The following is a 57,671-nucleotide window of genomic DNA, read 5'->3' as shown; positions in this document are numbered from 1 at the left end:
CCGCTGATAGCGGCGACAGCGCAAAGACCCGCCAGTCCGGCGCTTCCCACCAGAAAGGTGGTGCTTCCGACGCCACCTATCGCCCGTCGGCGCCCTTCAGGCGCGACTTGACGATCAATGGCTGGATATAAGGCTCGAGCGACTTCAGCGTGTGCGCCAGCGCACCGCGCATCTGGTCGACTGTGGCGGCACCGGCCGCCATCATCTCATGGCGCGCAACTTCATTGCTCAGCAGGAAATTGACGGCGCCGGCCAGCATGTCGCGGTCGCGCACCAGCTTGGCGCCGCCGCTGTCGAGCAGGCGCTGATAGGCCTCGCGAAAATTCTGGACGTTGCGGCCGGCCAGCACAGCGGTGTCGAGCATGGCCGGCTCCAGCGGATTCTGGCCGCCTTCCGAGGTCAGCGAGCGGCCGACAAAGGCGATTTCCGTCAGCCGGAGATAAAGCCCCATCTCGCCGATCGTATCGCCGAGCAGGATATCGGTGTCGGCGGTGATCCGGTCGCCCTTGCTGCGCCGCGCCAGCTTCAGGCCCATGCCGGAAATCTGTGCGGCCAGCGCTTCGGCGCGGTCGGGATGACGCGGGACGATGATCGTCAGCAGGCCATGGTGGCGCTTGTAGAGCGTGGCGTGGACTTCCGCCGCGACCACCTCCTCGCCGTCATGGGTCGAAATTGCCGCCCAGGTCGGGCGGCCGGCGATCTGGCGCTTCAGCGTCGCCAGCGCCCGTTCGTCGACCGGCGGCGGCAAGGTGTCGACCTTGAGGTTGCCGGACACGGTGACCGGCCGGGCGCCAAGCGCGCGAAACCGTTCGCCGTCGACATCCGACTGGGCAACGACATGTGCGAGGTTCTCGAACAGCGCCTCGGCGATGTTGGCGCGCTTCTTCCAGGATCTGAACGAACGGTCGGAGAGCCGGCCGTTGACCAGCACCTGCGGCACGTGTCGGGCGCCGAGTTCGAGGATGGTCATCGGCCATATCTCGGATTCGGCGATGATAGCCAGGTCCGGCCGCCAGTGATCGAGAAAGCGGCTGACGGCCGGCTTGAGGTCGAGCGGAACATATTGGTGGATGATGCGGTCGCCCAGCCGTTCGTCGGCAACCTGCGCCGAGGTCACTGTTCCCGTCGTCAGCACGATGTTGACACCGTAGTCGAGGATGCTTTGCACCAGCGGCACGACCGCAAGGGTCTCGCCGACGCTTGCCGCATGGATCCAGATCACCGGCCCTTCGGGGCGCGGCCGCCCGGCAACGCCGTAGCGCTCACGGCTGCGGCTGCGGTCTTCCTTGCCCTGCGATGTGCGCCAGGCGACATAGGGACCCATCAGCGGATAGGCGGCTGCACCGGCAAGGCGGTAGGCCGCCAGGAAGGCGCGCGCCCAGCCGACGCTCATGGCCTGCCGTCCACGAGCCGATAGGCCTCGGCGGTTGCGGCATTGAGCGCGGCCGTGACTTCCTGGCGCTTGCGCTCCATTTCGGCCTCGTCGGCATTGGCCGGCACGAAAACCGGCGTTCCGATGACGATCGAGGAGCGGCCGAACGGCAGGTTGATGGTGGTCTTGTCCCAGCTCCTTTCCAGCACCTTGCGGCGGCTGGTGGCGATGGCGGCAGGCATGATCGGCCGGCCGGAAAGGCGTGCCAGCAGAACGATACCAAGCCCCGCGTCGCGCGGCGTGCCGTGGGGAATGTCGGCGATCATGGCGACGTTCTTGCCGGCCACGAGTGACTTTTTCAGGGCGATGAGCGCCTTGGCGCCGCCCTTGTCGAGATGCTTCGTGCTTTCACGCCCGCCGGAGCCGCGCACCGCCTCGATGCCGAATTTTTCGATCATCAGCGCGTTGAGTTCGGCGTCGGCGCTGCGCGAGACCATGGCGACCAGCGGCCGTCCCTTGGGATAATAGGCTGGGGTCAGCAGATGCTGGCCATGCCAGAGCGCGATGATGCCGGGTTCGAATTCGGCGTAGTCGCCGCCTGAAAATTTAGCCGAGCCTTCGACCACGCGATTGGTCAGGCGCACCAGGCGGACGAACTGGGCGAGCAGGCTGACGATCATGCTCTTGACGATTCGCGACTGCGCCAACGGCTCGCGGATCTTGCGCCAGAATGTCTTCGAACTGCCGCCGCGTCTTCTTCGGACCGCGGCGCCGGTGGGCTGCCCTTTCACCGCTTCATGCTCCATCGCTGTCAACCGGCGGCCTTGCTTTCAGGGTCGAGCAGCCGGTGCAGATGGACGACGAAATAGCGCATATGGGCATTGTCCACGCTGGCTTGCGCCTTTGCCTTCCACGCGGTGTGCGCGGTTTGATAGTCCGGATAGACGCCAACGATGTCGAGCGCGTCGAGATCGCGGAACTCGGTGCCTCCCAGCTTCTTCAGCTCGCCGCCGAACACCAGGTGCAAAAGCTGTTTCTTTCCGTCTTCCGCGGCCATTTCGGTCCTTCACATATTGTGAGTTTGCGACAGGTCTAGCCCAAAGCTGCCGACTTTGGAACCTTCGATCACGCTTCCGTATCGGCAATGACGCCGGCAAGCACGGTCAGCAGCTGGCCGCTGCCGGCGACCAGCGCGCCGTGACGGATGATCTCCCCGGCATAAAGCGGCGCGCGGCCATGGCCGTCGAGCACGGCGCCGCCAGCCTCGCGCAAGATGAGATCGGCGGCGGCGATATCCCAGTCATGCGCGTTGGGCTTGACGAAGGTGGCGTCGAGCGTGCCGTTGGCGACCATCGCCAGCCGGTAGGCGAGCGAGGGAATGTGCGCCGCCCGCCGCACCCGGCCCTGCCATTGCGGCGGCATCAGGTCGATCAACTGCTTCAGCCCGCCGATCTCGACCGTCTCGCCCAACTGGCGCACGGCAATCGGCTTGCCGTTGCAGAAAGCTCCATGGCCAGGCAACGCCCAATAGGTTTCGCCCTTGGCCGGACATTCGAGCACACCGGTGAGCGTGCGGCCGTTCTCGACCACGGCGACGCTGACGCACCAGGAGCGCAGACCTTCGAGGAAGCCGCGGGTGCCGTCTATGGGGTCGACGACAAAGGTGCGCCGCGCCAGAAGCCGCGCCGGATCGTCAGTCGTTTCCTCCGACAGCCAGCCATAGTCCGGCCGCGCCGCCAGCAGGGTATCGCGCAGATAGGCGTCCGCCGCGTGGTCGGCTTCGCTGACCGGCGAGGTGCCGCCCTTCATCCACACTTGCGGGTTCTTGCCGAAATAGCGCATGGCGATCGCGCCCGCCTCGCGGGCGGCGTCGCGCAGCAGATCGAGGTCTTCCGAGGCCCCGGCCGATATGACCGGGTCACGCTCCGGCAAGGGTCATTCCTTCGATCAGCAGCGTCGGTGCGGCAGTGCCGAAATCGCGGTCAAGATCGCTCGCCGGAACCATATTGAGGAACATCGTCTTCAAATTCGAGGCGATGGTCACCTCGGCCACCGGATAGGCAAGCTCACCATTGTCGATCCAGAAGCCGGATGCGCCACGGCTGTATTCGCCGGTCACCATGTCGACGCCCTGGCCGAACACTTCGGTGACATAAAAGCCGGATTTCAGCGACCTGATCAGGTCTTCCGGCGTCCTGTCGCCCGGCTCGATGGCGAGATTGGTCGAAGACGGCGATACCGACGAGCCGCTGCGCGCGCCGCGTCCGTTGGTGGTCAGCCCCAATTCCCGCGCGGCGGACGTCGACAGGAACCAGTGCTTCAGCACGCCGTTCTCGACCATCAACAGCTTTTCGCCCTCGACGCCTTCGCCGTCGAACGGGCGCGAGGCCTGACCGCGACGCCGCAGCGGTTCGTCCGTGACGTTGATGGCAGCCGACGCAACCTGCTTGCCCATCATCTCGCGCAAAAAACTGGTCTTGCGCGCCACCGAAGCGCCGTTGATGGCGCCGGCGAGATGACCGGCAATGCCGCGCGCGACGCGCGGATCGAACACCACGTTGACCGGACCGGTCGCCGCCTTGCGGGCGCCGAGGCGGCGCACGGCGCGCTCGCCGGCCTTGCGGCCGATCAATTCCGGTGCGTCCAGATCGGAAAAATGCTGGTTCGAAGAGTATTCGTAGTCGCGCTCCATGCCGGTGCCTTCACCCGCAATCACGCTGGCCGAACGCGAAAAGCGCGACGCGACATAGTGGCCGACGAAGCCGTGCGACGTGGCAAGCACCAGCCCGCCGAGGCCTGCGCTGGCGCCGCTGCCGGCCGAATTGGTGACACCCTTGACCGCAAGGGCCGCTTCCTCGGCGGCAAGGGCCGCTTCCTTCAACTGATCGGCCGAAACCTCGGTGGCGTCGAACAGATCGAGGTCGCGCACCTTGCCGACCAGCAAAGCCGGATCGGCGAGACCCTGATAGGGGTCCTCGGGCGAGACTTTGGCCATGGCCACGGCGCGTTCAGCCAGCGCCTTGGGGTCCGATGCCGCCGTCGCCGAGACGCTCGCCACCCGGTTGCCGACGAAGACGCGCAGCGAGACATCGTCGCCCTCGGACGCTTCGGTGTTCTCGACCTTTCCCAGCCGCACCGACACGCCGATCGAGCGGCCGCGCACGGCAACCGCGTCGGCGGCGTCGGCGCCGGCCCGCTTGGCAGCCTCGACCAGTGCCGCGACGCGGTCGGTCAATTTCGCTGCCTCTGATGTATCGGTCATGCGCGTGGTCCTGGCTGAAGCCGCGCCGGGCGGTAGCGGCTGTTGCACCATCTATTGTCCCAATGCGGCTTGTGCAATGGCGCACGGACAATTGTCCCGCTGCGGCATAGCGCCCGAGCGGAGCGCGAAAGCTATCCGCGGCGGCGGCCGCCAGAGACGCGCGGCTTGACCGGTTGTGAGTTTAACCGAGGCCGATTTCCGTCAAGGAGTGGCGACCGGCGTCCAGATCACGTCATCGATCTTGGTCGCGCCCGTTGCCAGCATCACCAGCCGGTCGAAGCCGAGCGCCGAGCCGCTGGCTTGCGGCATGATGGCGAGGGCGGCGAGAAAATCCTCATCCAGCGGATAGCGCTCGCCATAGACGCGCTCCTTCTCGTCCATCTCGGCGGCAAAGCGCCGGCGCTGCTCGGCCGGCTCGGTCAGTTCGCCGAAAGCATTGGCGAGCTCGACGCCGCAGCAATAGAGCTCGAAGCGCTCGGCCACGCGCTGGTCCTCCGCGCTCGGCCGGGCGAGCGCCGCTTCCGAGATCGGATAGCCGTACAAGATGGTGGCCCGCCCGTGCCCCAGCACCGGTTCGACCTTCTCGACCATTACCCGGCTGAACAAATCGGCCCAGTTGTCATCGTCGGCCGTGCGCAGGCCGGCCTCGACCAGAGCGTCATGGAGTGCGGCGCGGTCTGTGCTGCCATCGGCAGAAACGGTGGCAAGAAGATCGATGCCGGCATAACGCGCAAAAGCTTCCGCCACGCTCACGCGTTCCGGTTCGGCGAACGGATCGGCCTCGCGGCCGCGAAAGCGGAAGGTTTTGGCGCCGGCCCGCTCGGCTGCCAGCTTCAGCAGCTCGGCGCAATCGGCCATCAGGCTCTCATAGGTTTCGCCGACACGGTACCATTCGAGCATGGTGAACTCCGGGTGATGCAAAGGGCCGCGCTCGCGGTTGCGCCAGACAGCGCCCAGGCTGAAGATGCGCCGTTCGCCGGCGGCAAGCAGCTTCTTGCAGGCGAACTCCGGCGAGGTGTGGAGAAAAAGCGGCCGGCGCGCGCCGTCGGCGCCGATCGCCTCGGTGGCAAAGGCTGAGAGATGCGCCTCGTTGCCGGGCGAAATCTGCAACGCCGCCGTCTCGACCTCGATGAAGTCGCGCTCGCCAAACCAGCCGCGCGTGGCGGCAGCTATGGCGTTGCGGGCCATCAGCCGCGGCCGGCGGTCGGCGTGAACATCCGGCGTCCACCACGGCGAAGCGCCAGTCATGGGTTTGCAGGGCAACGGAATTGCTGACAGGGCTGGCGGTTCGGGCCAAGATGCGCTACGGCGACGGCTCTCGCAGCCGATTTGCGCCGAACGATCGTTTCAGGCCAACGAAGTCTAGGATTGAAAACCGTGGTGAAGGTCATCGCCAGTTCGCTCCGTAAAGGCAATGTCGTCGACAAGGACGGCAAGCTTTACGTGATCCTCTTTGCCGAAAACATCCACCCTGGCAAGGGTACGCCGGTCACCCAGCTCGACATGCGCCGCATCTCCGACGGGGTGAAGGTTTCGGAGCGCTACCGCACCACCGAGCAGGTCGAGCGCGCCTATGTCGAGGAGCGCGAGCACACCTTCCTCTACGCCGACGCCGAGGGATATCACTTCATGAACCCGGAAAGCTACGACCAGGTCGCGGTGCCGGAAAGCGTGGTCGGCGACATGGCGCCCTACCTGCTCGAAGGCATGGCGGTGCAGATCTCGCAGTTCAACGGCATCGCCATAGCCCTGGTGCTGCCGCAGCGCGCTACTTTCGAAGTGGTCGAGACGGAGCCGACGACCAAAGGCCAGACGGCGTCCTCGTCCTACAAGCCGGCCGTGCTTTCCAACGGCGTGCGCACGCTGGTGCCGCCGCACATCGCGCCGGGCACCCGCGTGGTGGTGATGACGGCCGATGGCGCTTATGTGGAGCGGGCGAAGGACTGACGCGCGAGCGCCTCCGTCCTGGTTGATCCGTTGCATTGCCTTCTGCGGCCGCTGGCTCGATAGTCCTGCCGATGTGGCAGACCTTTGTGACCTACTGGCCTCTGATCCTTGTGATCATTCCGATGCTGATGGCCGCCATCGGCATCGTCCACGCAATCATGACCAAGGAAGACGTGCGCGCCGCCACCGGCTGGGTCGGCGTGATGATCTTGTCGCCGTTCCTCGGCGCGATCATCTATGCCATTGCCGGCATCAACCGCATCCGCCGCGCCACCATCAGCGCCATGCGGCCCGTCGCCGGTGAAGCCGAGACAGCCAAACACGACCACGACATTGCGCTCGAAGCACTCATTTCAGCCGAATTCGGCCAGCGCTTTGCCGGCCTGAAGACGCTAGGCGACAGGGTGGCGCGGCGCGCACTGACGTCGGCAAACGCGATCACGATCCTCAGGACCGGCGACGAAGCTTACGCAGCAATGTGCCGGGCGATAGACAGTGCACAGCGCAGCATTCTGCTCGAGACCTACATCTTCGACAATGACGAGATCGGACGACGTTTTGTCGGATCGCTGGCCGGAGCGGTCCGGCGCGGTGTGACGGTTCGCGTGCTGATCGATGCGGTCGGCGTGCGCTATTCCGTGCCCAGCATTCTTGGGACACTCCGGGAAGCCGGCGTCACCGTCGATCTGTTCAACGGCAACATCGTCATGGGCCTGAGACTTCCCTATGCGAATTTGAGGACGCACAGGAAAATCCTGATCGTCGACGGCGCGGTGGCATTCACCGGAGGCATGAACATCCGCAAGGGGTTCTCGGCTGAATTCGCTGGCACTGCCAGCTCGGCGGATACGCATTTCCAGGTCACGGGGCCGGTCGTGGCCGACCTGTTCGCGGTTGCCGCCGAGGACTGGCGTTTTGCCGGCAACGAGGCCCTCAAGTACGAGGTCTGGCACGTGGCAAAGCCCTCGCCGCCTCCCGGTCAGCCGATCCTGGTGCGGGCGGTGGCGTCGGGGCCGGACGCCAGCATCGAAACCAACCACAAATTGCTGACGGGGGCATTTTCCGTCGCCCGCAAATCGATCCGCATCATGTCGCCCTATTTCCTGCCGGACCGGGAATTTGTCAGCGCGCTGGTCACGGCTGCCCGGCGCGGCGTCGAGATCGACATCGTCGTGCCCGCGGTCAACAATCTCTTCCTGGTCGGCCGCGCCATGACGGCGCAGTACGACCAGGTGCTGAAGCACTATTGCCGCGTCTGGCGTCATGAAGGGTCATTCGACCATTCGAAGCTGTTGTCGGTCGATGGCGTCTGGGCCTATGTCGGCTCTTCCAACCTCGACGCCCGGTCGCTGCGGCTGAATTTCGAAATCGACCTGGAGGTGCTGGATACCGGCTTTGCCGCCGAGATCGAAGGGCGCATCGGAGCGGCAATCGCTTCCGCCAAACCCGTCACACTCGCAACCTTGAAAGCGCGGCCATTTGTCATCCGGGTTTTTGACCGGTTGTTATGGCTGGGATCGCCCTATCTTTAGAATCAGGACAGATTGAACGCAGGCCTATGGATATAAACGGACGCAGCCTTCCTGAAACCGTGCTCCTGTCGATCCGCGGCAGGAAAGCGCGCAAAGCGAACGCGACGCCGCGCAAGCACATTGAAGGCGCCCAGATGGTGGTCGCCTCCTACAACGTCCATAAATGCATCGGCACCGACCGCAGGTTCGACCCCGAACGGACCGCGCGCGTCATCCGCGAGATCGGCCCCGACGTCATCGCGCTGCAGGAGGCCGACAACCGCTTCGGCGATCGCGCCGGGCTGCTCGACCTTGCCCGGATCGAACACGAAACCGGGCTTGTGCCGGTGCCGGTTTCCGGAAGCGGCAAGGGCCATGGCTGGCGCGGCAACGTGCTTCTGTTCAAGCGCGGCACGGTGCGCGACGTCCATCAGATCAAGCTTCCGGGACTGGAGCCCCGCGGCGCGCTGGTTGCCGAGATCGACCTCGACGAAACGCGCACTCTGCGCGTCATCGCCGCGCATCTCGGCCTGTTGCGACGCTCGCGTTCGGAGCAGGCCCGCGTCGTGCTCGACATCATGAGCAACCAGGATGAAAGGCCGACCTTGCTGCTCGGCGACCTCAACGAATGGCGGCTGGGCAACCGCTCGGCGCTCAAGACGCTGCACGCCACCTTTGGTTTCACGCCGGCGGCGGTGCCGACTTTCCCCTCAGGCCTGCCGGTGCTGGCGCTCGACCGGATCATGGCCAACCGGCACGGCATGGTCTCGTCGGTGGAAGCCCATGATACGCCGCTGTCGCGGGTTGCGTCGGATCACCTGCCGCTGACGGCGTTCGTCAGCCTCTAACTCATCCGTCCCGCAGCCAGACCAGCATCTCTCCGGGTTCGCGGTTGTCCCAGGCAAAGTACGGGACGGCGGTGATTTTCGTCTCGCTCACCGCCGGCGGATCGGTGCGATAGAGCTCGGTTTCCCAGTTTTCCTGAGCTTCCTTGCTGGCAAGTGCCGAAAGCGTGACGATGCCGCCGAGCAGGTTCGGCTCGGCATGCGCCTCGATTTTTGCCGTTCGCGGCAGAGCGATCCGATGCAACTGGCCGGCATTGTCGGTCTCCTCGACGCAATAGATCAGCGGACCGCGCGCAAGTGCGACGCGGCCGATGTCCTGACGCACCTCCGGATTGGCGAACAGACGAGCGATCGACATTTCGAGATCGAGTTCGACCCGGTCGCCCTGGCGCCATTCGCGCCGGATCGCGGCATAGCCGTCGCTGGTGATGCCGTCCAGATCGACCGCGGCGCCGTTGACCTTGAGCGCCGCCTTGCCGCACCAGGAGGGGACGCGCAGGTGCAAGGTGAACTCGACCGGCGCTTCGGCTTCGATCCGGATCGAGACCGCGCCATCCCAAGGATAATTGCTGGTCTGAATCAGACTGACCGCCCGGTTCGATATGTCGAAGCGCGCGGTGCTGTCGCCGTAGAGATGAACGGCCAGCGCATCATCCGACAGGGAGTAGAAATAGCTGCCGATGGAGGCGACCATGCGGCCGATATTGGGCGGGCAACAGGGGCAGCGATGCCATTTCCAGCGATTGTGCCTGCCCCGGCTCTCCAACGGGTTCTCGTAGAAGAACAGCGAGCCGTCGAGCGACAGGCCGGAGATCGAGCCGTTGTAGAGCGCCCGCTCCATCATGTCGGCGTAGCGGGCGTTGGGACCCATGCCGAGCATGCGGCTGGCCCAGAACACGAGGCCGACCGAGGCACAGGTCTCGGCATAGGCGGTTTCGTTGGGCAGGTCGTAGTCGCTGGTAAAACCCTCATTGTGCGCCGATGGCCCGAGGCCGCCGGTGACATAGAGGTTCTTGGTGGTGAGATCGTTCCACAGACGGTCGAGCGCTACCCTGAGCGTGTCGTCGCCATATTCGGTGGCGATGTCGGCCATGCCGGAATAGAGGTACATCGCCCTGACCGCATGGCCGACGACCTTGTCCTGCTCGCGCACCGGCTTGTGCGACTGGTTGTACTCATAAGTCTTGAAATGATAGGCCTTCGGATCGGCGCCGCGCGCACGCGCCTCCTCGTCGAAATAATGCGGCTGTTGCCCGCGCTGGTCGATGAAATACCTGGCCAGGTCCATGTATTTCTGCTCGCCGGTAGCCCGCGCCAGCTTGACCAGCGCCAGCTCGATCTCCTCATGGCCGCAATAGCCCTTCTCCTTGCCCGGCTCCGGGCCGAAGGTGTCGGCGATATGGTCGACATAGCGGCACATGATATCCAGCAGCTTGCGCTTGCCGGTGGCCTGGTAGTAGGCGACCGCGCCTTCGATCAGATGGCCGGCGCAATAGAGCTCGTGGCAATCGCGCAGATTGGTCCAGCGCTTGCCGGGCTGGATGCGCTGGTACCAGCTGGAGAGATAACCGTCTTCCTGCTGCAGTCTGCCGTAGAGGTCGATGACGGCATCGATCTTCGTCTCGAGCGCCGCGTTCTTGCGCCGGTAGAGCGAATAGGCCGCGGTCTCGATGGTCTTGCCCCAATCGGAGTCCCAGAACATCTGCGTCGTCACCGTCGAGCCGGTGAAGCCGGGGCTGGCAGCCTCGTCGGGCGACGGCGAATGAAACGGAATGACGACGCCCGGCGAGGGCCGGTCCGGGTCGATCTGCTCCAGCATGCGCGCCTCGACGCAGCGCTCGTAGAGGATGTCGGCGGTGCGCGACGCCACGGCATCGACACGGTCGCCCCAGAAGCCGCGGACATCGACCTGCGGCACCGGCAGCGGGCGGAAGGCGAGTTTGCCGGGCTTGGCGGATGGTTGAACGGTCATCGTGTCACTCCGTTGGATATTGGTCATTTCACGGCGGGTCATTTCACCGCGCCGGCCATCAGGCCGCGGATGTAGAAGCGCTGCAGCAGCAGGAAGAGCACCAGGCACGGCACCATCATCACGGTGACGCCCGCCTGCACGGCGCCCCAGTCGATGGCGCCGAAGCGGCCCGACTGCAGTGCGGTCATCATGATCGGCAGCGTGAATTTGGACTGGTCGGTCATCAGCACCAGGGCGGCGAGGAACTCGTTCCAGGCGCCGAGGAAGGCGAACAGCGCGATGGTGACGATGCCCGGCCAGACCAGCGGCAGCATCACCTTGAGCAGCATGGTGACGTTGTTGGCGCCATCCATGCGCGCGGCCTCCTCGATCTCGCGCGGCACCGCGTCGAAGGCGTTGCGCATCATGAAGATCGAGAACGGCAGCTGCAGCGTGGTGTAGACCAGGACCAGCCCGGTCAGCGTGTTGTGCAGGCCGACCTTGGTCAGCACCAGGAAGATCGGCGTCAGGATCGACTGGAACGGGATCATGATCGTCGACAGGATGACGATGAAGAGCACATCCTTCATCGGAAACCGGAAGCGCGAAAAGCCATAGCCGGCCAGCACGCTGACGATCACCGACAGGATCACCGTCATCGACGCGACATAGAGGCTGTTTTGCGCCGGCAGCCAGAGGCCGTCGCCAAAGGTGTCGAGCGTGCGATAGTTCTCGACCGAGAAGCCTGTCGTCGGCCATGGCGGCAGCGGCGGCTGGCGCGCCTCCTGCGCCGGCTTGAAGGTCGACAGCACGGCCCAGACGATCGGCGCGATGAACAGCACTGAGGCGATCATGCCGGTCGAATGCTCGGCGAACCTGAGCCAGAGGCGGCTGCTGCGGCTTCTTGCCTGCGCCATCAGTCGATGCCCTCCGGCTTGCGCAGCAGCCACAGCTGGACCAGGCTGAGCGCCACCAGGATGGCCAGCAGGATCATCGACAGCGCCGCGCCATAGCCGAGCTTGAACGAGACGAAGGACTGGTTGAAAATCCAGTAGACGGCGGTCAGCGTCTGGTTGCGCGGGCCGCCGCGCAGGATGATGTAGAACTGGTCGAAGGCCAGGATCGAGCCGGCGATCGACAGGATCAGCGCCAGCGCCAGCGTGCGGCGCATCAGCGGCAGGGTGATGGCGCGAAAGCGCGCGAACGGCCCTGCCCCGTCGATCATCGCGGCTTCCTGCAGATCGGTCGGGATCGACTGCAGGCCGGTCATCAGGATGATCATGGTGAAGCCCGCCACCTTCCAGACGACCATGGCGATGATCGACCAGAAGGCCGGCTGGAAGGTCGCCAGCAGGTTGAACTTTTTCGCCGTCAGGCCGAGGTCGTAGGCGGCAGGGCTGAACAGGCCGGAATCGACATTGAGCAGCCACGACCACAGCAGGCTGGCCGAGGCGAAGCCGACGACCGCCGGCATGAAGAAGGATGTCCGGTAAAAGCCGGTCAGCCGCCTGGGCTTTTCGATGAACAGCGCCAGCGGAAAGGCGACGGCGAAGATCACGATGGTGACGATCACGGTGTAGTAGGCGGTGAAGCTCAGCGCGTTCCAAAAACGGTTGTCGCGCAGGATCGCCCGGTAATTGTCGAAACCGATGTAAAAATGCTCGCCCATCAGCGGCCAGTTGTGCAGCGACATCCAGGCCGTCATGCCGAGCGGGATGATGAAGAATACGACGACCAGCGCCACCGCCGGCGCGACATAGAGCAGGCCGATCCACTGCCGGCGGCCGGCGCCGACCAGTTTTCCGGCGCGTGGCGGGGTGGTGGTGGTGGCGGTCATACGTGGGCTCCGGGTGCGGTGATCCCCCTCCCCCTCGAGGGGAGGGTCCGGCCGCAGGCCGGGGGTGGGGTCCTCCGCGCAGTGCGCCGACGAAAAAGAACGTCGAGCACTGCCGGAACGACCCCACCCGGACCTGCGGTCCGACCTCCCCTCGAGGGGGAGGTAGGGGCGGCGCTTACTTTTGCGGCGCCTGGTCGATGATCGACTGCATGGTCTCCTGCGCATTGGCGATGGCGCCGTCGACATCATCCCCGAAGACGACCTCGTTGATCATCTGCGTCCACGGACCGTTGGCCGAGTTGATCAGGTCGTTGAACACCACGGAATAGGGCGTGCGGCCCTTGGCCATGGCTTCGGCGGCGATCTGGTAGCGCGGATCGAGATCTTTCAGCGCCTCCTTGGCGATGTCGCCGCGCACCGGCAGGCTGCCGTATTTGGCCAGGATGGTCTGGCCTTCTAGCGAATAGGCGAAGTCGAGAAACTCCTTCACCACGGCGAGCTTCTTGGTGCCCTTGGTGACGACGAAATTGTCGCCGCCGGCAAACGACGACCAGCCGCTGTCCTTGCCCGGCAGGAAGGTGACGCCATAGTCGATATCCGGATACTGCGTGTTGAGTGCGCCGATGGCGAAGGCGCCGGACGGCGAAATGCCGATATTGCCGGTGGCGAAGGCGGCAAAGAAGTTGGCGCCGGTGTCGGTCTGCGCGCCGGCCGGCACCAGATCCTTCTTGACCATCGAGCGGTAGAGGTCGATGGCGCCGCGCAGCTGCGGGCTGTCCAGCGTCGCCTTCGAGCCGTCCTCGGAGAGGATGTCGCCGCCCGAGGCCCAGATCAGCGGCGTGAAGGTGAAGATGTTGCAGCCGCCGCAATTGCCGGAGAAGTAGAAGCCCTTGATGTCGCCACCGAGCGCGTTGACCTTTTCGGCATCAGCCTCGATCTCGGCCCAGTTGGCCGGCCCCTTGTCGGGATCGAGACCCGCCTGCTTGAACAATTTCTTGTTCCAGATCAGCACCGAGGCGTCGGCCGAGAACGGCAGCCCGTAGATGTGGTCCTTGTAGGTGCCGGTCTTGACATGCGCCGGCGACAGGCTGGCGAAATAGGGCAGCGATTTCGCCCAGTCGGTGATGTCTTCGAGCTGGCCGGCGGCGGCAAAGGACGGCGTGTAGATCAGGTCGAGCGACAGCGCGTCTGGCGCCGTGCCGCCGGCGGCGGCGGCACCATATTTCGGGATGATCTCGGCATTGGGAATGATGTCCAGCTTGACCTGGTTCTCATGGCCCTTGTTGAAGGCATCGACGATGCGCGGCATGAAGTTCGAGCCGTCGGCGCGAACCCAGATGTTGGCGGTGTCGGCGGCCATTGCAGGCAAGGCAATGATGCTCGCGGCGAGCGCGAACCCGGTAATCATGGTCTTCATGGTTTTCCTCCTCATGGTTCTGTTCTCCTCCCTGTTGCGGCGCTCTCCCAGATCGCGCCGCGCGTTCTCCTAGCCGCCCGGCGGGCGGCCGCATGACTGACGCACCACCAGCCGGCACGGCAGTTTTCGAATGCCCGGCGCGGCGGGTTGGCCGCCGACGAGCGAAAGCAGTGTGAGGCCGGCCTCGCGGCCGAGCGCTGCCAGGTTCATGTCTACCGAGGTCAGCGGCGGGCGGGTTGCCTCGGCCACGATCTCCCAATTGTCGAAGCCGATGACGCCGACGTCGCCAGGCACGACTAAGCCGCGCTCGCGCAGCGCATCGATGACGCCGCGCGCGATCTGGTCGTTGCCGCAGAACACCGCATCGGGTTTCTCTCCCTTCTTGTTGAAGAGCGTTGGGCCGTCGAACAGCTTTCCGACGGCGTCATGCCCCCAGGCTTCCGACCACGAGCCCAGCAAGGGCTCGGTGACCGGCAGGCCGTGCGCGGCCAGCACATCGCGAAAAGCCTGTGCCCGCTCATTCACCACGGCAAAACTGGCGGGACCGCTGACATGGGCGATGCGCCGCCGCCCGAGCCGGCAAAGATGCTCCACCGCCAGCCGCGCCCCGCCGGCATCGTCGGAGACGAAGGCGACGGCATCGGGATCGGGCTGGCTGAAGGCGTAGATCACCGGCACGCCGAGATTGGCGAGGTCGACCGGCAGATGGCGGTCGATGCGCTTGCCGCTGGCGATGATGCCGTCGATGCGCTTGTCCAGCATCGCCTCGACATGCAGCTGCGCCAGCCGCGGATCGTCCTCGACATTGCACAGGAACACCGACACGCCGGCGTCGACCAGCGCATCCGAAATGCCCGACATGACCGGCAGCGAAAAGCGGCCATAGGTATCGTTGGTCAACAGGCCGACGGTAAAGGAGCGCCGCCGCAGCAGGCTCTGCGCCAGGCTGTTGGGGCGAAAGCCGAGCCGCTGCGCCGTCTCGCGAATGCGCTGCCGCGTCTCGGCCGTCATCCGCCCCTGCCCGTTCAGCGCCTTCGAGGCCGTGGCCACACTGACGCCAGCCATCGCCGCGACTTCACGCAGGGTGATGGGGGTCTTGGTGGGTGATGGTGGCGTGTCGGATGCCATGTTTCGGGTGTTGGTCCTCGGTTTGGGAAAAGGTTTTCTCTTGCTGGGTGTAGTGGGTCGAGGTGGATGGTCGGCGGACGCTAGAGGTTTGGGAAAAGGTTTTCTCAAAGAGAGACTAGGATGGGAATTTGGGGATGGCAAGGGGGTGGTGAGGCGCGACGCTATGGGAGCGGCCAACAGCAATACCCAAAGCAAGGACGACCTCAATGCTTTAGAAAATAACTCGGCTCGCCGGCAGCGTTGCTGGCCAAACTCTCAAAAGTTCGATCTAATAAGCTCGGACACAACGTTCGTATACCAACTTTCCGGCATTGGACGCCATATTTCATGAGCAAACCTAATGCGGCTCATTTCGCCACCCGTGACCTTCCCATATAGCTCTTCATACCCCTGGAACCCGACGGAAAATCTCAAAATGTGATCGCCAAGATAATAAAATTCGTCTTCGTCAATGCCACGGTGAGCGGCGTCATCTCGTAGGAGCCCAAATAGGAAGGCCCACTCGTCTTGGTCGTCTCCTTGTTCAGCACCGAGAGGAAGGGATAGGTCTGGTCGACCATTGAACTCAGCATGTACCCGCGCGTGGCATTCGCGGCACAAGGTGACACCGTTCCCAATATCGAAAGCGCCCTGTGGATAAAGTGTTTTTCGGATGACGTGGTGCGCCTGGATGCCTCTTGTCGAATCGCAACATAGACAACGGAAAGAATCCCGAGCCCTAATGTATCGGCTCCACAAACGAAGAATCCATTCGACGGATCGATCTCCGTCGATAGCTCTCACTAGAGCAACTTTCCGCTTCCTAACAACATCCAGCTCTTGTTCAGTCATCAACTTCGTCATGCCGCCTCCAATAACGTCGAGACATGGATATGCAACAGAGGCTATATCAGTAAGCTACTGCCTACGTTCGACAGGCGCCTGCCGACGGGAACGTATGACCGCGATAATCAACGTCATCATGAACGAGGTGAGAAATCGCGACGATCGCCGTTGAAATATTCTTGTTTTCGGGCGCCCCGGACCTGGCGCCCCTTGACAAAAGGTGACATAACTGACTCGCGTTAGCGAGGGGACTAGAGTGAAAAAAGCTGGGCTAGAAGGAGACGAAAATGCATCCATGCCCGGCAACCCAAAGACTTTCATAGACATATTTGCCGGGTGTGGCGGCCTAAGTCTCGGCCTCATGCAAGCGGGTTGGGCGGGCCTCTTTGCAATCGAGCACGACGCCAACGCGTTTCAAACGCTCCACGACAATCTGGCTGTGCGCGCAGCTCGCTTTCGATACCGGTGGCCCAGTTGGTTGCCTAAGGCAGCACTCGAAGTCGCAGACGTTCTTGGGAAATACCGCGATAACCTATTCGCCCTCCAGGGGGAGATAGACATGGTCGTGGGAGGGCCACCTTGCCAAGGCTTTTCAAGCGCAGGCCGTCGTGACCCAAGCGACCCCCGCAACAAGCTCGTCGAGGCATATCTCGACTTTGTCAACATTGTAAAACCACGCATGGTACTCATCGAAAATGTCAGGGGCATCACATCGGATTTCGTTGACGACGCGGCGCCCGGCGGAAGAGTAAACTATGCTACTTGGCTCATCGAAGCGCTTTCCGTCGACTATGCTGTGTCTTCAAAAATGCTGGACACATCCACATTTGGAGTGCCCCAGAAGCGGCACCGGTACTTTGTGCTTGGCGTTCGGCGCGACCTAATTGATACCAACGACCAAGACCCCTTTGCACTAATTGAACAGGCTCGACCTTCATTCGTCCGCATGAAGGGAATCCCTGCCCTTCCGGTTTCCGCGAAAGCGGCCATTTGCGATCTGGAGATCAGTCGTAACGGCAAATCCCCAAGCCGCGAGAGCCCCGGCTTCGAAGAAATTGGCTATATCGGTCCGCTAACTTCGTATCAGAGATTGATGAATGCAGGACATAAGGGATTGTTGGCAGATACCCGCCTCGCCCGACACAGTCCAGACATTGCTCTACGCTTCAAAAAAATCATCGAACTCTGTCACGCCGACGGTCGATTGAACATCTCACTCTCTTCAGAAATGCGTGCCAGCTTTGGCCTTCGGAAGCGAGCGATAAGGGTACTCGACCCAGACGGGCCGTCGCCCACAATTACGAGCATGCCTGATGACCTGATCCACTATAGCGAACCACGTGCACTAACGGTCCGTGAAAACGCCCGGCTTCAAAGCTTCCCGGATTGGTTCTCATTCAAAGGCAAGTATACCACCGGGGGGCACCGGCGCCGGAAGGAAGTGCCCCGATTTACGCAGGTTGCAAATGCCGTACCGCCGCTTGTGGCCGAGGCTCTTGGACTGGCGCTGGGCCGATTTCTTTCTAAGCTGGTTCTTTCGAAGCACAGCCCAGATTCACGGCTAGGAGCTCAAAATGTTCCTGATGCTCAAGAAGCGCTTGCCTGAGAGCCTTCATCGCCTCCCCTGTAAGCTCAACGCCTTTATTATCCACAAGCTTCCTAGAAAAGCCTTTCGTCTGGACTCTAACATGAGCAAGCTTGTTTCTATCAGGAATAACCCTATTAAGGTATGCCTTCATAGTTTCTATTTTCTCTTCGCTAACGCCGTTAAGTTTTGCCAAATTGGTCAGCAGACGCAACCGGTCGGCGCTCGTATAAATGTGGTACTGGTCTGCCAACCCCTCTAGATGCTTAATGGCCTCAACAAAAGCGGCAGATTTCTCAAAATCTATACGCTTCTGTTTCGTTCTTTTCTGAAGTGCAGATATGGTTTCTCCTTGCTTCGCTTCATCGCTACTTGCAAATAAAGTGACCAAGCAGTCGTTAATTAGGTGATCTATATCACTCGTTGCCCCCATCACGATTCCGCGAGAGTGGTCGATATCCAATACCTTCTTCACGAGTGCTCCGAAGACGCCCTCTACAGTGTTGGGAAGATCGTCTCTTGTCGAACAGAACACACCCTGCACTCGTCTCTTCTGAACCATCTCCAACAAATCTGAGGCCTGGGACGAATAAAAGACTATATCCTTGTATGAAAATAGCTGTCGGACCTCGACAAGACCATCATCACCCTTCTTACCCGCCCCAAGGTCGTAGTCCATGACAACGAGATCGATGTGGTCCCCATATATATCATCAGAAAGAAACGCTTTCGCCTCGTCGACCGAGGCAGCAAATGCGACTCCAAGTCGAAATCCTTCCCTTCGTACTAAAAGCTCTATTCTTTCCCGTTGTGACTGAACGCTACCTTGCTGGTCTTCGACCCAAAGCACATTAAAATCGAGCCTCATCTGGAAATCCTAATCAAGAACGAAGAGCCGCGCTTAGGATCATTTCTAGCCGCTTCGATCGTCCCCTTCATTTCACCCAACACGTGACGGACATGATAGAGCCCCAGTCCTGAACCGTCCGTCATCGTAAAGCCCTTTTCGAAAATCCTGTCGAGGTCATCAATCTGAGAGTGGAATCCACGTCCGTTGTCACTGATGCGCATGTAAACAGAATCCTTATCAGGATGCGTTATTTCGAAATCAATTCTGGTCGCATTCGCCTTTTTTGCGTTGGCTACGAGATTATCAACGACTATCGAAACATCGATGGGTTTAAACTTTTGCTTGGATCCCTTTCCGTCATTGACGACTCCTATAGTCATCGGGCCAAATAAGAAGTCGCTCGCTACGTCAGTGATATACTGTTCGACGTACTCAGCAAGGTTGGCTTCGATTTTTTCCGATTCCAGGCGAAAATTCGCCTTTGTCGCAAACTTAGAGATGCCCATTACCCGCCTGTTGAGCAAAGAAATCCTCTCCAGCGCGTCTATGATGTCTTTTGCGGCAACCGTTGTCTTTCCAGAAATCTTAACAAAGAAATTTTCGATCTGTTGCTGTATATCTACCGCATAGATCGTCACCTGATGGTGCAAATTGAGGATCGTTTCCGTATCCAGATTTGTAACGGACGCCAGAAAGAGATTTCGCTTCCTTTCCTCATCGAGTTGTCCCGAAATTCGGGTCGTAGCCGCCTCAGCAGCCGCCGCGCGAGCCTGCGCTTCCTCTTTAGCCTTCCTTTCCTCGTCCGCCTGACGGCGAGCCGTTTCCTCGGATCGGCGCAGTTCTTCAAACCGCTTCTCCGCCTCCTCGATATTCTGAAAAAGCGCGCTGTCTTTCGACTTCTCCGCAATTGCACGAAGACTAGCCAGCGAGTTCTCGAATTGAGCGGACCTCTCGTTTAGAATGCCTATAAGGCGCTTGCTGTATTCAAGAAGCTCAACGCCCTCATTGTCTACAAGTTTGGCCACCGCAGCTGCTACGCGGGCTCGACCTGGATCAGTGAGCAGGCGCGAGACATCGCCGGTGTTCTTGTCCTCCCTGTCCACAAAGGTTACAGGGACGACATAGCGCTCTAGCCGAATAAGACACTGTTCTCGAAAGCATCGGCGCAACTGCGCAACTGCCGGAGTCTGGATCAACCCTGTGTCTCGGCTCGATGACTCCTGGAAATCGGCGTCTGCCCCAGAAACATCGATTCGACCGATGACGTCGCGAGTCCCTAAAAAGCGAGCGTAGCCTTGCTGCTTTCGTCTATCCATCCCAAACCAATCGTCCCCCTCCTCGCCAATGGGAAATACACGAAATCCATTGCGAAAAAGGAAAACGGAACCGAATTGGACAGAGGGAACTCCCATCCGTCGCGCGAAAGTCATTTTTGCAGAGGCATTCAAAAAGAATACCTGGCATTGAAATTTAGAATTCGACAGTAACGGAAAGTCGTTCGGCTCACGGATACGATATATCAGCTCTCCACGATCGGTAAGAGTACTCTCTATATAATTTCCAGTCTCATCAATTCTAACTTCAATAAAAGTCGTTTTTTCCTGAAGAGTCGAAAAGATAAAATTTCCGACATCCCCATTGACTATGGTGTTTGGCGAAATCTCCTCATTTCGCCTTTCCGCCTGCATCTTTTCTGCTTGATCCCCCTTTAGCTCAGCCGGGGCATAAATAGTAATCCTGAACCCGTCCGTAGCCACTCCAAAAGGGTTGATCAGCTTCGCAAGAGCTGACTTCAATCGCAGAATCTTTTCGCGATCCCATTGTTGGCGCGTCTCCTGGATTGTTATGACTGTCCCATGGGTTAAATTCGGCACTCCGGCGGGTAGTTCAAACCCAGTCGACTGAGGAGCGTATTCGACGGGAATCGTGTCGAAGTGCTCCTGATGATCGTTGTCGAACAGGGTCCAGTTGACCGTGATTGAGTGCACTGGACCTGACGATTCCGCCTTGGGCCTTGTCTGAATCTGAATGATTGTTCCCAACCGGTCAGAAGAAAAACGGCCGATTCCCTTGCTACCGGCAAAATGCCGGCGATCGGCTATTTCATCCCGAAAATCGGAGGGTCTTCTCGCGTTGCGCTTGGACGAATAAGCAACAAAAAGCCACTTTGTCCGTATGTCCTCGTAGGACATCCCAATGCCATCGTCAGCGATGACGATCTGATTGATGCCGAAGAATAGATGAACCCGTCTCGCATTCGCGTCGAAGGAGTTTTTCACCAGTTCAAAGACAGCGACTTCGTTGTCAGTGATGAGTTCGCTTCCAAGGACGCTTTTCAGCCCGCTGCTGACGTCAAAATGGAGGTTTTCCATATTGCTGTAGCCATCCGAATTCGTGCTTCAAATCAACAAGTGGCTAGCGATGACCTCTCAGAATCATCGTGAGCCTCTTTTTCATATAGCATGCGGTTCCAATGCGTGCTTATCCGCTGGGAATCGCGCTCTCCCTGCTCAATTCGCAAACTCAAGACATGAAGGGCCTGAGAGGATGGCGGACACATTGAGCCCTAGCGAGCGCAGCGAAAGGATGCGCCGTATTGGAAGCAAGAATACCAAAATCGAGTGGGCCGTGAGGAGAATGCTGTTCGCTGCCGGTTACAGATATCGAATTCACCCAAAGGATCTGCCAGGCAAACCGGACATCATATTTCGAGGTAGGAAGTTAGCAATCTTTATTCACGGCTGTTTTTGGCATCAGCATCGTGCGTGCACAATTTCACACATTCCCAAGAGTAGATCTTCGTACTGGTGCGAAAAGCTCGAGCGGAACGTTCGGCGGGATGCTGAAGCGTACAAGGCGTTGAAAATGTTGGGGTGGCAAGTTTTAACAATATGGGAATGTGAAACGGCTGATCCCCAGGCACTCAAAGGTCGACTGTTCACAAAGCTGGGGCCGGTGAAATTTGAGCAATCGTAGGACCGGTGCAGTTTTCGTGCTTTTGAGTCCCCGACACCTTTTGTTTTGACAACTCGGTCGCCACTATGCTGGCGCAGTTTCAGCCAGGGCGACAAATCAAGGCGCCCACTAGCTGGTACATCGGCACACTGCGCCGTGTCCCCCCCATGCTCAGCATGGCTGCATCGCCGATGACAAAACAAGGGGGCTCCCCATAGGCGCCGGTCTTGACAACTGCCCGCCGTTTCGGCGCCAAAGAGCAAGTAGGGCCGCAGTTGCCCCCCAAGAGCCAACAACGGCCGGCCAAGCTCCCCGCCCAGGCACACTCAGAAACAAAATTCAACAGTTCGGAAAAACCGGCGAAAGATCGGATGGCATAAGCTTCCCAGTCAGGATTCCGCGTTCTTCCTTTTTGGAAACCCTCCACCAACAAAATCGCAGCGGCGGCGCAGCGCCTGCTCCAGCGGGGCATGAACAGCCGCGATGCCCAGGCAGAACCTGCCATTTACCAAGCTCAGCTTCATGACCCAAACAGGGGTCAGATGCGATGGCGGAGCGCCTCAATGATCACTGCCATTGCAGGCGAAAGCTGTCGCCTGCTCGGATAATAGAGGTGATAGCCGGCAAATGGCGGGCTCCAGTCGTCGAGCACGAGCCTGAGGCGTCCCTCGGCGATGTGGTGGCTGACGAGGTTTTCCGGGACATAGGCGATCCCGAAACCGCTTGTCGCAGCCTCGATCATGGGAATGGACGAATTGAAGGTGAGTTGGCCTTCCACCCGCACACGAAGGTCGCGGCCATCCCTGGCGAATTCCCAGGCATACAATCCGCCGAACGTCGCCTGCCGCATATTGATGCAGTCGTGATCGACCAGGTCCTGGGGCGCGGTCGGAACCGGATGGCGGGAAAAATAGTCCGGCGAAGCCACGGCCACGAGCCTCCAATCCGGCCCGATGCGCACTGCGATCATATTCCTGTCGATGCTCTCGCCGAGCCGCACGCCTGCGTCGAAGCGCTCCTCCACAATGTTCTTCATGCCGTTGTCGCTGTAGAGCTCGACGCGCACGTCGGGGTTGTCGCTGAGCAAGGGCTGGAGCTTCGGCCAGACGGTCGTCTGCAGCGCATGGTCGGACAGGGTGATGCGGACCGTTCCGGAGGGCTTGTCGCGAAAGGCCACGAGGCTTGCGAGGTCGGATTCGATTTCCTCGAACCGGGGAACAAGAGATTGGAATAGTCGCTCGCCGGCCTCGGTCGGAGAGACGCTCCGCGTCGTACGCGTCAGCAGGCGGACGCCAAGACGAGCTTCAAGCTCCTTGATTGTCGAACTCAGGGTCGACTGCGAGGTTCCGAGCTTTGCCGCCGCCCTGGTGAAACTGCGCTCCCGGGCGACCGCCACGAACCAGAGCAGATCCTTCATGCCATCGCGCTGCATAGGCACCTCCCATCGGACATTCATATCATGAGCAGATAAGTCCATGCGGATTGCTTAGTCTACTTAAATGGGTTCCCCTGCAATATCTTCTGGCAGCGACGGGAATTTGCGGCCGATCCGTCCGGTCGCTTTGCCAGGATGCCAATCATGGAAACCACGTACGACACAAGGCTTGTTGAAAACCGCGCCGCATGGGGCGCGGTGTTGTCGATGGCGCTGTGTGTTTTCGTGCTCATCGCGTCGGAATTCATGCCGGTCAGCCTGCTGTCGCCGCTAGCGGCCGATCTCGGCATCACCGAGGGCCGCGCGGGACAGGCGATCTCGATTTCGGGCGCTTTCGCCGTCGTGACCAGCCTGCTGGTCGCCGGCCTCACGCGCCACATCGACCGCCGACTGGTCGTGACCGGCTTCACCCTCCTCCTCATCGTGTCCGGTCTGGCTGTCACCTTCGCGCCGAACTACGCGTTGCTCATGGTCGGCCGGGCGCTGCTCGGCATCGCGATCGGCGGGTTCTGGTCGATGTCGACCGCGATCGTCATGCGCCTCGTGCCGCAAGACATGGTTCCGAAGGGTCTCGCCATGCTGAACGCCGGCAATGCCATTGCGGCCACCATCGCCGCGCCGCTGGGCAGTTTCCTTGGCGCCTATGTCGGCTGGCGCGGCGCTTTCTTCCTCGTCGTGCCGTTTGGCCTCCTGGCGCTGGCCTGGCAGTGGACAAGCCTGCCGGCCCTGCCGCCGCGCCGGCGGAAGCGTGCCGGCAATCCGCTGACGCTGCTCGGCCGTCTTCCCGTCGCTACCGGCATGGCGTCGATCATGATGCTGTTCATGGGCCAGTTCGCGCTCTTCACCTATCTGCGGCCCTTCCTCGAGAACGTCACGCGGCTCGACATCGCCGCCCTCTCGGCGGTCCTGCTGGCGATGGGGCTGGCCGGGGTGCTCGGCACATGGTGCGTCGGCCGGCTTTTGCGCACGCGTCTGTTCAGCATCCTCACCGTCATCCCGCTGGTCATGGCTGCGCTGGCCGCCGCGCTCATCGCGCTCGGTGCACTCCCGGGTCCCACAGCGCTGCTGCTCGTTGCCTGGGGCTTCTTCGGCATGGCCGCGCCGGTCGGTTGGGGCACGTGGCTCAGCCGAACATTGCCGAACGACGCGGAGGCCGGCGGCGGGTTGCAGGTAGCCGTCATCCAGCTCGCCATCACCGGCGGCGCCGCGATCGGCGGCACGCTGTTCGATACGGTCGGCTGGTGGGGACCGTTCACTCTGGGCGCGGTGCTGCTCTGCGGATCGGCGCTCGCCGCCCTTGCCGCAGCGTATATGGCCCGGAGGTCTTTGCCATGACGATCGAACGTGCGCCGCTCAGCCGCCGGACATTGCTCGGCGTGGCGCTCGCGGTGGCGGCCCTGCCTCGCACAGCCGCCGGCCAGGAAAGCCAATCTCCCGTCAGCCAGGAGCCCACCGACATGAAGATCAGGATGGTTTTCAACGGCCGCACCATGACCGCCACGCTCTACGACAATCCCTCGGCGCGCGACTTCTTCTCCATGCTGCCGCTCGACCTCGAGATCGAGGACTACGCCCACAACGAGAAGATCGCCTATCTGCCACGCAAGCTGACGCAGGAGGGAAGCGGTCCGTTCGCCGACGAGCAGCCCTATGACCTGTGCTATTTCATGCCCTGGGGCAACCTGGCCATGTTCTACGCCGACTACCGCCATCCCGGGCTGATCAGGCTTGGCCGCTTCGACGAGGGCGAGCAGGCCCTGCACGTTCGCGGCAAATTCCCGCTTCGCATCGAACGCATTTGAGATCGCAAAGGAGATCACCATGGACATTCTTCGCGCCGGCACCAGGCCTTCTGGCAAGGGACCACCTGACTGGTTCACCGGAACGGTGCGGATCGATCCGCTCTTCAATCCCTTCGACGCCGAGCGGGTTCAAGGCGCACAGGTGACCTTCGAGCCCGGCGCCCGCACCGCCTGGCACACGCATCCGCTCGGCCAGACGCTGATCGTCGTCTCCGGCCTCGGCCGAGTTCAGCGCCAGGGTGGCCCGGTCGAGGAAATCTGTCCGGGCGACGTCGTCTGGTTCGCGCCCGGCGAAAAGCACTGGCACGGCGCGTCGCCTCGGACCGCCATGACCCACATTGCCCTCCAGGAGGTCAAGGACGGCAAGGTCGTGGACTGGCTGGAACATGTCAGCGACGCCGACTACGGCGCCTGATCTCTCCTCGAAAGGAACCAACATGCTTGCAACCGTTCTTCACAAACCGGGCGACATACGCTGCGAGGAAATCGCCGATCCGAAAATCATGCGGCCGACGGACGCCATCATCAAACTGTCGGCAAGCTGCATCTGCGGCTCGGACCTGTGGCCCTATCGCGGGCTGCAGCCGGTCGCCGGGCCGATGCATATGGGCCACGAATATTGCGGCATCGTCGTCGAGGTCGGCGCAGAGGTGCGCACGGTCCGCCCCGGCCAGTTCGTCGTCGGGTCGTTCTGCCTCTCCGACAATACCTGCCCGCATTGCCGCTTCGGCTTCCAGTCGTCTTGCGTGCAGCGCGAGTTCATGTCGGGCGCGCAGGCGCCTTACGCCCGCGTGCCCCTGGCCGATGGCACACTGGTCGCCACCGCCGAGGTGCCGCCGGTCGACCTCATCCCTGACCTGCTGGCTGTGTCCGATGTGCTCGGCACCGGCTGGTACGCGGCCGACGCAGCCGAGGTCCGCGAAGGATCGACGGTGGTGGTGGTCGGCGACGGTGCGGTAGGCCTGATGGGCGTGCTTGCGGCCAAGGAGATGGGCGCCGAGCGCATCATCGCCATGAGCCGGCACGCCAGCCGCCAAAAACTCGCCCGCGAGTTCGGCGCGACCGACATCGTCGCTGAGCGCGGCGAGGAAGGCGTGGCCCGCATCAAGGAACTCACCAAGGGCGTCGGCGCGGACTCCGTGCTGGAATGCGTCGGCACGGGAGAATCCTTCGACCAGGCGCTGGCCTGCTCCCGCCCCGGCGGCACCATCGGCTATGTCGGCGTGCCGCACGGCGTGAACTTCGACGGCCAAAAACTATTCTTCGGCCAGAAACGCATGCTGGGCGGCCCGGCGCCGATGCGCCGTTTCCTGCCCGACCTGATGGACCGTGTGCTGCAAGGTCGGATCAAGCCCGGCAAGGTCTTCGACCTCAAGCTGTCGCTGGCCGAGGTCGCTGAAGGCTATCGCGCCATGGACGAGCGTCGCGCCATCAAGGTCATGCTTTCGGTGTGAGCAGCAATCGGGCGGACGGCCTGTGCGCACCAAAACTCAGAAAAGGAACAACATATGACGATGAGATTGAAGATTGCCGACCTTGCGCTTGCGCTTTCGGTCGCCACGCCGGCTTTCTCGCAAGAGTCCGCGATCATCGGCGCATGGCGCATGATTTCGCTCGAGGCCGGCGCCGAGGGAAACCTCAAGCCCGTGCCATATTCCGGCCAGGTCATCTTCACCGAGGCCGGCACCCTCTCGGTGCAGGCGCAGAACCCCGACCCCAAGGCGCCGGACACGCCTTACACGGCGAATGGCTACGAAGCCTATTACGGGCCGGTCGCCATCAACGACAAGGACAAGACCTTCGTCATCACGATCGAGTCCTCCCTGGTCCGCAACCTTGTCGGCAAGAGCATGAAACGCAAATTCGAGGTCTCGGACAACAAACTGGTCCTCACGCCTGACAACCCGGCCGAAGGCTGGCGCGTGACCTACGAACGCTACTGATCCGAACAGTTGGATTACCGATTGACCAAAATGGCGCGGATATCAGACCGAAATGGCGTCATGGCGGAACTGACGCCGATCATGGCGGCTGTCTTCGCCGGCTTCCTGCTGATCGGCCTGGCGCTACCCGTCCTGCCGCTGCATCTTCACCAGCAGCTTGGCTTCGGCCCCTTCGCAGTGGGACTGGTGACGGGCAGCCAGTTCGTCGCCTCGATGCTGTCGCGCATCGGGGCTGGCAACTATGCCGATGGGCGCGGCGGCAAGCGCGCCGTCGTCGTCGGCCTCATTGCCGCTACCCTTGCCGGGCTATTTTACCTCGGCTCGCTGGCATTGCTCGACCGGCCGGTAGCGTCCGCATCGGCGCTGTTCGCCGGACGGGCGGTGCTGGGCGCGTCCGAGAGCTTCATCATCACCGGCGGCGTCGCCTGGGGCCTCTCCGTTGCGGGCGGACAGAACTCCGGAAAAGTCATAGCCTGGGTGGGCACGGCGATGTTTGCGGCGCTCGCGCTGGGGGCGCCGGTCGGATCTGCGCTTTATGCAGCGAGCGGTTTCACCGCGATCGCACTCGCGACGATCGTCCTGCCGCTGGCGACGCTGCTTGCCATCCTGCCGATGCGCGGCACCAGCGCCGTCGCGAGCAGCGGGCCGCAGTCATGGAGGAGCGTGGCGAAAGCGGTCTGGCTTCCTGGCGTCGGAGCTGCTTTCAGCAGCCTCGGCTATGGTGCTATTCTGGGCTTCGGCGCCCTGCTCTTCGCCGAGCGGAGCTGGCAGCCGGTATGGCTTCCCTTCACGGCCTATGCCGCGTCGCTGACCGTGGCAAGGCTGTGCTTCGGCCACCTGCCCGACAGGCTTGGGGGCGCACGCGTCGCTGTGATCTTCGTCGCGGTCGAGGCGGCAGGGCTGATGCTGATCTGGCTTGCGACCGGGCCTGTTGTCGCCGCGATCGGAGCGGGTCTGACTGGCCTCGGCTACTCGCTGGTCTATCCCGGCCTCGGCGCCGAGGCCGTAGGCCGTCTTCCGTCGCGCAGCCGCGGCCTGGCAATGGGACTCTACACCGTCTTCCTCGACGTGGCGCTCGGCTTCGGCAGTCCGGCGCTCGGCTTGGTCGCCGCGTCGACCGGGCTGCAATTCGTCTTCTTCGCCGTCGCGGCGGCGACGCTTCCGGCGTTGGGCATCGCTCTGCTGCTGGGTCGCCGTAACGCTCCATTGTAGACAGCTCGCCGGCGTCGTCTGCATGAGGTTCGCTCATAGTCTCTTTCCGGGTTGCCACGGAGGCTGAACCCCTCCCCCGCAAGGTGCAGCGAGCGGCCGGCCAAGCTCCCCGCCCAGACACACTCCAGAAACAAAATTCAACAGTTCGGAAAAACCGGCGAAAAGATCGGGTGGCATAAGCTTCCCCGTCGGGATTCCGGGCACTTCCTTTTTGGAAGCCCTCCACCAACAAAATCGCAGCGGCGGCACAAGCCTGTTCCAGCGGCGGCATGAACAGCCGGGCGATGCCCGGCGAGGACGAGAGAGTATGGACATGGACTACGATATCGCCGGACTGGACAGCGACGCGGCAATGCCGATCGGCAGCCTGGCAAGCATCGATGCGCTGGCACGGATCGCTCGCGGCCCGACAAGGAACGGCCAGGTCCTGACGGGCGCCGACTTTGCCCGGCAGCCGGGTGAGCGGCTCGATACGGTGTTCGAGCAGCTCGCCGTAACGTTTGCCGCACTGCCGGCGGTGATCTCCGAAGGGCGCGTGTGGACCTATCAGGAGCTGAACAGCCGCGCCAACCAGTTCGCCCGCATGCTGATCAAGCACGGCGTGCGGCCGGGCCACCGGGTCGGGCTCATTCTCGACCGGTCGGCGGAAACCTATGTCGCGTTGCTGGCGGTGATGAAGGCGGGGGCTGCCTTCGTGCCGCTGGCCACCGCGTTTCCGCAGGAGCGGATGGCGCTGATCATCGAAGACGCCGCCGTCAGCATGATCGCCACCATCGCCGCCTATGCGTCGCGCGCCGGTCAACTGCCCGTTCCGCATGTGCTGATCGACAGCGCCGCCGCCGAAATCTCCGCACAGTCGCCCGCGCCGCTGAAGCAGCAGGCGACCGACGACATTTGCTACATCCTCTATACCTCGGGCACCACCGGCAAGCCCAAGGGCGTGGTCATCACGCACCAGAGCTTCGTCAATTTCATACACGTCGCGGCCGCCTCCTACGGCTACCGGCCGGGCGACCGGGTGTATCAGGGCATGACCATTGCCTTCGACTTTTCCTCGGAAGAGATCTGGGTGCCGTTCGTCGCCGGCGCGACGGTGGTGCCGGCACCTGGCCAGATGCCGCTGGTGGGCGAGGAACTGGCGGATTTCCTGCGCCTCCATGACATCACCTGCATGGCCTGCAGCCCGACATTGTTGTCATCGATGACATCGGACGTTCCCAGCCTGCGCACGCTTCTGGTGGGCGGCGAGGCCTGCCCGCACAATCTGGTGGTGCGCTGGTCGAAGCCGGGCCGGCAGATCCTCAACACCTACGGGCCGACCGAGGCGACCGTCACCGCAACGATGGGGGCGCTGACGCCGGACCGTCCCGTCACGATCGGCGCGCCGTTGCCGACTTACTCGATCGTCATTCTCGACGCTTCGCTGCCGCAACTTGCCGAGCCCGGTGAACTGGGCGAGATCGGCATTGCCGGCATCGGGCTCGCCGTCGGTTATCTGAACCGGCCGGACCTGACCGACCAGAAATTCATCGCCGATTTCGTCGGCCTGCCGAACAACCCGTCGCAGCGCATCTACCGCACCGGCGATCTTGGCCGGATCAACGATAGCGGCGAGATCGAGTATGCCGGGCGCATCGACACGCAGGTGAAGATTCGCGGATATCGCATCGAGCTCGGCGAGATCGAGGCGGTGCTGCTCGACCAGCCCGAGATCGCGCAGGCCGCCGTCACCACCTGGGAGATCGAGCCCGGCCGCGTCGAACTGGTTGCCTATTACGCACTTAAAACCGGCGTAGCGGCGATTTCCCGAGGGGATCTCGCCCAGACGATGAAGCGGCGGCTGCCGGACTATATGGTGCCCGCCTATCTGGAGGAGCTGCCCGCCATCCCGATGACCGTCTCCAACAAGGTAGACCTGCGCCAGCTGCCGAAGCCGACGAGCGTCCGGCTTTCGGCCGATCGCACGATGGTGCCGCCCGGCAATGAGGACGAGCGATTCCTGGCGGAAGCGCTGGCCACGGTGCTGAAATTCGACGCGGTGTCGGTCGAGGATCACTTCTTCGACGATCTCGGCGCCAACTCCTTGCTGATGGCGCATTTCTGCGCGCGCGTGCGCACCAGGAAGGAATGGGCGACGACGTCGATGCGCGACATCTATCTCTATCCCACAGTGGCGCGCCTGGCGCTGCATCTGGGGGTAGCGGAGGAGATGACGACGGCAACCAACGAGCCGGTCCTCACCCGCCGGGCCTCGAATTTCGCCTACTGGACCTGCGGCGCGGCGCAGCTTTCGTTTTACGGCCTCTACAGCTACGTGGCGCTCTGGGCGATCAATGACGGCCTCAACTGGATGTATGACGCGCTCGACGATCCGCTGCAGCTATATATCCGGTGCGTGGCGCTTTCGGCGGCCGTGTTCTTCGGCATGTCGGGCTTTGCCGTCCTTGCGAAATGGGTGCTCATCGGCCGGTGGAAGGCCGAGGCGTTTCCGATCTGGGGCGTGCGCTACTTCCGCTTCTGGGTGGTCAAGACATTGATCCGCACCGCGCCCGTCGTGCTGTTCCGCGGCAGCCCGCTCTACAGCCTCTATCTGCAGCTGCTCGGCACCAAGCTCGGGAAAAACGCCGTCATCGAATCGAAATCCGTGCCCGTCTGCACGGATCTTATTTCCATCGGCGCCAACACCGTCCTGCGCAAGGAATCGATGATCCTCGGCTTCAGGGCCCAGTCCGGTTATATCCACACCGGGCCGCTGACCATCGGCCGCGATGCCTTCGTCGGCGTCGGCTCCACGCTCGATATCGACACCAGGATCGGCAACGGCGCCCAGCTCGGCCATTCGTCCTCGCTGCATCGCGGGCAAAGCATCCCGGACGGCGAGCACTGGCATGGATCGCCGGCGGTGCCGACCACGGCGGACTATTGCAAGGTGCGCAATGTCAATCCTTACCAGGTCCGGCGCTTCCTCTATGAAGCGCTGCAGCTGGTCGGCCTGTTTGGCCTTGTCACCCCGCTGCCGCTCCTGTTCCACAGCTACTGGGAATATGTCGGCGACGACTATCAGGAGACGATCGGCCTTGTCGCAATCGGCACCACGGTCACGCTTTTCGGCTATATCGCGGCGGCTTTCCTGGCAGCGACGCTGGTGCCGCGCCTGACGAGCCTGATCTTGAAGCCGGGCCGCACCTACACGCTTTACGGTTTCCGCTACTGGCTGCAGACCGTCGCCGAATTCGCCAGCAATTCCCGCGTGCTCGGGCTCCTGGCCGGCGACAGCTCGGCAATCGTGCACTACATGCGCGCCATCGGCTGGAACCTCAACAGAGTGGTGCAGACCGGCTCCAATTTCGGCTCCAACCAGCAGCACGAAAACCCGCTTCTGTGCGAGATCGGCACCGAGACCATGGTCTCGGACGGGCTGTTCATGATCAACATGCACAAGTCCGCCTCGGCCTTCAGGCTCGAGCCGACGCGCATCGGCGAACGCAACTATCTCGGCAACAACATCTACTATCCGCCGGACGGCCGCACGGGCGACAACGTCCTGCTCGGCACCAAGGTGATGATCCCCATCGACGGGCCGTTGCGCGAGAATGTCGGCCTTCTCGGTTCGCCCGCCTTTGAAATCCCGCGCATGGTGAACCGCGACAAGGAGCTTATCGCGGGCGTCGACGAGGCAGACCGGCGCCGGCGCATCCCGTTCAAGAACCGCCACAACCTGGTGACCATTCTTCTGTTCCTGGCAACGCAATGGGTCATGCTGTTCGTCACGCTGGCGATCTGGGACCGGGCGCTGAACTACTATACGGAATGGGCGGAGGTGGCGCTGTTCGCCGCCGTCATCTTGACCTCGGCGATCACCATTCCGTTCTACATTCTGGTCGAGCGGGCAAGTCTTGGTTTCCGCGGCTTGAAGCCGCAGATGACGACCATCTACGACGTCGCCTTCTGGCGCCACGAGCGCCACTGGAAGCTGGCGGATTCGCCCATCGTGCGCCTGTTCGCCGGCACGCCGTTCCGGCCGATGATCCTGCGCCTGCTCGGCGTCAAGGTCGGCAGCCGGGTCTATGACGGCGGCAGCAATTTGACCGAGCGTTCGCTGGTCGAGATCGGCGACGACGTCACGCTCAACGAGGGCTGCGTGATCCAGGCCCATTCGCTGGAAGAAGGCGCGTTCAAGTCCGATTTCATCCGCATCTGTGATGGCTGCACGCTCGGGCCTTCCGCCTTTGTCCACTACGGCGTGGTGATGGGCAAAGGCTCGATGGTCGACGCGGACTCCTTCGTGATGAAGGGCGAAGAGCTGGAGCCCAACTCGATCTGGCGGGGCAACCCGGCCAAGCTGCATCGCTTCGTCACGCCGGTGCCGGAGGATAGCGTCAAGGCAACGGCTTGATGAGCGCAGACATCCGCCTCGTTTCGGTGACCGGGGCCAACCGGGCCCTGGTCGCGGCTCTGGAACTGGCTGCGGATCAGATGGATTTCGTCGCCAGCAATGCGGAGTCGCTGGACGAAGCCGAAACCGACGGGGACGCTCGGCCGCGCGTCGTCATGGCAGGGGATCGCGTCGTCGGTTTCCTGATGTACGAGGCGCCGCAGGACGACGACGAGGCGCGGATCTACCGCTTCATGATCGATCGCGTCCATCAGGGCCAAGGCTACGGCAAGGCCGCTTTGCGCGAAGTGCTGGATGAAATCATGCGGCTCGGCCACATCAGCCACGTTTCGATCTGCTACGAACCTGGGAATGAAGCGGCACGCCGCCTCTATCGCGCTGCCGGTTTCGTCGAAGAAGGGCCCGACGAGGACGGGGAAATGATCGCCGACCTCGCTCTGCGGGGTGAACAGCCATGACGCGCCGGCTCGATGCCGGTGCCAGCCTGTCGGCGCAGTTGCTGGCGGCGATGGCCGCCATGGCACCGGCCGGCGTTCGGATCGGATGCCGCACGATCCGCGAAGGCGATGAGAACCATTTGCTGCCGCAGGAAGCACGCTCCATCCCGTCACGCCTGCCGCTGATGCGGCGGGCGAGTGGCGCGGCGCGGTGGATCGCGCACGAGTTGCTGGCGGATATGGGCTTGAACGACGTCGCTATCCTCCGCGGCTCCTCCGGCGCACCGGTATGGCCTCATGGAGTAACGGGGTCGCTGGCTCACGACGACGAGATAGCCGTGGCGGCCGTCGCGCCGCTCTCCCACGTCGCCTCGCTCGGCATCGATATCGAGCCCGCTTTGCCCCTGCCCGACGACATCTTCGCGCTGGTTGCAGTCCCCGCTGACCGGATCGACGCAACCGACCCGTATCTTGCCGGTCGCATCCTTTTTGCCGCCAAGGAAGCTGTCTACAAGGCCGCCTACCCGCTTGATGGCGAAGTGCTGGGCTATGAGGACATCACCGTCGATCTCGACGCAAGCGACGCTGTGACGAAGACGGGCCGCAGAGCGAGACTGGTTTACTGCGTTGCTCCGTGTGTGGTCGTTCTGGCGTTTGTCGATGGTGTCCGAAGCGCCCCCCCTTTAAGCGCGATGGGCCAGCGCCCGACAGCAACGCCTGCTCAACAAAGCGCTTTTTTTTCGCAGAGCGGTCGCAAAAGGCTCACACGGTTCGTCCTTTGACAGAAGAAGGAGAGCGCCATGAGAAACCTTATTATCACCGAGTTCATCAGCATCGATGGCATCGCCGAGGTCGAGAAGCTGCCCAGCGTGACCTGGAACGATGAGATGCAAAGGTTCAAGGAGGACGAGCTTGCCGACAGCGGGGCCATGCTTCTGGGGCGCACGACCTACGAGATTTTTGCCGGCTCTTGGCCCAAGGAAACCGGAGACTTCGCCGACCGGTTCAATGCGCTGCCGAAATATGTCGCGTCGACAAGCCCGAAGGCACTCGACTGGAAACCGGCCGAGTTGCTGAAGGGTGTGTTGCCGGAAGCGGTTCGGGCGCTGAAGCAAGGCAGCGGCGGCAACATCTATGTGCATGGCAGCCTGAGCGTCGCGCGGGAATTGCTGCGCCATGGTCTGGTCGATCGCGTCAGGCTGCTGAGCTACCCTGGCTCCGTCGGGGAGGGCAAGAAGCTGTTCCCGCCCGATATGCCGGTGGCGTTGGAGCCGATCTCGACCGTACAGTTCAGCAATGGCGTGGTGGCGCTGGAATATGCGGCTGGGAGGGTGTGAGACGCTGGTGGGGTAATCTCCCCTTGAGGGGAGATGTCGCCGAAGGCGACAGAGGCGGTCGGTCCGTCCTGACGCAACCTCCTATCGACAGTAGGAGGTCTAGCTTCACGCGAGACGACCCCCTCTGGCCTGCCGGCCATCTCCCCCTCGAGGGGGGAGATCGGCAGCTCACCCTACTTTCTTCCCCCGCTTGCCCTTGGCACGCGCCTCGACCACTCTTTCCACCTCGCGCTTCAGTTCGTCCTTGACCTCCTGCGTCTCGGCCAGCAGCGTGTCGATCTTCATGAAATCGAGCACGCGGTATTTTGACACTGGCGGGCGGATCAGTATGTCGGGGGGGCGCTGGTTCAGCTTGTGGGCGATGATCGACTGCATCATCAATTGCGTGGCGCCGTACATCAGATCGACGGTGGTCGGGTGCTTGCGCTCGGCCTCGCTCGGCGCACCGACGACGTCGATCGCGATGATGATGTCGGCGGCGTCTTCGATGAGGTCGAACGGCACCGGATTGTAGATGCCGCCGTCGATCAGCACGCGGTCGTCGCGCGTCACCGGGCGGAACACGGCGGGAATGGCAGCCGAGGCGGCGAGCGCCGAATGCAGGTCGCCCTCGTCGAAGACGGCCAGCTTGTGACCGAAATAGTCCGTCGCCGTCACCTTGAGCGGGATCATCAGCTCGGCGAAGGTTTCCGGGATGGCTTCCGGCAGGAACGCCTTCAAGATGCGCTCTATGTTGAACTGGCTGACGCGGATGCCGCCCTGCATCGCCTCGGCGATGGTGCCGGGACGCGAGCGCCACATGCGCGCCGCCACCTCGGCGCGGCGGCCGAGGATCGAGCGGGCGTAGTCCTCGATGTCCTTTCCGCTCATGCCCGAGGCCATGCCGGCGCCCATGATGGCGCCGATCGAGGAGCCGGCGATGGCCACGGGCTTGATGCCGAGCTCGTCCAGCGCCTCGACGATGTGGATATGGGCGAGGCCGCGCGCGCCGCCGCCGCCAAAGGCGATACCGAAAGTCGGACCTGTCATTTGGCCTCCAGCTTCGGCCCGATGCTCATGATCGCGGGCGCCGGCGTCAGCAGCTTCTTCGCCGCTGCCTTGACCTGATCGAGCGTCACGCCGTTGATGAGCGCCGCGCGGCGCTGCACGTAGTCGATGCCGAGATTGTCGAGCTGCAATTCCACCAGGGTCGCGGCAATGGCGCTGGAAGAATCCAGATTGCTGATAGCATAGGAGCCGACCATGTATTTCTTGGTCGCGTCCAGCTCGGCCTCGGTCGGCCCCTCCTGCGCCATCTTCTTGACCACCTCCTTGACGATGGCGAGCGTCTCGGCGGCGCGGTCGGAACGCGTCGCCGTGGTGATGATCAGCGCATTGGAATGCTGGTGGTCGACCAGGTTGGAATCGACGGAATAGGCCAGGCCGCGCTTTTCCCGCACCTCGTCATAGAGGCGCGAGGTGAAGGTGCCGCCGCCGAGAATCTGGTTCATCAGCACCGCGGGGAAGAAATCCGGCGCATCGCGCTTCACACCGGGATAGGCAAACTGCAGCGAGGTCTGCGGCAGGTCGTAGTCGACCTCGAGCTGCTGGCCGAGCTTCAGCTCGGTATCGGCAACCGGTTGCAGCACCTGCTTTTCCGGCAGATCGCCGAAGACCTCATCGAGCTTCCGCTTCAGCGTCGCGGCGTCGATGTCGCCGACCACCGCGACATGCAGGCCGCTGAGGGCGAAATTGGCCTTGTGGAAGGCCGCCAGATCCGCCGCCGTGATAGTGGCAATGCTGTCCTTGGTGCCCTGGTCGGGCCTGGAATACGGATGGTCGCCATAGATGGCGCGCAGCCATTTGGTTTGCGCGACGGTGTTGGGGTCACGCTCATTGGCGATGATGCCGGACAGGATCTGGGCGCGGATGCGGTCGATCGGCGCCTGGTCGAAGCGCGGGCTGGTGACCGCCAGCCTGAGCAGGTCGAAGGCCGCATCCTTCTGCTCGGCCAGCATCCGCATCGCGCCATAGGTGCCGTCGCGCGCCGCTTCGAAGCCCATCTCTGCGCCGGCATCGTCAAGCTTGATCTGGAAGGCCTCGCTGTCGAGGTCGCCGGCGCCCTCGTCGAACAGGCCGGTCATCAGATTGACCAACCCTTCCCGCCCCGCCGGATCCTGCGTCGAGCCGCCATCGAAGACGAAGCGGATGGCGACGATCGGAATGGAGTGGTCCTCGACCAGCCAGGCATTGACGCCCTTTGACGAGGTCACCGGTTGGATGTCCATCGCGTGCGCGGCGAGCGCCGGCAGGATGAGGAAGAAGATGCCGAGGAACAGTGTGGCGAGGGCGTGGAGAACCGCGATGCGCCTATGAGCAATCGCATAAGGCCATTGATCGCCAAGGTCAGCTCCGCCCCTCATCGCGCTGCCGGGCACTTCTCCCCGTATAGTGACGGGGAGAAGGGGTCTCGCCGCGACGCTGGCGCTCTTCTTACGACGCTGATGGTTGGCGAAATCGGCGATGATAGCGCCCCTCTCCCCGTCACTATACGGGGAGAGGATGCCGGCAGGCAGGTGAGGGGCAGCGCTAACGCTCAATCTCGTCATCATCAATTCCCCGCCTGTTGCTGCGGCAAGAGATAGCCGGTCGTCGTACGATCGAGCAGCAGATAGCGTGCGGCGACCGCCTTGATCTCATCGGCGGTGACCTTGCGAATGCGGTCCGGCCATTCCTCGATATCCCTGACGTTGCCGCCGGTGGCGAGCTCGGCGCCGTAGAGATTGGCCATCTCGTCCTGCTTGTCGCGGGCGAAGATCATGGCCCTGATATAGCGGGCCTTGGCCTTCTGCAGCTCATCGGCGGTGACGCCGTCCTTGACGATGCGGGCGATCTCGGCGTCGACGGCCGCCTCGACGTCGCTCAGCTTGGCGTCGCCGCGCGGCGCGCCATAGACGGTGAAATTGGTGGCGTCGAGCATCGTACCCTGGAAGAAGGCGCCGGCCGCCGATGCGATGCCTTGCTTGACCACGAGCTGCTGGTAGAGCCGGCTGCGGCTGCCGCCGCCAAGGATCTCTCCCAGCAGGTCGAGCGCCTCGGCCTCGCCGGGTTTTGCCGTGTGGTAGGACGGAACCACCCATTGCGTCGAAAAGCTCGGCACCGAAACGCGCCCATCGGTGAGCGTCACCGTCCGCTTGGTGTTCTGCTCCGGCTCGACCGGGCGGATGCGCGGGGGCAGATCCGGGCCGCGCGCGACCTTGCCATAGGTTTTTTCGGCCAGCGCCTTCACGACCTCCGGCTCGACATCGCCGGCCACGATCAGCACCGCATTGTTGGGGCGGTAGTATTTGTCATAGAAGGCAACCGCATCGGTGCGGTTCAACTGCTCCATCTCCTGCATCCAGCCGATCACCGGAATGCGGTAGGGCTGGTTCTGCCAGAGCGTCGCGTCGACCTCTTCGTCGAGCACCGCCTGCGGATTGCTGTCGATGCGCGCGCGGCGCTCTTCCAGGATCACGTCGCGCTCGGTCTTGATGACCTCGTCGGTCAAGATGAGGTTGCGCATGCGATCGGCCTCGAAGCTCATCATCTCACCAAGTGCCGAGGGCGCCACCGTCTCGTGGAAGGCAGTGTAGTCATAGGAGGTGAAGGCGTTGTTGGAGCCGCCGATGGCCGATATGGCGCGGTCGAACTCGCCCGCGGCGTGGTTGGTCGTGGCCTTGAACATCAGGTGTTCGAAGAAGTGCGCTATGCCGGACTTGCCTGGCGGCTCGTCGGCGCTGCCGATCTTGTACCACACCATATGGGTTACGATGGGGGCGCGATGATCGGGAATGACCACCACCTCCATGCCATTGTCGAGCAGGAAGTTGGCCACCTTGCCATCATCCGCGGCCAGGGCCGGGCCGGCCATGGTCAGCGCGGTGGCGAGCAAGGCTCTCCGCAGCCATTCAGTATGAAATGTCATTGATGGCTCCGGTTGTTATCGCGCGACGATAGGCAAGGTTAGCCGCGGAGGCAAAGTGAATTGTGCGTCATTTTGAAGGCGCCGGTCGCTCCACCCTTACGCAAGCTCGATGAACCGGACCACCGTCTCGCCGTAGTTTCGTTCATCAACCACCGAGAATTCCGGCCCAATCTCGAAGGGCGCCGAGGCGGCTTCCTCGACCACGCAGAGCGCGCCGGGCAGCAACCAGCCGCCATCCCTGGCCGAGCGCAGGGCGCGCTCGCCAAGGCCCTTGCCATAGGGCGGATCGGCGAAGACCAGGCCGAATGCCGCAAGCGTACCGGCCTCACCCAGGGCGGTCGCGTCGCGGCGGAAGATCTTGGTGCGGCCGGTAAGGCCAAAAGCCTCGACATTGGTGCGGATCAGGCCGCGCCCTTCGGCCGATTCTTCGATAAAGACGCCATAGGAAGCGCCGCGCGACAGCGCTTCGAGGCCGAGAGCGCCGGTGCCGGCGAAAAGGTCGAGCACACGCGCGCCGTCGAGCTTGTCGGCAAAGCGGTGCGCCAACACGTTGAAGACGGCCTCGCGGGCGCGGTCGGTCGTCGGGCGGATGGCATGGTCGCGCGGCGTCGCCAGCGGACGCCCGCGAAATTGGCCGCCGACGATTCTCATTTATGCCCGGGTCTCATTTAAGGCCGGATCTCATTTAAGTCCCGGCATCATCTGGTCCTCGGGCCCTTGGGACCGTTGCGTGGCCGCTCGCCGCCCCGACCGCCATCCGGACGCTCGCCACCCGGCTTGCCGAACGGCTTGGCTCCGCCCGGCTTGCCATAGGCCGGCTTGCCATAGGACGGCTTGAATGACGCCTTGCGCGCCTTGGCCTCGGCCGCCTTGGCGGCATCGGCTTCCGCCCTGCCCTTGCCGATCGGACGCGCGCCCGGCGCCATCCAGACATTAGCCTTGCGCTGGCCCGGCGGATCGATCGGCCGCTGCTCGCGCTCGGGCTTCTTGCCGCCGCGCGGTTTGTCACCAAAGGCGCCGCGCGGCTTGTCGCCGAAGCCTCCACGGGGCTTGTCGCCAAAATCGCCGCGCGGCTTTTCGCGAAACTCGCTGCGCGGCTTGTCCGAAAACTCGCTGCGCGGCTTGTCCGAAAACTCGCTGCGCTCGGGCCTCGGGCCGCGTTCGCCAAAGCTCTTTTCCGGCCTCGCGCCCCTTTCGGGACTGGTCGACAGCTTGCCGAGCGCTTCGTCGCGGCTGCCTTCGCGGCGCTTGCGGTTCTTGATCAGACCGCCCTCGCCGATCGGCCGATGGTCACCCTCGCGGGTGACTTTCGGCCGTTCCGGCTCCGCGTCACGCTCTCGCCGCACCGGCTGGTTGGAAAACGGCTTGATGATCTCGGCGTCGAAATTGGCGCCGGATTCCTCGACCAGTCGCTCGCCGAGCTGGTCGCGCAAGACGCGGCCCTTGATCTCCAGCACATGGCCTTCGGCGAGATCGTCGAGCTGGAACGGTCCGTAGGAGATACGGATCAGCCGCGTCACGTCGAGGCCGAGCGATCCAAGGATGTTCTTCACTTCGCGGTTCTTGCCTTCGCGCAGGCCGATCGTCAGCCACGCGTTGGTGCCTTGTTCACGATCGAGCGTCGCTTCGATGGCGCCGTAGAAGACGCCGTCGACGGCAATGCCTTCACGCAGGCCTGCGAGCATGCTTTCCTCGACCTTGCCATGAACGCGCACGCGGTAACGGCGCAGCCAGCCAGTGGCAGGCAGTTCGAGCACGCGCGACAGACCGCCATCGTTGGTGAGCAGCAGCAGGCCTTCGGTGTTGATGTCGAGGCGGCCGATGGTCATCAGCCGTGGCAATTCGGCCGGCAGCACGTCGAACACGGTCTTGCGGCCCTCGGGGTCGCGGTTGGTGGTAACGACGCCGGCAGGCTTGTGAAACAGGAAGAGGCGGGTGCGCTCGATCGGCGGGATCTCCATGCCGTCGAGATGGATGATGTCGCCCGGCATGACGTTGAAGGCCGGCGAGGTCAAAGCCCGGTTGTTGACCTTGACACGGCCCGCCGCGATCAGGTCTTCGGCGTCGCGGCGCGACGCCAGGCCGGCGCGGGCCAGCCGCTTGGCGATACGCTCGCCGGCTTCTTCCGCATCTGCCGGACGCCGGCGCGGCTTGAAGGCGCCGCCAGATGCTTGCGGCCGGTCACCACCGAAATCGCGCTTGGGGCGATCGCTGAAGTCACGCTTGGGACGATCTCCGGCGTCGCGCTGCGGGCGATCGCCAAAATCGCGCTTTGGCCGGTCAAAACGCTTTTCGCCCTCGGCGGAAGCAGGCCGATCGCCACGCGGTGCGTAGGGCTTGCGCGGCCCTTCACGCTTTTCGAAAGGCTTGCCTTCGGGACGCGGCCCCTTGCTGAACGGCCGATCGCCGCCCTTGAAATCGCGCTTTGGCCGCTCGCCATCGGCCGCAACCGGCCGATCGCCGCGCGGTACATAAGGCTTGCGCGGCCCCTCGCGCTTTTCATACGGCTTGCGTTCACCCTCGGCCGCCATAGGGCGATCGCCACGCGGCGCATAGGGTTTGCGCGGCCCTTCGCGCTTTTCATACGGCTTGCGCTCGCCTTCGGCTGCCATCGGCCGGTCACCGCGTGGTGCATATGGCTTGCGCGGTCCCTCGCGCTTTTCGAAAGGCTTGCCTTCGGGACGCGGACCCTTGCTGAATGGCCGGTCGCCACTTTTTAAATCGCGCTTGGGCCGCTCGCCCTCAGCCACTGCCGGCCGGGCGCCGCGCGGTGAATAGGGTTTCTTGGCCCCGAAGGAGGGTTTGCCGCTTTTGCCGGCCGCGCCATCGCGGCGCGGCCCCGCGGCTCCAGGGCCGCTTTTGCCCGGGCCTTTGTGGCGCGGAGATTTCTTGTCGTTGTCGTCCATGTGGCCTTTGCCTTTTTGCGCTGCTACAGCGTGGCGCATCCTTTCGGACGCGCAACGGACGCTATAGCACTTTGATTTGGCGCATGATCATTTCCGAAAATCTGTTCCGATATTCGGGTTGACGCGCTCCATAACAGGATCACCGCCAAGTGGCGAGGAGATAATCGGAATGGAAACCGCTTGAAGCGGCCGGATTTCATGGCGCTGGCGCTGAAAGAGGCGCAAGCCGCCGCCTTGCGCGGAGAAGTTCCGGTTGGCGCCGTCATCGCCAGCGGCGACACGGTGGTGGCATCCGCCGGCAACCGCACCCGCGAACTTGCCGATCCGACGGCGCATGCCGAAATGCTGGCGATCCGCGCGGCCTGCCAAACGCTCTCCAGCGAACGGCTGACCGGCCACGACCTCTATGTGACCCTGGAACCCTGCGCCATGTGCGCCGGCGCCATTTCCTTCGCCAGGCTGCGCCGGCTCTATTTCGGCGCGGCCGACGAGAAGGGCGGCGCGGTGGTCAACGGCGTGCGCTTCTTCGCTTCGCCGACCTGCCACCATACGCCCGACATCTATCCGGGCATGGCCGAGGCCGATGCGGCGCTGCTGCTCAGGGAATTCTTTCGGGAAAGACGCGAAACGTAGAGCCTTCAGCTACCGAAGGCGACGATTCCTACCAGGAGGGCAGCCAGTCGAAGAGCCCGCCGCTCTTGCCCTTGGCGGCCGCTTCCTTCTTGAGGCGGCGTTCCTTCTTGTATTCATCCTCGCCGAGTTCGCCCTGCGGCGCCGTGTCGGAGGCAGCCCGATAGGCCAGGGGCGGCTCGCTCAGATATCTGCGAGTGTTGGGATCGCCCTGCTTTTGCTCTGCGGTGCGGCGCTGGATCTCGGCGGCGCGGCCCTTGTCTGAATCCTTCGGCGACCAGGCCGGGGGGTGGCTTGAGCCCGAATCCGCTAGCGCCTTCTTCACAGAAGCCGGATCGGTCTGCACGTCGTCGACGATCCCCGATTGATAGGACGGGTCGTCCTGGTGGGCAGTGGCGTCGGCACGCAGGCGGGCGCGGCGCTGCTCGGGCGATTCGGGCCAATCGGTGCTGGCCGTCTCGATGCTTTCCTGCGGCGGCGGCAGCACTTCCTTCTGCCCCGGCGCCGGCTTTACCAGCTCCGGACGCGGCCTGTAGTCGATCTGTTCCTTGTGCTTGGGCGTGATCGCGAAGGCGCCGGAAAGGTCGCCCGCAAGCTGCTCGCCAGCCGTCTTGTCGGTGCCGTAGGTCGGCGAACCCATGCAGCCGGACAGAGCGAGGCCGGACGCGACAAACGGCGCCAGCAGCGCAACGCGCGCATAAGTTCTCTTGGTCATGCCAAAAAGTCCCACTCTAGACAGCCTCTCGATCGTCACCGGCCGAAGGCCCGGTCCCCATCGTCCACGCTCTTGCGACGGAATTCCGGCGACAATTTGTCTTCCGGAGTTTCGCGTGTTTATCTCAACCACTCGTTAAGGGCAACGCGCGGGCGGTTTTCGCCCACGCGGCATGGCATTTGTGCACCGGCTTATGAGCAGTCACAAACGTCCCAGAGCCTTGAGTTCATGCAGGACGGCGGCATCGCGGGCAGACACGTCGGGGAATTCCACGTCCTGCCCGACATCGGCGGTATAGCGCCACGAACGCGCGCATTTGACCAAGCCGCGGTCCTCGGCCTTTTCGACCACCACCGCGACACCTTTGACATCGTCGAGCGCAAAGGCGCCTTCCGGCGCCTTGCCATGGGCGATGACGAGATCGCTGGTGATCGCCATCTCGGCCATGTCGACATCGGCGATCGCGGCTTCAAGCGTGGCATCGTCGAGGCTCACGACCGGCACGGCTTCCAGCGAGGCACCGATGACCTTCTGAGCGCGTGCGATCTCGAGCGCGCCGGTGACGACACGGCGGACCTGCCGCACCTTGCGCCATTTTTCCGCCAGTGCCTCGTTCTTCCAGTCGGCCGGAATCTCGGGGAACTGGTCGAGATGCAGCGAGACAGCATCCGGATGACGGTCGAGCCAGGCTTCTTCCGTGGTGAAGGGCAGCATCGGGGCCAGCCATTTCACCAGGCAGTCGAAGAGGTGGCGCACCACTTGTACCGAGGCCTTGCGCTTCACGCTGGCGGGTCCTTCGCAATAGAGCGCGTCCTTCCTGATGTCGAAATAGAAGGCCGACAGCTCGACCACCATGAAGTCGAGCAAAGTGCGGGTGATGCGTTTGAACTCGAACGCGTCGTAGCCCGACCGCACGACCTCATCGAGCTCGGCCAGCCGATGCAGCATCAGCCGCTCCAGTTCCGGCATCTTGTCCAGCGGCACCTCCTCGCCATCGTCATGGGCGAGCGTGCCCAGCATCCACCGGATGGTGTTCCTGAGCTTGCGATAGGCATCGATGTTGGTCTGCAGCACGTTCTTGCCGAGACGCTGGTCTTCCCAATAGTCCGTCGTCACCACCCACAAACGCAGAATGTCGGCGCCGGACTGCTTGATGACGTCCTGCGGCACGACGGTGTTGCCGAGCGATTTCGACATCTTTCGCCCCTCTTCATCCATGGTGAAGCCATGGGTGACGACGGTGTCGTAGGGCGCCCTGCCCCTGGTGCCGCAGCTTTCGAGCAGCGAGGAGTGGAACCAGCCGCGATGCTGGTCGGAGCCTTCGAGATAGACGTCGGCCGGCCATTTCAGGTCCGGACGGTCTTCTAGCGTGAAGACATGCGTCGAGCCCGAATCGAACCAGACGTCGAGGATGTCCATCACCTGCTTCCATTTGGAGGCATCATGATTGCCGAGGAAACGCTCCTTGGCGCCGGCAGCGAACCAGGCGTCGGCGCCTTCCTGTTCGAAAGCATCCATGATGCGCTGGTTGACGGCTTCGTCCTTCAGCACGTTGCCATCCTCATCGGCAAAGACGGCGATCGGCACGCCCCAGGCGCGCTGGCGCGACAAGACCCAATCCGGGCGTTCCTCGATCATGGCGCGGATACGGTTCTGGCCGGCCGCCGGCACGAAGCGTGTGTCGTCGATCGCCTTCAGCGCACGGCTGCGCAACGTCGTGCCGTCGCCGAGGTCCTTGTCCATATAGACGAACCATTGCGGCGTGTTGCGGAAGATGATCGGCTTCTTCGACCGCCAGGAATGCGGGTAGGAATGCTTCAGCCGGCCGCGCGCGAACAGCGCGTTGCGCTTGATCAGTTCGTCGATGACCGCCTGATTGGCATTGCCCTTCTTGCCGTTGTCGTCGATGACGCGCGCGGCGCCACCTTCACGGTCCGGGCCGAAGCCTGGCGCGTCTCTGGTGAAGAAGCCGGCGTCGTCTACAGTGAAGGGGATGGCAGGGTCGATGCCACGTGCGCGCAAATCCGATGCTGCATCCATCCAGGCATCAAAGTCCTCGCGGCCATGGCCGGGCGCGGTGTGGACGAAGCCGGTGCCGGCGTCGTCGGTGACATGATCGCCGGCCAGCATCGGCACGGCGAATTCGTAGCCGCCGCCGAGACCTTTGAAGGGATGTGAAAGTGTAAGGCTTCCAAGCTCTTCCACCGAAACGCTGCGAAGCCGATTCAAGGTGACCTTGGCCTTGGCCGAGGAGTCTTCGGCAAGCGCATCTGCAAAGATCAGCTTTTCACCGGGCTGTGGACCGAACGAATTTTCGGCTGCTGTAACTTCATAAAGGCCGTAGCCGATCCGTGACGAATAGTTGACGGCACGGTTGCCGGGGATCGTCCACGGGGTTGTCGTCCAGATGACGACGTGGGCGTTGTCCAAAAGTGCAACGCTTTCCGGAACGCGCATGGACGGTGCAGCGTCTGATGCAAAGTGCTCAACGCTCCAAAATCCTGACACAACTGGAAACTTCACCCAGATCGTGTCGGACTCATAGTCCTGGTATTCGATCTCGGCCTCGGCCAGTGCGGTGCGCTCGACCACGCTCCACATCACCGGCTTGGAGCCGCGATAGAGCTGGCCGGACATGGCGAACTTCAACAACTCCCCGGCGATGCGCGACTCCGAGTGGAAAGCCATCGTCGTATAGGGGTTCTTGAAATCGCCGACGACGCCGAGCCGCTGGAACTCGCCGCCCTGCACCGTGATCCAGTTCGCGGCGAAGTCGCGGCATTCCTTGCGGAACTCGTTGACCGGCACCTCGTCCTTGTTCTTGCCCTTGGCGCGGTACTGTTCCTCGATCTTCCATTCGATCGGCAGGCCGTGGCAGTCCCAGCCGGGCACGTAATTGGAGTCATAGCCGCGCATCTGGAACGAACGGGTGATGACGTCCTTGAGGATCTTGTTCAGCGCGTGGCCGATATGGATGTTGCCATTGGCGTAGGGCGGGCCGTCATGCAGCACGTATTTTTCGCGGCCGGCGGCCGCCTCGCGCAGCTTGGCGTAAAGGTCCATATCCTGCCAGCGCTTGACCAGCAGCGGCTCTTTTTCAGGCAAGCCGGCGCGCATCGGGAAATCCGTCTGCGGCAGATAAAGCGTCTTGGAATAGTCGATCGTTTCAACAGTGTCGGTCATTGGTCTGCCATATGCATTGCCCGGCGGGCGTAAAAGCTCGGGCGTGAACTATCATGATTGGAAAAGCGCGAGGGGGCGCGCAAAACTCCCGGCGGCTCCGGCGGCGCTCAGGCCGCCCGGAACACCGGGCCTGTAATTCGTATCGTCAGCGCGCGAACGCGTGAAAAGCTCGTCATTCCCGGGCTTTTAGCGGAGAAAGCCGTAGGAATAAAGCGTCTCTTGTTCGATTCACTTACATCGCGAAGTCGAAGCGATAGGTGGTCGAGACGCCGACCGTGAACTGGTTACGGTCGCCGCGCTCCTTGACCAGGCTGGAATCGGCGGCCGGGCCTATCAGGCGCGCATATTCGCCGAACAGGCTGGCGGTCATCGGGTCGGTGACCTTCCAGGTGATGGCGCCGCCGAGTCCGGTCGATTTCAGGCCGCCGCCAGGATGGTATTCGCTCAGGCCCTAGGCCACAGCCTCCTTGGCGTTGACGCCATAATAGGAGTCGAAATAGCTCGATGAGGCAAAGGACACGCGCGGGCCTCCCGAAATCCTGACCGTCGGCGTGATATCGTAGAAGGCATCGGCGGCGATGTCGGCGACAAAGCCATTATGGGCACGAATGCCGTGGCGCAATTCGGCGCGGGCGCGCAACCAATCCGTCGGGTAGAATTCGAAGAAGCCGCCGACCTCACCGCCCCAGCGCACCGGGCCGAGGCCCTTGAGTTCATCCTTGCTGTCGCGTGAAAACAGGAACTTTCCGGTCAGGCCGGCGCGGACGCCGCCATCGTCGACCAGCGCCAGCGAGATGTTGTCGTTGCGCGAGGTAAAGCGCGCGGCCGGGCCGGCCTTGCCCAGCGAGATGATCGGCGATGCGCTGAGCAGATAGCTGTTGGAGCCCTCGAATTTCGGCGCGACGATACCGGTGGCGCCAAGCGTCAGGTACCAGTCGCCCGAGAGCCAGCCGGAAGTACCCTCGCCCGCATTTGCCACAGTGGGCGCACCCAGCATGATCGCCGCCACAACCGCAGACATTTTCCTGACCGGACTCATGGTCACTCCACTAACACAACACAGCCGCGCCCTGCCCCAGCTTTGACGGCCGTTTGGTAAAATTTGATTTAAATCCGAGACAGAGATCGCGGCTTGGGAGCTGCCCGGCATCGCTGGACGGGTGCCGACGCCGGGATTAACCTCAGCGACGGCGACAAGCCAGGCGATCTTTGATGCAAGTGACTTTGAGGAGATGCGGCTATGACCCTGCACGGTGACACCCTGAAAGACGCGATCGGCCGGACACGAGACAAATGGGGATGGTTCGTCGCGCTCGGCGTGCTGCTGCTCATCTTCGGCGGCATTGCCTTCGGCAATCTGTTCATCGCCACCGTCGCCTCGGTCTATGTCGTGGGATGGCTGATGCTGATGGCCGGCATCATCGAGATCGTGCATGCCTTCGGCGTGAAAAGCTGGAGCCGCTTCTTCTATTGGCTGCTCAGCGGCCTACTTTATGCCGTTGCCGGTTTCTTTGCCTTCGACAATCCGCTTCTGGCCTCGACGGTGCTGACCTTGCTGCTGGCGGTGGCGCTGGTCGCTTCAGGCGCGCTCAGGGCCTGGGTCGGCTATAGCCACCGACCGGAAAAGGGCTGGGGCTGGGTCGTCGCGGCGGGCCTGATCAGCGTGCTGGCGGGGCTGACCATCGCCATGGGCTGGCCGGTCAACAGCCTGTGGGTGCTCGGCCTGTTCCTGGCCATCGACCTGATCTTCCAGGGCTGGAGCTTCATCGCTCTCGGACTGGCGTTGAAGAAGTAGGGGCTTGAAGAGGTAAGCGGCCGGAAGGCTCAAAAAGCGATGGCGCCGTCCAGATCCGAAAGCGGCCTGACGCCGGCCAGCAGCGCGCGCGCCTCCGCCTCGTCGCGCTTCATTTGTGCCACTAGCGCATCGAGCCCATCGAACTTCACCTCGGGGCGCAAAAAGCCGAAGAACGATACGTCGCAGATCTCACCATAGAGATCGCCGGCAAAGTCGAAGACGAAGGTTTCGAGCAGCGGCGCGCCATTGTCGTCGACAGTCGGGCGACGCCCGAAGCTGGCGACACCATCATAGAGCGTGCCGTCGGCGCGGCGAAAGCGGACGGCATAAATCCCTTCCTTCAGAGTCGTTTCCGGCGAAAGCCTCATGTTGGCTGTCGGGAAGCAGAGCGTGCGGCCGAGCTGCTGGCCGCCGATCACTTCGCTTTCGACGGTGAAGCGGTAGCCGAGCAGGCCTGCTGCCTCGGCGACCTCTCCCTCGCAGAGCAGCTCGCGGATACGGCTCGACGACACCACCTCGGCGCCCTCGTCGCGAAAGGCGTCGACCAGGGTGACGCCGAAACCATGGCGCTCGCCTGCCGCCATCAGAAACGCAGGACCGCCCTGCCGGTCCTTGCCGAAGTGAAAATCGAAGCCGGTGACGGCATGGGTGATGCCGAGGTTCGTCTCCAGCACATCGGTCACGAAAGCCTCGGCCGACAGGCCGGCAAAGGCGCGCGTGAACGGCTGTTCGACGAGTGCGGCAAAGCCCAGATGCGACAGCAGCCGCGCCTTCATCGGCGGCGGCGTCAATACGAACAGCGGCATATCGGGCCTGAACACTTTTCGCGGATGCGGCTCGAAGGTCAGCACCAGCGCCGGCACGCCGCGCCGCCCGGCTTCGGCAAGCGCGCGATCGAGCACCGCCTGGTGGCCGCGATGGACGCCGTCGAAATTGCCGATCGCCACCACGCCGCCGCGCAAATGCGGCGGCAGCGGCGCGGTTGCTGAAATGTGTTCGAAAGCTGCGCTCATGCAGCAACCCTACCGCAGTCTCGGAATGACGGCGACCGGCCGGCAGCCGTGCTTTTGCAGAAAGGCTGCAAGCCTGGCGGGGTCCGGCTGCATGGGATCGCCATAGTCGCGCGCGTGAATGCCGCCCGAGACGTAAAGCACGTCGATGCCGTTGTCGGCGGCGCCCTTGACGTCGGTCATCATGCCGTCGCCGATGGCCAGCACCTCGGTGCGCGCGACGTCTCGGCCGAGAAGCACGGCAACCTCCCGCAGCGCTACGTCATAGACCGGCGCATAAGGTTTTCCGGCGATCAGCGTGCGGCCGCCAAGCTGGGCATAGTCGCGCGCCAAGGCGCCGGCGCACCAGATCATGCGCTCGCCGCGTTCGACCACGATGTCGGGATTGGCGCAGATGAAAGGCAGGTTCCTGGCGCGCAGCCGGCGCAGCAGATCGGCGTAATCCTCAGGCGTTTCCACCTCGTCGTCGAACAGCCCGGTGCAGACCGCGCCGGAGGCCTCGAACTCCTCGACGAGCTCGATGTCGAGACCGTCATAGAGGGTGAAATCGCGGTCGGCGCCGATATGGAAGATTTTTCGTGGGCCTTCGGCGATAAGGTCGCGGGTCACATCGCCTGAGGTCACGACGCGGTCGTAGGCGGCGGCGGGAACGCCGATCGCATTCATCTGCGCCACCACATCGGCATTGCGGCGCGGCGAGTTGGTGATCAGGACGACCGGGACCTTAGCCGCACGCGCGGCGGCAAGCGCTTCGGCAGCCGCCGGAAAATGCCATTCGCCATTGTGGATCACGCCCCAGACATCGCACAGGATGGCCGAGTAGGCGCCCGACAAATCCGCGAGCGAGCCGATGATGTCAGGCGAATCCGCCATGCCGTTTTCCTGCTGTGACGATCATTGCGAGAGCTGCAGCCGACGGTCCGCCGCAACCGGCCCCGCATTAACCGAAGCGTTTCATCCTGTCACCAGCTTTTCGGCACTTGCCAGGCTGTTGCGCAACGGGCTGATCGAAGGTTGCAACAGGCAGGAACCACCCTTCCCCAGCTTCGGTCGATCGAAACAATGTCGCACCGCTGATCACCAGGGCCGAGTGGTTAACGAGCCTTGAAAAGATGGGCCTATGTTGAACGCATTTCAGCAACCTGAAATTTAACGATTTTGTGGGCATCTTCGGACCGATATTGGGTCCTGGCAGGGGTGCTGAAGGCATGATCCGCAGATTTCTGAACGACAGACGCGGCAACTATGCCTTGATGGCAGTGATCACCATGGTGCCCTTGATGGGCGCGCTGGCGCTTGCAATCGACTACACCGATCTCCTGCGCCAGAAGCAGAACATGCTGAACGCGCTGGATGCCGCTGGGATTGCCACGGCACAGCAGATCGTCACCGGGGCGACCGACACGGCAGTCAAGGCCTATGCGAAGGATTTCTTCGAAGCCAATCTCGGAAAGGTCAGCTCGGCCAATACGGCCCTGACGGTGACGCTGCCCAACAACAACGCAGGTGGCGGCACGCTGAAGCTGTGCGCCAGTTTGACGTTCCACCCCTATTTCCTGCCGGTGGCGGCCATGCTGATCGGAAGAACGTCCACCGATGCCAAAACCTCCGCGTGCTCCGAGATCCGCCTCAAGAACACGCTGGAAGTGTCTCTCGTGCTCGACAATTCCGGCTCCATGAGCATCAACGGCTCCGGCACCGGCCAGCCGCGAATAGATTTGCTCAAGAAGGCCGCGACCGAGCTTGTCAATACAATGGCGCTCCAGGCCGCACAAATGAAGCAGGTGACCAAGCCGGTGCAGTTCTCGCTGGTCCCGTTTTCTGCGTCGGTCAATGTCGGCGCTCCGATCCCCCCGGCTCCATTGCCGACGTGGCTGGACACGACCGGCATTTCCCCGATCCATCATCAGAACTTCGATTGGTCGACGATGACAGCGGCGGCAAATGCCACCAAATGGATCGAAAAAGTAGGCAGCGTTTACTACCAGCGCGGCACGGGCTGGGGCACAGACAAAGACAAGGAGATGACGCGTTTCACCCTCTATCAGGACATGATGGCAACGACCTGTACGAAGAAAAACTCGAACGGCACTTGCAAGACCTCCGTCGTCGCCAAATACGAAGCCTGGAAGGGCTGCGTGGAGGCGAGGCCGTATCCCTATAATGACGACGACACGTCGCCGACCACTGGGACGCCCGCCACCATGTTCGTGCCGATGTTCGCGCCGGACGAAGCTGGCAATTTCTGGACCGACACAACTCGCACCAGCACATCGACGTGGGGTTACGCCAACAATTGGTGGATCGATTATTCCGACACGCTGACTGTCCCCAAACGCCAGGCGGATATGCGCAAGTATTTTCTGACAAAGCCCTGGGACGCAGCAGCCGCTGCGGCCGATGATGGACCCAATTCGGCATGCACGACCGCCGCGATCACGCCGTTGCAGGACATAACCACCACCGATGGCAAGAAAATCCTGACGGATGCCATCAATGCCATGGCCCCGACGGGCAACACCAACGTGCCGGAAGGGCTGGCCTGGGGCTGGCGGACGGTGTCGAGCAACGAGCCTTTTACGCAAGGCCGGCCGAACACCGAAAGAGGCAACGACAAAGTGGTCATCGTCCTGACCGACGGCGCAAACACCTATAGCATCGGCCCCAGCAACGACATGACCAGCAACTACGCCAAGAATGGATCGACCTACGCCGCCTATGGCTACACCGGCCCTAATTTTCCGAAGCCAGTGGAGCCTGCGACCCGCCTGTTCGTCAACACGACCGTCGCCAAGACAACCTATACGGCGACCAACTACACGGCCGCGCTTGACGAGCAGATGCAAACCCTTTGCGCCAATGCGAAGAATTCGAACATTCTCTTGATGACCGTCTCGCTCGACCTTGTTAGTTCCAAGCCGGCGGAAAAGACTGCCATAGATGCGCTCAAGAAATGCTCCTCGGATTCGCGCTTCCGCAAGGATCCGACCGACCCGAGCAAACCGGCGAAGCTGTACTGGAACGCGACCGGCGCCACCTTGTCGCAAAGTTTCAAGGAAATCGCCGACGAACTGTCGAACCTGCGCATCGTCAGCTGATCGGCGCGATCTTTCGAACAAGGCGCTCCGCTTCGGCGGGGCGTTTTGCGTTCGGCAGCTGGCGCATTTGGTTAGCGCCTGGTGAAGCGCTATCCGCGCAATCGAGCAGTTTCCCAAACCCGTCCTTCAACGTTTTGTGAAACTGTGGCGGCATTGAAGAATCCGCAGGCGGGGCCGCTTACATCACATGCGTGAACTCTGGCGCACATTCCGGCGTGACTTCTGGCGTGACCGCCGCGGCAATTACGCTCTGATGACCGTTGTGGCGATGGTGCCACTGATGGGCGGCGTGGCAATGGCTGTCGACTACACCGGCGTGGTCAGCGAGAAGCAAAGGGTGGTCAACGCACTCGACGCCGCCAACTTCGCCACCGCGCGCCGGCTGGTGGAAGGCGCCACCGACGACCAGTTGCGGGCCTATGCGCTCGACTTCTTCAAGGCAAACCTCAACGACGTCGATCCCGCCGACACGACGCTCAGCGTTACGCTGCCCAGCAGCACGACCGGCGGCGGCATCGTCAAGCTGTGCGCCAGCCTGGTCTACAAGCCCTATTTCCTGCCGGCAGCGGCGATGCTGATCGGCAGGACGTCGGAAAACGTCACCTACTCCGTGTGTTCGCAAGTCCGGCTGAAGAACACGCTGGAAGTGGCCATGGTGCTCGACAATTCGGGGTCGATGTCGAACACGGGCACGGGTGCCGGACAAAAGCGCATCGACCTTCTCAAGCAAGCCGCCAAGCAGCTCGTCGACACGCTTGCCTTGCAGGCCGCGATGATCAAGCAGATCGACAAGCCGGTCCAGTTCAGCCTTGTGCCGTTCGCCGCCTCGGTCAATGTCGGCGCCAGCAACGACAACGCGTCGTGGATCGACGCCTACGGGCTGTCGCCCATCCACAATGAGAATTTCGCCTGGTCCACGCTTAACGCAGCCGACAAATATGCCCAGAAGATCGGCGGCATCTGGTACAAGAAAGGCATTGGCTGGGGTGAGCAGGAGGGGCAGATGCTGACCCGCTTCTCGCTCTACCGCGACATGAAGGTGGTCACCAGCCACGAGCGCATCGTCGGCAGCAAACGCGTGGTCTGCGACAAATATCGCCCCAATCATACATGCTCGGACAGCCACAACGAATACGACTACAACGACACATATGGACCGTTCGCCAGCTGGCAGGGCTGCGTCGAAGTGCGGCCCTATCCCTATAATGTCAACGACGCGCCGGCCTCCGGCGGACCGAACAACACCGGCACCGGCGTCGGCGATCCCGCGACCATGTTCGTGCCGATGTTTGCGCCGGATGAGCCGGGCAATCATTGGTACATAACGCAGGACCCCGACGAGGTGGCCCCCAAGACCTATGGCGCAGCCAACAGCTGGTGGAACGACGATCCGGCGAGCACCACCGCCAAGACCAGGCAGTCCAACATGGCCAAGTATTTCCAGCCACGGCCGATCAATGCTCCGGTGCTGGGGACGGGTGCAGGTCCTAACTACAGCTGCACGACGACACCGATCACGCCGCTGACCGACGTCTCCAACACCGCCGGGCTGACCAAGATCAAGGCTGCGATCGACCTGATGGCGCCGAACGGCTTCACCAATGTGCCGGAAGGCATGGCCTGGGGCTGGCGCACCGTCTCCAGCACGGAGCCTTTCACAGGAGGACGTCCTGAGACGGAGCGCGGCAACGACAAGGTGCTCATCGTGCTCACCGACGGCGAGAACACCTATGCGGTGCCCAGCAGCGATCCCGCCGGCAACAAGTCGACCTATGCCGCCTATGGCTATACCGGCGTCGGCTACAACGGCACTGCGGTCACGCGCCTGTTCGGCGGCACGTCGAGCGCCATCGGCCAGCTCAACTATTCGTCGAGCAACTACACCGCCGCGCTCAACGAGCAGATGGCGACGCTGTGCAACAACGCCAAGGCGGCCAACATCATGGTGATGACGGTAGCGCTCGACATGTCGACGACCGACGCCGGCGACAAGAGCGCGATGGAGGCACTGAAGACGTGCTCGTCGGACTCGCGCTTCCGCAAGGATCCGACCAACCCGAGCAAGCCTGCAAAACTGTTCTGGAACGCGACCGGCGCCACGCTGTCCGACAATTTCAAGGAAATCGCCAACGAGCTCTCGAACCTGCGCGTGGTGAGCTGAGGGTTGAAGCTGCTGATCTTCCCCACCTTGCGGGGGAAATTTGGCGGCTTCGCCGCTTTCGTCATTTTCGACGCTGGCGCAAAGGCTCCGGCCATCATGCTCTTGCGGTGAGTCAAAACGCGTGATGGGTATCGTCACCGCTTCCCGGAGATCGCTCGTGCCCGAAACCGCCAACCATCTCGCCTTCGCGCTGGTCTGCCTCGGCATGGTGCTGACGCCCGGGCCGAACATGATCTACCTGATCTCGCGCTCGCTGTCGCAAGGCCCCAAGGCCGGGCTGATCTCGCTCGGCGGCGTGGCGGTCGGCTTTCTGTTCTATGTCGTATCGGCTGCGCTGGGCATCACCGCGCTGCTGCTTGCCGTGCCGTTTGCCTACGACGCACTGCGCATTGCCGGCGCGCTCTATCTACTATGGCTCGCCTGGCAAGCGGTGCGGCCCGGCGGGCGCTCGCCGTTCCAGGTGCGCGAACTGCCGAGGGACAGGCCGCGCAAGCTGTTCGCGATGGGCCTGATGACCAATCTCCTCAACCCCAAGGTGGCGGTGCTTTATCTGTCGCTGCTGCCGCAATTCATCTCGCTGGGCAAGGGCCATGTGCTGTCGCAGCTTCTGGTGCTCGGCGCCACGCAGATCTCGATCAGCCTGACCGTCAATGCCATCATCGCGGTAACGGCCGGTTCGATCGCCACCTTTCTTGCCGGACGGCCGCTATGGATGGTCATCCAGCGCTGGATGATGGGGACGGTGCTCGCCGCGCTGGCGCTTAAAATGGCGACCGACGCGCAACGCTGATCGGACGCAACGCGCCGAGACTACATCGGCCGCCAACCTTCCCATTCGAATCGGCCGGCCGAACCTGCACGGAGGCCCGCGATTGAGATTTTCGCGGCCCTGCCCGGCAAAAGCCATGATCGCCGCTAAGTCAGGCAGGCATGACAATGATCTGCACCACCAATCACCCGCTCGCGCAAACCCGCTCTGGCGCAGCAAGTCCAAAACCAAACAGGCGCCTACTGCTGATCGGCCTTGCAGCCATGGCCGGCCTCGCTGCTTGCAGCACGGTCTCGGTGCCGACCGGCGAAGGCGCCGGTGTCTCGTCCTCCGCCACCGCGACGCTGGCCGGCATCCGAGCTTCGGCCGGACTGCCGGCGCTGGTGCCGGACGCCCAGCTCGAGCAGGCCGCTCGGCAGCAGGCCGGCTATATGGCCTCACGCGAACGCATGAGCCACACGACTGGCTGGGGAAAGGATTTCGCGTCGCGGATGAAGGACAATGGCGTGCGGGGCGCCGCCGCCGAGAACATCGCGGAGGGCCGCTTCGACCAGCAGAAACTGTTCGACATCTGGATGCATTCGGCCGGCCACCGCCGCAACATGCTCGATCCGGATTTCAGCCGCTTCGGCCTCGCCTATGTACGCGACGGACGCGACAGCGCCATCCGCTACTGGAGCCTGGTGCTCGGAAAATAGCAGCCAGCGGTTAAGGCGCGAGCCAGCCGTCAGCCTTTCGCGATCAGCTTGCCGATATCGCCAGCCGACAGGGGTTTGCTGAAATAATTGCCCTGCACCTCGTCACAATTGTTCTTGCGCAGGAAGGCGACCTGGTCTTCCGTTTCGACACCTTCGGCCAGCACCCGAAGGTTCAACTTCTGCCCCAGGGAAATCACGGCGCCAGTGACCGCCTGATCGTTCTCGTCGGTCGCGAGATCGTTGATGAAGGACTTGTCGATCTTCAGCCGCGCCACCGGAAACGTCTTGAGGGCGCTGAGACTGGAATAGCCTGTTCCGAAATCGTCGATCGATATCTGCACGCCGAGCTTTTGCAGTCCGTTCATCGTTGCGACCGCCAGCTCGAAATCCTGCATGATCAGGCTTTCCGTCACTTCGAGCTCGAGATACCTCGCCTCCAGGCCGCTTTCCTTCAACGCGTTGACGACGCGGTCGATCAGGTTCTTCTCCCGGAACTGCCGCGCCGACACGTTGACGCAGACGGTTACGGGCGACAGACCGGCGCGCTGCCAGGCTTTGTTCTGCCGGCAGGCTTCGTGCAGGATCCAGTCGCCGAGCGGCACGATCAGCCCGGTCTCCTCGGCGGTCGGGATGAACATCGCCGGCGAAACCAGGCCTCGCGTCGGATGGTTCCAGCGCACCAGCGCTTCGACGGCGAAGACCTGCCCCGATCGCAGATCCACCTGTGGCTGATAGTGCAGAGCGAATTCCGACCGGGCGAGCGCGTTTCGCAATTCCTCCTGAAGCAGGAATTTTTCATGTGCCGTTGAGTTGAACTCGGGGGCATAGAACTGGAAATTGTCGCGGCCGAATTCCTTGGCGCGATACATGGCGGCGTCGGCATTGGCCAACAGCGTATCCGGGCTGGTCCCGTCCTTCGGATAATTTGCGATGCCGATGCTGGCCGTCGTTCTCAGCCGATGCTCTCCGACAAGAACCGGTTCCGCGATCGCATCCCTGATCGTCTGCAGGGTTTCCGAGACCACATCGACATTGGTGGTCTGGTCGAACAGGACGATGACAAATTCGTCGCCGCCAAGCCGCACGACGGTGTCGGTGGCCTTCACGCATCCAACCAAACGGCTGGCGACGGTCTTGAGGAGTTCGTCGCCGGCATTGTGGCCAAACGTATCGTTCACCAGTTTGAAATTGTCGAGATCGATGAACACCACCGTCATCCAGCGATTGTATCGCTGCGCGTAGAGGACCGCCTGGGAAAGCCGATCCTCCAGCAAAGCGCGATTGGGCAGGCCGGTCAGCGCATCATGGTTGGCCATGAAGTGGATCTGGTCTTCCGCCAATTTGCGCTCGATCGCGATGCCGGCAATGTGTGTGGTGAATTCGATCAGGCGGGTCTCGGCATGGGTGGGTTCGCGCACGGTCATCGAATACATGGCAAAGGCGCCCAACACGACGCCCCGATGCGACAGGATCGGGGTTGACCAGCACGAACGATAGCCATGGGGTGCCGCCAGTTCGCGGTAGTCGTCCCAAAGCGGATCCTGCAGAATATCGGTAACAATGACCGGTTCCCGCCGGTAGATGGCGGTTCCGCAGGATCCCACCTTGGGACCGATGGCCGCCCCATCGATGGCGCTCGTGTAGGCTTTCGCCAGGCCCGGCGCCGCACCGTGACGCAAATGAATGCCGTCCTTGTCGAGCAGCAGGACGGAACCGAATATCCCCTTCAACTGAGCCTCGACGAAGCGCATGAGGCGGTCGAGCACGTCCTCCAGCGGCGCGCTCGTGGCAATCATTTCGAGGATCTGCGCCTGCCCGCTGCGAAGGACATCCGCCTGTTTGCGGGCGGTGATGTCGTGGGCGATGCCAACCAGGCCGAAGATTTCATTTTGGCGATTGCGCAACGGCACCTTCGTCGACGAAAGCCATTTGCCGGCGCCCGACGCATCCACGACAAACTCTTCCGCGTCGATCATTGGTTGTCCGCTCTTGAGCAGGCGCTGCTCGACCAGGCGAAATTTCCGCGCAAATTCCGGGGGGTGGAGATCAAAATCGGTCAATCCGATCATGTCGCTGGTCTTGTTGCGGCCGCTATCGGTCGCAAGGGCGCTGTTGACCACGACGAAACGGCTTTGCGTATCCTTGACCCAGAGATAATCGGGCACCCAGTCGATCAGCGCTTGCAGCGAAATGCGCTCGTCGACGATCTGCCGATTGGCGAGGAGTTCAGTGATGTCCTCATGCGTGGCGATCCAACTGCCATCGGGCATCGGCTGGTTACGGATCTGGATTGTGCGACCATCGACAAGTTTGGCGGTCCAGAGCCGCGAAGCCTTGCCCGAATTGATCGAGCGAGCCGTCGCGAGATAGGTGTCGGCGGCCGTCGCCGCCGTGCCGGCGGCTACGCGGCGCTCGACGATTTCGCTCAGTGTCACGCCAGGCCGCAATTCCTCGGGCGCTATGCGGTAGATTTCCGCATAGCGCCGGTTGCTCAGGATCAACCGTTCATCGGCATCGAAAAAGCAGATGCCTTGCGAAATATTCTCGATCGCAGTCTCGAAGCGCAGGGTCTGCCCTTCGAGAGCCGCAATGGTCGTGCGCCAGTCTTGCCAACGCGGCTAGGCCCACCGGCGCGCGCGTCGCGGCGGATCTTCTGGATGACTTCGTGACCAAACAGACCTCCTCCGGCTTGGCGCCTGAAACTAGAAAGGGC

At 62.7% G+C, this 57,671-nt stretch carries 47 protein-coding genes and 2 pseudogenes (1 of these 49 cut by a window edge); 21 read left to right on the top strand and 28 right to left on the bottom strand.

Going from position 1 to position 57,671, the window contains the following annotated elements; genetic code table 11:
* The 7 genes from lpxK to epmA all read right to left on the bottom strand — a co-directional run.
* Nucleotides 1–76, bottom strand: partial view of a tetraacyldisaccharide 4'-kinase gene (lpxK, locus tag NKJ76_RS13320; protein WP_023753739.1) — the 5' end (the start) only. 953 nt of this gene lie to the left of the window's left edge; the window shows 76 of its 1,029 coding nt (coding positions 1–76); its start codon is at nt 74–76; the stop codon falls past the left edge of the window.
* Entirely contained in the window at nt 77–1,393 is a 1,317-nt protein-coding gene (waaA, locus tag NKJ76_RS13315) for a lipid IV(A) 3-deoxy-D-manno-octulosonic acid transferase (protein ID WP_023694436.1), read from the bottom strand. It abuts the gene before it with no gap.
* Nucleotides 1,390–2,178, bottom strand: a complete 789-nt coding sequence (locus NKJ76_RS13310) for a lysophospholipid acyltransferase family protein (RefSeq protein ID WP_023682942.1) — start codon at nt 2,176–2,178, stop codon at nt 1,390–1,392. Before NKJ76_RS13310 ends, waaA begins: the two co-directional genes overlap by 4 nt.
* A gap of 5 nt (nt 2,179–2,183) precedes the next feature.
* Complete coding sequence (locus tag NKJ76_RS13305; RefSeq protein ID WP_023682943.1) at nt 2,184–2,429, bottom strand: DUF4170 domain-containing protein; 246 nt, start codon at nt 2,427–2,429, stop codon at nt 2,184–2,186.
* A gap of 68 nt (nt 2,430–2,497) precedes the next feature.
* Nucleotides 2,498–3,304: a 3'(2'),5'-bisphosphate nucleotidase CysQ gene (locus tag NKJ76_RS13300; RefSeq protein WP_352537616.1), complete on the bottom strand. Its 807-nt coding sequence runs from the start codon at nt 3,302–3,304 to the stop codon at nt 2,498–2,500.
* Nucleotides 3,291–4,634, bottom strand: a complete 1,344-nt coding sequence (locus NKJ76_RS13295) for a TldD/PmbA family protein (RefSeq protein WP_352537615.1) — start codon at nt 4,632–4,634, stop codon at nt 3,291–3,293. Before NKJ76_RS13295 ends, NKJ76_RS13300 begins: the two co-directional genes overlap by 14 nt.
* 201 nt (nt 4,635–4,835) lie before the next feature.
* On the bottom strand, nt 4,836–5,882 hold the full coding sequence (epmA, locus tag NKJ76_RS13290) for an EF-P lysine aminoacylase EpmA (protein ID WP_352537614.1): 1,047 nt from the start codon (nt 5,880–5,882) through the stop codon (nt 4,836–4,838).
* A gap of 129 nt (nt 5,883–6,011) precedes the next feature.
* Between epmA and efp the strand changes: the two genes are divergently transcribed.
* The 3 genes from efp to NKJ76_RS13275 all read left to right on the top strand — a co-directional run bounded on the left by efp (nt 6,012) and on the right by NKJ76_RS13275 (nt 8,940).
* Nucleotides 6,012–6,581: an elongation factor P gene (gene efp, locus NKJ76_RS13285; protein WP_023682947.1), complete on the top strand. Its 570-nt coding sequence runs from the start codon at nt 6,012–6,014 to the stop codon at nt 6,579–6,581.
* 71 nt (nt 6,582–6,652) lie between these two features.
* On the top strand, nt 6,653–8,113 hold the full coding sequence (locus NKJ76_RS13280) for a phospholipase D-like domain-containing protein (protein WP_352537613.1): 1,461 nt from the start codon (nt 6,653–6,655) through the stop codon (nt 8,111–8,113).
* A 26-nt stretch (nt 8,114–8,139) separates the two neighbouring features.
* Entirely contained in the window at nt 8,140–8,940 is an 801-nt protein-coding gene (locus NKJ76_RS13275; protein WP_023671569.1) for an endonuclease/exonuclease/phosphatase family protein, read from the top strand.
* A 1-nt stretch (nt 8,941) separates the two neighbouring features.
* On the opposite strand, the gene NKJ76_RS13270 is transcribed toward NKJ76_RS13275, so the two are convergent.
* The 7 genes and pseudogenes from NKJ76_RS13270 to NKJ76_RS13240 all read right to left on the bottom strand — a co-directional run.
* Nucleotides 8,942–10,909 (bottom strand): glycoside hydrolase family 127 protein, encoded by a 1,968-nt coding sequence (locus NKJ76_RS13270; protein ID WP_352537612.1) that lies wholly within the window; start codon nt 10,907–10,909, stop codon nt 8,942–8,944.
* Nucleotides 10,910–10,947: 38 nt separating this feature from the next.
* Nucleotides 10,948–11,805, bottom strand: coding sequence for a carbohydrate ABC transporter permease (locus NKJ76_RS13265; RefSeq protein WP_352537611.1), 858 nt, complete (start codon nt 11,803–11,805; stop codon nt 10,948–10,950).
* Nucleotides 11,805–12,725 carry a carbohydrate ABC transporter permease gene (locus NKJ76_RS13260; RefSeq protein ID WP_352537610.1) on the bottom strand — a complete coding sequence of 307 codons (921 nt, stop codon included), beginning with the start codon at nt 12,723–12,725 and terminating at the stop codon, nt 11,805–11,807. Before NKJ76_RS13260 ends, NKJ76_RS13265 begins: the two co-directional genes overlap by 1 nt.
* A 175-nt stretch (nt 12,726–12,900) precedes the next feature.
* Entirely contained in the window at nt 12,901–14,142 is a 1,242-nt protein-coding gene (locus NKJ76_RS13255; protein ID WP_352537609.1) for an ABC transporter substrate-binding protein, read from the bottom strand.
* A 69-nt stretch (nt 14,143–14,211) separates the two neighbouring features.
* Entirely contained in the window at nt 14,212–15,270 is a 1,059-nt protein-coding gene (locus NKJ76_RS13250; protein WP_352537608.1) for a LacI family DNA-binding transcriptional regulator, read from the bottom strand.
* A 410-nt stretch (nt 15,271–15,680) separates the two neighbouring features.
* Entirely contained in the window at nt 15,681–15,842 is a 162-nt protein-coding gene (locus NKJ76_RS13245) for a hypothetical protein (RefSeq protein ID WP_352537666.1), read from the bottom strand.
* 52 nt (nt 15,843–15,894) lie between these two features.
* Nucleotides 15,895–16,101, bottom strand: a pseudogene (locus tag NKJ76_RS13240) (hypothetical protein); the annotation flags it as partial.
* Nucleotides 16,102–16,351: 250 nt separating this feature from the next.
* Here NKJ76_RS13240 and NKJ76_RS13235 point away from each other — a divergent pair.
* Nucleotides 16,352–17,701, top strand: a complete 1,350-nt coding sequence (locus NKJ76_RS13235) for a DNA cytosine methyltransferase (protein ID WP_352537607.1) — start codon at nt 16,352–16,354, stop codon at nt 17,699–17,701.
* On the opposite strand, the gene NKJ76_RS13230 is transcribed toward NKJ76_RS13235, so the two are convergent.
* Together NKJ76_RS13230 and NKJ76_RS13225 are read right to left on the bottom strand one after the other, a co-directional pair.
* Entirely contained in the window at nt 17,619–18,548 is a 930-nt protein-coding gene (locus NKJ76_RS13230; protein ID WP_352537606.1) for a response regulator, read from the bottom strand. The genes NKJ76_RS13235 and NKJ76_RS13230 overlap by 83 nt on opposite strands.
* Entirely contained in the window at nt 18,545–20,902 is a 2,358-nt protein-coding gene (locus NKJ76_RS13225; protein WP_352537605.1) for an ATP-binding protein, read from the bottom strand. Before NKJ76_RS13225 ends, NKJ76_RS13230 begins: the two co-directional genes overlap by 4 nt.
* Nucleotides 20,903–20,951: 49 nt before the next feature.
* On the opposite strand from NKJ76_RS13225, the gene NKJ76_RS13220 reads away from it, so the two are divergent.
* The gene (locus NKJ76_RS13220) at nt 20,952–21,506 is read left to right on the top strand and encodes a very short patch repair endonuclease (RefSeq protein ID WP_352537604.1); all 555 of its coding nucleotides are present in this window, start codon (nt 20,952–20,954) and stop codon (nt 21,504–21,506) included.
* Between the two features lie 517 nt (nt 21,507–22,023).
* Here NKJ76_RS13220 and NKJ76_RS13215 read toward each other — a convergent pair.
* Nucleotides 22,024–22,917, bottom strand: coding sequence for a LysR family transcriptional regulator (locus tag NKJ76_RS13215; protein WP_352537603.1), 894 nt, complete (start codon nt 22,915–22,917; stop codon nt 22,024–22,026).
* A gap of 147 nt (nt 22,918–23,064) precedes the next feature.
* Here NKJ76_RS13215 and NKJ76_RS13210 point away from each other — a divergent pair, with 147 nt between their 5' ends.
* The 10 genes from NKJ76_RS13210 to NKJ76_RS13165 all read left to right on the top strand — a co-directional run bounded on the left by NKJ76_RS13210 (nt 23,065) and on the right by NKJ76_RS13165 (nt 34,047).
* Entirely contained in the window at nt 23,065–24,255 is a 1,191-nt protein-coding gene (locus NKJ76_RS13210; protein ID WP_352537602.1) for an MFS transporter, read from the top strand.
* The gene (locus tag NKJ76_RS13205; RefSeq protein ID WP_352537601.1) at nt 24,252–24,722 is read left to right on the top strand and encodes a cyclophilin-like fold protein; all 471 of its coding nucleotides are present in this window, start codon (nt 24,252–24,254) and stop codon (nt 24,720–24,722) included. The genes NKJ76_RS13210 and NKJ76_RS13205 overlap by 4 nt, the downstream gene beginning before the upstream one ends.
* A gap of 19 nt (nt 24,723–24,741) precedes the next feature.
* Nucleotides 24,742–25,137, top strand: a complete 396-nt coding sequence (locus NKJ76_RS13200; RefSeq protein ID WP_352537600.1) for a (R)-mandelonitrile lyase — start codon at nt 24,742–24,744, stop codon at nt 25,135–25,137.
* Between the two features lie 22 nt (nt 25,138–25,159).
* Nucleotides 25,160–26,176, top strand: coding sequence for a zinc-dependent alcohol dehydrogenase family protein (locus NKJ76_RS13195; RefSeq protein ID WP_352537599.1), 1,017 nt, complete (start codon nt 25,160–25,162; stop codon nt 26,174–26,176).
* A 54-nt stretch (nt 26,177–26,230) separates the two neighbouring features.
* A complete protein-coding gene (locus NKJ76_RS13190) occupies nt 26,231–26,665 on the top strand; it encodes a lipocalin-like domain-containing protein (RefSeq protein WP_352537598.1) in 435 nt (144 codons plus the stop codon).
* A gap of 30 nt (nt 26,666–26,695) precedes the next feature.
* Nucleotides 26,696–27,877, top strand: a complete 1,182-nt coding sequence (locus NKJ76_RS13185; RefSeq protein ID WP_352537662.1) for an arabinose transporter — start codon at nt 26,696–26,698, stop codon at nt 27,875–27,877.
* A 307-nt stretch (nt 27,878–28,184) separates the two neighbouring features.
* Complete coding sequence (locus NKJ76_RS13180) at nt 28,185–32,273, top strand: Pls/PosA family non-ribosomal peptide synthetase (RefSeq protein WP_352537597.1); 4,089 nt, start codon at nt 28,185–28,187, stop codon at nt 32,271–32,273.
* Complete coding sequence (locus NKJ76_RS13175; RefSeq protein WP_352537596.1) at nt 32,273–32,731, top strand: GNAT family N-acetyltransferase; 459 nt, start codon at nt 32,273–32,275, stop codon at nt 32,729–32,731. Before NKJ76_RS13180 ends, NKJ76_RS13175 begins: the two co-directional genes overlap by 1 nt.
* Nucleotides 32,728–33,492, top strand: a complete 765-nt coding sequence (locus tag NKJ76_RS13170; protein WP_352537595.1) for a 4'-phosphopantetheinyl transferase family protein — start codon at nt 32,728–32,730, stop codon at nt 33,490–33,492. The genes NKJ76_RS13175 and NKJ76_RS13170 overlap by 4 nt, the downstream gene beginning before the upstream one ends.
* A gap of 18 nt (nt 33,493–33,510) precedes the next feature.
* Complete coding sequence (locus NKJ76_RS13165; protein WP_023697685.1) at nt 33,511–34,047, top strand: dihydrofolate reductase family protein; 537 nt, start codon at nt 33,511–33,513, stop codon at nt 34,045–34,047.
* A 168-nt stretch (nt 34,048–34,215) separates the two neighbouring features.
* On the opposite strand, the gene NKJ76_RS13160 is transcribed toward NKJ76_RS13165, so the two are convergent.
* The 5 genes from NKJ76_RS13160 to NKJ76_RS13140 all read right to left on the bottom strand — a co-directional run bounded on the left by NKJ76_RS13160 (nt 34,216) and on the right by NKJ76_RS13140 (nt 40,899).
* Entirely contained in the window at nt 34,216–35,076 is an 861-nt protein-coding gene (locus NKJ76_RS13160) for a patatin-like phospholipase family protein (protein WP_352537594.1), read from the bottom strand.
* A complete protein-coding gene (locus tag NKJ76_RS13155; RefSeq protein ID WP_352537593.1) occupies nt 35,073–36,449 on the bottom strand; it encodes a M16 family metallopeptidase in 1,377 nt (458 codons plus the stop codon). The genes NKJ76_RS13160 and NKJ76_RS13155 overlap by 4 nt, the downstream gene beginning before the upstream one ends.
* A 188-nt stretch (nt 36,450–36,637) precedes the next feature.
* Complete coding sequence (locus NKJ76_RS13150) at nt 36,638–37,993, bottom strand: M16 family metallopeptidase (RefSeq protein ID WP_352537592.1); 1,356 nt, start codon at nt 37,991–37,993, stop codon at nt 36,638–36,640.
* Between the two features lie 96 nt (nt 37,994–38,089).
* Nucleotides 38,090–38,644, bottom strand: coding sequence for a 16S rRNA (guanine(966)-N(2))-methyltransferase RsmD (rsmD, locus tag NKJ76_RS13145; RefSeq protein WP_023671544.1), 555 nt, complete (start codon nt 38,642–38,644; stop codon nt 38,090–38,092).
* A 47-nt stretch (nt 38,645–38,691) separates the two neighbouring features.
* The gene (locus NKJ76_RS13140; RefSeq protein WP_352537591.1) at nt 38,692–40,899 is read right to left on the bottom strand and encodes a pseudouridine synthase; all 2,208 of its coding nucleotides are present in this window, start codon (nt 40,897–40,899) and stop codon (nt 38,692–38,694) included.
* Between the two features lie 180 nt (nt 40,900–41,079).
* On the opposite strand from NKJ76_RS13140, the gene NKJ76_RS13135 reads away from it, so the two are divergent.
* Nucleotides 41,080–41,532, top strand: a complete 453-nt coding sequence (locus NKJ76_RS13135; RefSeq protein WP_023694762.1) for a nucleoside deaminase — start codon at nt 41,080–41,082, stop codon at nt 41,530–41,532.
* Between the two features lie 28 nt (nt 41,533–41,560).
* Here NKJ76_RS13135 and NKJ76_RS13130 read toward each other — a convergent pair whose 3' ends face one another.
* The 3 genes and pseudogenes from NKJ76_RS13130 to NKJ76_RS13120 form a co-directional block, all read right to left on the bottom strand.
* Nucleotides 41,561–42,244, bottom strand: a complete 684-nt coding sequence (locus tag NKJ76_RS13130) for a hypothetical protein (protein WP_023700630.1) — start codon at nt 42,242–42,244, stop codon at nt 41,561–41,563.
* A 201-nt stretch (nt 42,245–42,445) separates the two neighbouring features.
* Complete coding sequence (gene ileS, locus NKJ76_RS13125; protein ID WP_352537590.1) at nt 42,446–45,427, bottom strand: isoleucine--tRNA ligase; 2,982 nt, start codon at nt 45,425–45,427, stop codon at nt 42,446–42,448.
* 232 nt (nt 45,428–45,659) lie between these two features.
* A pseudogene (locus tag NKJ76_RS13120) lies at nt 45,660–46,466 on the bottom strand (MipA/OmpV family protein).
* A 201-nt stretch (nt 46,467–46,667) separates the two neighbouring features.
* On the opposite strand from NKJ76_RS13120, the gene NKJ76_RS13115 reads away from it, so the two are divergent.
* Nucleotides 46,668–47,222, top strand: a complete 555-nt coding sequence (locus tag NKJ76_RS13115) for an HdeD family acid-resistance protein (RefSeq protein ID WP_023715211.1) — start codon at nt 46,668–46,670, stop codon at nt 47,220–47,222.
* Between the two features lie 29 nt (nt 47,223–47,251).
* Here NKJ76_RS13115 and NKJ76_RS13110 read toward each other — a convergent pair whose 3' ends face one another.
* Nucleotides 47,252–48,235 (bottom strand): bifunctional riboflavin kinase/FAD synthetase, encoded by a 984-nt coding sequence (locus NKJ76_RS13110; protein ID WP_023752077.1) that lies wholly within the window; start codon nt 48,233–48,235, stop codon nt 47,252–47,254.
* Nucleotides 48,236–48,244: 9 nt separating this feature from the next.
* A complete protein-coding gene (locus NKJ76_RS13105; RefSeq protein ID WP_352537589.1) occupies nt 48,245–49,105 on the bottom strand; it encodes a TIGR01459 family HAD-type hydrolase in 861 nt (286 codons plus the stop codon).
* Nucleotides 49,106–49,440: 335 nt separating this feature from the next.
* Here NKJ76_RS13105 and NKJ76_RS13100 point away from each other — a divergent pair, with 335 nt between their 5' ends.
* The 4 genes from NKJ76_RS13100 (at nt 49,441) to NKJ76_RS13085 (ending at nt 54,958) form a co-directional block, all read left to right on the top strand.
* On the top strand, nt 49,441–51,330 hold the full coding sequence (locus NKJ76_RS13100) for a TadE/TadG family type IV pilus assembly protein (RefSeq protein WP_352537588.1): 1,890 nt from the start codon (nt 49,441–49,443) through the stop codon (nt 51,328–51,330).
* A gap of 187 nt (nt 51,331–51,517) precedes the next feature.
* Nucleotides 51,518–53,491, top strand: coding sequence for a TadE/TadG family type IV pilus assembly protein (locus tag NKJ76_RS13095; protein WP_352537587.1), 1,974 nt, complete (start codon nt 51,518–51,520; stop codon nt 53,489–53,491).
* Between the two features lie 157 nt (nt 53,492–53,648).
* Nucleotides 53,649–54,281 carry a LysE family translocator gene (locus NKJ76_RS13090; RefSeq protein WP_352537586.1) on the top strand — a complete coding sequence of 211 codons (633 nt, stop codon included), beginning with the start codon at nt 53,649–53,651 and terminating at the stop codon, nt 54,279–54,281.
* 242 nt (nt 54,282–54,523) lie between these two features.
* A complete protein-coding gene (locus NKJ76_RS13085; RefSeq protein WP_023700638.1) occupies nt 54,524–54,958 on the top strand; it encodes a CAP domain-containing protein in 435 nt (144 codons plus the stop codon).
* Between the two features lie 29 nt (nt 54,959–54,987).
* Here the strand turns inward: NKJ76_RS13085 and NKJ76_RS13080 are convergent, their stop codons facing one another.
* The gene (locus NKJ76_RS13080) at nt 54,988–57,486 is read right to left on the bottom strand and encodes an EAL domain-containing protein (protein WP_502902303.1); all 2,499 of its coding nucleotides are present in this window, start codon (nt 57,484–57,486) and stop codon (nt 54,988–54,990) included.
* Nucleotides 57,487–57,671: the final 185 nt, after the last annotated feature.

The sequence above is a fragment of the Mesorhizobium sp. M0029 genome (assembly GCF_040323735.1).
Classification (GTDB): Bacteria; Pseudomonadota; Alphaproteobacteria; order Rhizobiales; family Rhizobiaceae; genus Mesorhizobium.
Note: the sequence above shows the minus strand (reverse complement) of the source record. Positions and strands in the feature narration are given on the sequence as shown.

Excerpts from the sequence above, each read along its gene's own strand:
- waaA (WP_023694436.1), bottom strand. The coding sequence starts at position 1,393 with ATGAGCGTCGGCTGGGCGCGCGCCTTCCTGGCGGCCTACCGCCTTGCC.
- NKJ76_RS13310 (WP_023682942.1), bottom strand. The coding sequence starts at position 2,178 with ATGGAGCATGAAGCGGTGAAAGGGCAGCCCACCGGCGCCGCGGTCCGA.
- NKJ76_RS13305 (WP_023682943.1), bottom strand. The coding sequence starts at position 2,429 with ATGGCCGCGGAAGACGGAAAGAAACAGCTTTTGCACCTGGTGTTCGGC.
- NKJ76_RS13295 (WP_352537615.1), bottom strand. The coding sequence starts at position 4,634 with ATGACCGATACATCAGAGGCAGCGAAATTGACCGACCGCGTCGCGGCA.
- epmA (WP_352537614.1), bottom strand. The coding sequence starts at position 5,882 with ATGACTGGCGCTTCGCCGTGGTGGACGCCGGATGTTCACGCCGACCGC.
- NKJ76_RS13280 (WP_352537613.1), top strand. The coding sequence starts at position 6,653 with ATGTGGCAGACCTTTGTGACCTACTGGCCTCTGATCCTTGTGATCATT.
- NKJ76_RS13275 (WP_023671569.1), top strand. The coding sequence starts at position 8,140 with ATGGATATAAACGGACGCAGCCTTCCTGAAACCGTGCTCCTGTCGATC.
- NKJ76_RS13270 (WP_352537612.1), bottom strand. The coding sequence starts at position 10,909 with ATGACCGTTCAACCATCCGCCAAGCCCGGCAAACTCGCCTTCCGCCCG.
- NKJ76_RS13265 (WP_352537611.1), bottom strand. The coding sequence starts at position 11,805 with ATGGCGCAGGCAAGAAGCCGCAGCAGCCGCCTCTGGCTCAGGTTCGCC.
- NKJ76_RS13260 (WP_352537610.1), bottom strand. The coding sequence starts at position 12,725 with ATGACCGCCACCACCACCACCCCGCCACGCGCCGGAAAACTGGTCGGC.
- NKJ76_RS13255 (WP_352537609.1), bottom strand. The coding sequence starts at position 14,142 with ATGAAGACCATGATTACCGGGTTCGCGCTCGCCGCGAGCATCATTGCC.
- NKJ76_RS13250 (WP_352537608.1), bottom strand. The coding sequence starts at position 15,270 with ATGGCATCCGACACGCCACCATCACCCACCAAGACCCCCATCACCCTG.
- NKJ76_RS13245 (WP_352537666.1), bottom strand. The coding sequence starts at position 15,842 with ATGCTGAGTTCAATGGTCGACCAGACCTATCCCTTCCTCTCGGTGCTG.
- NKJ76_RS13230 (WP_352537606.1), bottom strand. The coding sequence starts at position 18,548 with ATGAGGCTCGATTTTAATGTGCTTTGGGTCGAAGACCAGCAAGGTAGC.
- NKJ76_RS13225 (WP_352537605.1), bottom strand. The coding sequence starts at position 20,902 with ATGGAAAACCTCCATTTTGACGTCAGCAGCGGGCTGAAAAGCGTCCTT.
- NKJ76_RS13220 (WP_352537604.1), top strand. The coding sequence starts at position 20,952 with ATGACCTCTCAGAATCATCGTGAGCCTCTTTTTCATATAGCATGCGGT.
- NKJ76_RS13215 (WP_352537603.1), bottom strand. The coding sequence starts at position 22,917 with ATGCAGCGCGATGGCATGAAGGATCTGCTCTGGTTCGTGGCGGTCGCC.
- NKJ76_RS13210 (WP_352537602.1), top strand. The coding sequence starts at position 23,065 with ATGGAAACCACGTACGACACAAGGCTTGTTGAAAACCGCGCCGCATGG.
- NKJ76_RS13205 (WP_352537601.1), top strand. The coding sequence starts at position 24,252 with ATGACGATCGAACGTGCGCCGCTCAGCCGCCGGACATTGCTCGGCGTG.
- NKJ76_RS13200 (WP_352537600.1), top strand. The coding sequence starts at position 24,742 with ATGGACATTCTTCGCGCCGGCACCAGGCCTTCTGGCAAGGGACCACCT.
- NKJ76_RS13195 (WP_352537599.1), top strand. The coding sequence starts at position 25,160 with ATGCTTGCAACCGTTCTTCACAAACCGGGCGACATACGCTGCGAGGAA.
- NKJ76_RS13190 (WP_352537598.1), top strand. The coding sequence starts at position 26,231 with ATGACGATGAGATTGAAGATTGCCGACCTTGCGCTTGCGCTTTCGGTC.
- NKJ76_RS13185 (WP_352537662.1), top strand. The coding sequence starts at position 26,696 with ATGGCGCGGATATCAGACCGAAATGGCGTCATGGCGGAACTGACGCCG.
- NKJ76_RS13180 (WP_352537597.1), top strand. The coding sequence starts at position 28,185 with ATGGACATGGACTACGATATCGCCGGACTGGACAGCGACGCGGCAATG.
- NKJ76_RS13175 (WP_352537596.1), top strand. The coding sequence starts at position 32,273 with ATGAGCGCAGACATCCGCCTCGTTTCGGTGACCGGGGCCAACCGGGCC.
- NKJ76_RS13170 (WP_352537595.1), top strand. The coding sequence starts at position 32,728 with ATGACGCGCCGGCTCGATGCCGGTGCCAGCCTGTCGGCGCAGTTGCTG.
- NKJ76_RS13165 (WP_023697685.1), top strand. The coding sequence starts at position 33,511 with ATGAGAAACCTTATTATCACCGAGTTCATCAGCATCGATGGCATCGCC.
- NKJ76_RS13160 (WP_352537594.1), bottom strand. The coding sequence starts at position 35,076 with ATGACAGGTCCGACTTTCGGTATCGCCTTTGGCGGCGGCGGCGCGCGC.
- NKJ76_RS13155 (WP_352537593.1), bottom strand. The coding sequence starts at position 36,449 with ATGAGGGGCGGAGCTGACCTTGGCGATCAATGGCCTTATGCGATTGCT.
- NKJ76_RS13150 (WP_352537592.1), bottom strand. The coding sequence starts at position 37,993 with ATGACATTTCATACTGAATGGCTGCGGAGAGCCTTGCTCGCCACCGCG.
- rsmD (WP_023671544.1), bottom strand. The coding sequence starts at position 38,644 with ATGAGAATCGTCGGCGGCCAATTTCGCGGGCGTCCGCTGGCGACGCCG.
- NKJ76_RS13140 (WP_352537591.1), bottom strand. The coding sequence starts at position 40,899 with ATGGACGACAACGACAAGAAATCTCCGCGCCACAAAGGCCCGGGCAAA.
- NKJ76_RS13130 (WP_023700630.1), bottom strand. The coding sequence starts at position 42,244 with ATGACCAAGAGAACTTATGCGCGCGTTGCGCTGCTGGCGCCGTTTGTC.
- ileS (WP_352537590.1), bottom strand. The coding sequence starts at position 45,427 with ATGACCGACACTGTTGAAACGATCGACTATTCCAAGACGCTTTATCTG.
- NKJ76_RS13115 (WP_023715211.1), top strand. The coding sequence starts at position 46,668 with ATGACCCTGCACGGTGACACCCTGAAAGACGCGATCGGCCGGACACGA.
- NKJ76_RS13110 (WP_023752077.1), bottom strand. The coding sequence starts at position 48,235 with ATGAGCGCAGCTTTCGAACACATTTCAGCAACCGCGCCGCTGCCGCCG.
- NKJ76_RS13105 (WP_352537589.1), bottom strand. The coding sequence starts at position 49,105 with ATGGCGGATTCGCCTGACATCATCGGCTCGCTCGCGGATTTGTCGGGC.
- NKJ76_RS13100 (WP_352537588.1), top strand. The coding sequence starts at position 49,441 with ATGATCCGCAGATTTCTGAACGACAGACGCGGCAACTATGCCTTGATG.
- NKJ76_RS13095 (WP_352537587.1), top strand. The coding sequence starts at position 51,518 with ATGCGTGAACTCTGGCGCACATTCCGGCGTGACTTCTGGCGTGACCGC.
- NKJ76_RS13085 (WP_023700638.1), top strand. The coding sequence starts at position 54,524 with ATGGCCGGCCTCGCTGCTTGCAGCACGGTCTCGGTGCCGACCGGCGAA.